51 protein-coding genes and 1 pseudogene (1 of these 52 cut by a window edge) are annotated in these 56,477 nt (G+C 68.4%); 21 read left to right on the top strand and 31 right to left on the bottom strand.

Annotated elements, in window-relative coordinates:
• Positions 1-243: 243 nt before the first annotated feature.
• Complete coding sequence (locus ACORQU_RS13415; RefSeq protein WP_491641614.1) at positions 244-1,188, top strand: DMT family transporter; 945 nt, start codon at positions 244-246, stop codon at positions 1,186-1,188.
• Positions 1,189-1,197: 9 nt separating this feature from the next.
• Here ACORQU_RS13415 and ACORQU_RS13410 read toward each other — a convergent pair whose 3' ends face one another.
• From ACORQU_RS13410 to ubiM, 3 genes are all read right to left on the bottom strand, one after another.
• A complete protein-coding gene (locus tag ACORQU_RS13410) occupies positions 1,198-1,944 on the bottom strand; it encodes a pseudouridine synthase (RefSeq protein WP_491641613.1) in 747 nt (248 codons plus the stop codon).
• 167 nt (positions 1,945-2,111) lie between these two features.
• Complete coding sequence (locus ACORQU_RS13405) at positions 2,112-3,992, bottom strand: DEAD/DEAH box helicase (protein ID WP_491641612.1); 1,881 nt, start codon at positions 3,990-3,992, stop codon at positions 2,112-2,114.
• 128 nt (positions 3,993-4,120) lie between these two features.
• Positions 4,121-5,272 (bottom strand): 5-demethoxyubiquinol-8 5-hydroxylase UbiM, encoded by a 1,152-nt coding sequence (gene ubiM, locus ACORQU_RS13400; protein WP_491641611.1) that lies wholly within the window; start codon positions 5,270-5,272, stop codon positions 4,121-4,123.
• 146 nt (positions 5,273-5,418) lie between these two features.
• Between ubiM and ACORQU_RS13395 the strand changes: the two genes are divergently transcribed.
• From ACORQU_RS13395 to ACORQU_RS13370, 6 genes are all read left to right on the top strand, one after another.
• Positions 5,419-5,946, top strand: a complete 528-nt coding sequence (locus ACORQU_RS13395) for an RNA polymerase sigma factor (protein ID WP_491641610.1) — start codon at positions 5,419-5,421, stop codon at positions 5,944-5,946.
• An 18-nt stretch (positions 5,947-5,964) separates the two neighbouring features.
• Positions 5,965-6,609 carry a hypothetical protein gene (locus ACORQU_RS13390; protein WP_491641608.1) on the top strand — a complete coding sequence of 215 codons (645 nt, stop codon included), beginning with the start codon at positions 5,965-5,967 and terminating at the stop codon, positions 6,607-6,609.
• Positions 6,610-6,618: 9 nt separating this feature from the next.
• Positions 6,619-6,846: an RNA-binding S4 domain-containing protein gene (locus ACORQU_RS13385; protein ID WP_271646767.1), complete on the top strand. Its 228-nt coding sequence runs from the start codon at positions 6,619-6,621 to the stop codon at positions 6,844-6,846.
• A 251-nt stretch (positions 6,847-7,097) separates the two neighbouring features.
• On the top strand, positions 7,098-8,363 hold the full coding sequence (locus ACORQU_RS13380) for an alkaline phosphatase family protein (protein WP_491641607.1): 1,266 nt from the start codon (positions 7,098-7,100) through the stop codon (positions 8,361-8,363).
• Positions 8,364-8,413: 50 nt separating this feature from the next.
• Positions 8,414-9,922 (top strand): AlkA N-terminal domain-containing protein, encoded by a 1,509-nt coding sequence (locus tag ACORQU_RS13375; protein WP_491641606.1) that lies wholly within the window; start codon positions 8,414-8,416, stop codon positions 9,920-9,922.
• Positions 9,919-10,431, top strand: coding sequence for a methylated-DNA--[protein]-cysteine S-methyltransferase (locus ACORQU_RS13370; protein ID WP_491641605.1), 513 nt, complete (start codon positions 9,919-9,921; stop codon positions 10,429-10,431). The genes ACORQU_RS13375 and ACORQU_RS13370 overlap by 4 nt, the downstream gene beginning before the upstream one ends.
• A gap of 40 nt (positions 10,432-10,471) precedes the next feature.
• Here ACORQU_RS13370 and ACORQU_RS13365 read toward each other — a convergent pair whose 3' ends face one another.
• The 3 genes from ACORQU_RS13365 to ACORQU_RS13355 all read right to left on the bottom strand — a co-directional run bounded on the left by ACORQU_RS13365 (position 10,472) and on the right by ACORQU_RS13355 (position 14,066).
• On the bottom strand, positions 10,472-11,191 hold the full coding sequence (locus tag ACORQU_RS13365; RefSeq protein ID WP_491641604.1) for a LytR/AlgR family response regulator transcription factor: 720 nt from the start codon (positions 11,189-11,191) through the stop codon (positions 10,472-10,474).
• Positions 11,188-12,405, bottom strand: a complete 1,218-nt coding sequence (locus tag ACORQU_RS13360) for a sensor histidine kinase (RefSeq protein ID WP_491641603.1) — start codon at positions 12,403-12,405, stop codon at positions 11,188-11,190. Before ACORQU_RS13360 ends, ACORQU_RS13365 begins: the two co-directional genes overlap by 4 nt.
• Before the next feature lie 116 nt (positions 12,406-12,521).
• Positions 12,522-14,066 carry a serine hydrolase gene (locus ACORQU_RS13355; protein ID WP_491641602.1) on the bottom strand — a complete coding sequence of 515 codons (1,545 nt, stop codon included), beginning with the start codon at positions 14,064-14,066 and terminating at the stop codon, positions 12,522-12,524.
• A 193-nt stretch (positions 14,067-14,259) separates the two neighbouring features.
• On the opposite strand from ACORQU_RS13355, the gene ACORQU_RS13350 reads away from it, so the two are divergent.
• The gene (locus tag ACORQU_RS13350; protein WP_271646774.1) at positions 14,260-15,756 is read left to right on the top strand and encodes a chloride channel protein; all 1,497 of its coding nucleotides are present in this window, start codon (positions 14,260-14,262) and stop codon (positions 15,754-15,756) included.
• Positions 15,757-15,839: 83 nt separating this feature from the next.
• Here the strand turns inward: ACORQU_RS13350 and ACORQU_RS13345 are convergent, their stop codons facing one another.
• Positions 15,840-16,007, bottom strand: a complete 168-nt coding sequence (locus ACORQU_RS13345) for a 30S ribosomal protein THX (protein ID WP_271646775.1) — start codon at positions 16,005-16,007, stop codon at positions 15,840-15,842.
• 197 nt (positions 16,008-16,204) lie between these two features.
• Positions 16,205-16,612 carry a MerC domain-containing protein gene (locus ACORQU_RS13340; RefSeq protein WP_271646776.1) on the bottom strand — a complete coding sequence of 136 codons (408 nt, stop codon included), beginning with the start codon at positions 16,610-16,612 and terminating at the stop codon, positions 16,205-16,207.
• Positions 16,613-16,713: 101 nt separating this feature from the next.
• On the opposite strand from ACORQU_RS13340, the gene ACORQU_RS13335 reads away from it, so the two are divergent.
• A complete protein-coding gene (locus ACORQU_RS13335) occupies positions 16,714-18,777 on the top strand; it encodes a TonB-dependent receptor (protein WP_491641601.1) in 2,064 nt (687 codons plus the stop codon).
• A 198-nt stretch (positions 18,778-18,975) separates the two neighbouring features.
• Here the strand turns inward: ACORQU_RS13335 and ACORQU_RS13330 are convergent, their stop codons facing one another.
• The 3 genes from ACORQU_RS13330 to ACORQU_RS13320 form a co-directional block, all read right to left on the bottom strand.
• Positions 18,976-19,671, bottom strand: a complete 696-nt coding sequence (locus ACORQU_RS13330; protein WP_491645124.1) for a YitT family protein — start codon at positions 19,669-19,671, stop codon at positions 18,976-18,978.
• 136 nt (positions 19,672-19,807) lie between these two features.
• Complete coding sequence (locus tag ACORQU_RS13325; RefSeq protein WP_491641600.1) at positions 19,808-20,110, bottom strand: hypothetical protein; 303 nt, start codon at positions 20,108-20,110, stop codon at positions 19,808-19,810.
• A gap of 103 nt (positions 20,111-20,213) precedes the next feature.
• The gene (locus tag ACORQU_RS13320) at positions 20,214-20,813 is read right to left on the bottom strand and encodes a TetR/AcrR family transcriptional regulator (RefSeq protein ID WP_491645122.1); all 600 of its coding nucleotides are present in this window, start codon (positions 20,811-20,813) and stop codon (positions 20,214-20,216) included.
• A gap of 126 nt (positions 20,814-20,939) precedes the next feature.
• Here ACORQU_RS13320 and ACORQU_RS13315 point away from each other — a divergent pair, with 126 nt between their 5' ends.
• The 3 genes from ACORQU_RS13315 to ACORQU_RS13305 all read left to right on the top strand — a co-directional run bounded on the left by ACORQU_RS13315 (position 20,940) and on the right by ACORQU_RS13305 (position 24,904).
• Entirely contained in the window at positions 20,940-21,887 is a 948-nt protein-coding gene (locus ACORQU_RS13315; protein WP_491645121.1) for an alpha/beta fold hydrolase, read from the top strand.
• Entirely contained in the window at positions 21,884-24,358 is a 2,475-nt protein-coding gene (locus ACORQU_RS13310; RefSeq protein WP_491641599.1) for an acyl-CoA dehydrogenase, read from the top strand. Before ACORQU_RS13315 ends, ACORQU_RS13310 begins: the two co-directional genes overlap by 4 nt.
• Positions 24,359-24,427: 69 nt before the next feature.
• Complete coding sequence (locus ACORQU_RS13305) at positions 24,428-24,904, top strand: hotdog fold domain-containing protein (protein ID WP_271644953.1); 477 nt, start codon at positions 24,428-24,430, stop codon at positions 24,902-24,904.
• On the opposite strand, the gene ACORQU_RS13300 is transcribed toward ACORQU_RS13305, so the two are convergent.
• The 3 genes from ACORQU_RS13300 to ACORQU_RS13290 form a co-directional block, all read right to left on the bottom strand.
• On the bottom strand, positions 24,901-25,257 hold the full coding sequence (locus tag ACORQU_RS13300) for a DUF1304 domain-containing protein (protein ID WP_491641598.1): 357 nt from the start codon (positions 25,255-25,257) through the stop codon (positions 24,901-24,903). The two genes, ACORQU_RS13305 and ACORQU_RS13300, sit on opposite strands and share 4 nt — an antisense overlap.
• An 88-nt stretch (positions 25,258-25,345) precedes the next feature.
• Complete coding sequence (locus ACORQU_RS13295; RefSeq protein ID WP_491645119.1) at positions 25,346-26,662, bottom strand: NTP/NDP exchange transporter; 1,317 nt, start codon at positions 26,660-26,662, stop codon at positions 25,346-25,348.
• 114 nt (positions 26,663-26,776) lie between these two features.
• Positions 26,777-27,664 (bottom strand): DMT family transporter, encoded by an 888-nt coding sequence (locus tag ACORQU_RS13290; RefSeq protein ID WP_491645117.1) that lies wholly within the window; start codon positions 27,662-27,664, stop codon positions 26,777-26,779.
• Between the two features lie 26 nt (positions 27,665-27,690).
• Between ACORQU_RS13290 and ACORQU_RS13285 the strand changes: the two genes are divergently transcribed.
• Positions 27,691-27,930, top strand: a complete 240-nt coding sequence (locus ACORQU_RS13285; protein ID WP_491641597.1) for a hypothetical protein — start codon at positions 27,691-27,693, stop codon at positions 27,928-27,930.
• Positions 27,923-29,398 (top strand): serine hydrolase domain-containing protein, encoded by a 1,476-nt coding sequence (locus ACORQU_RS13280; RefSeq protein WP_491641596.1) that lies wholly within the window; start codon positions 27,923-27,925, stop codon positions 29,396-29,398. The genes ACORQU_RS13285 and ACORQU_RS13280 overlap by 8 nt, the downstream gene beginning before the upstream one ends.
• A 190-nt stretch (positions 29,399-29,588) precedes the next feature.
• Here the strand turns inward: ACORQU_RS13280 and ACORQU_RS13275 are convergent, their stop codons facing one another.
• The 11 genes and pseudogenes from ACORQU_RS13275 to hemP all read right to left on the bottom strand — a co-directional run bounded on the left by ACORQU_RS13275 (position 29,589) and on the right by hemP (position 39,831).
• The gene (locus ACORQU_RS13275) at positions 29,589-30,098 is read right to left on the bottom strand and encodes a hypothetical protein (protein WP_491641595.1); all 510 of its coding nucleotides are present in this window, start codon (positions 30,096-30,098) and stop codon (positions 29,589-29,591) included.
• 744 nt (positions 30,099-30,842) lie between these two features.
• Positions 30,843-31,235 carry a glycine cleavage system protein GcvH gene (gene gcvH, locus ACORQU_RS13270; protein ID WP_491641594.1) on the bottom strand — a complete coding sequence of 131 codons (393 nt, stop codon included), beginning with the start codon at positions 31,233-31,235 and terminating at the stop codon, positions 30,843-30,845.
• A gap of 69 nt (positions 31,236-31,304) precedes the next feature.
• Positions 31,305-31,925, bottom strand: a complete 621-nt coding sequence (locus tag ACORQU_RS13265; protein WP_271644946.1) for a 2-hydroxychromene-2-carboxylate isomerase — start codon at positions 31,923-31,925, stop codon at positions 31,305-31,307.
• A gap of 6 nt (positions 31,926-31,931) precedes the next feature.
• Positions 31,932-33,038: a glycine cleavage system aminomethyltransferase GcvT gene (gcvT, locus tag ACORQU_RS13260; protein WP_491641593.1), complete on the bottom strand. Its 1,107-nt coding sequence runs from the start codon at positions 33,036-33,038 to the stop codon at positions 31,932-31,934.
• Positions 33,039-33,087: 49 nt separating this feature from the next.
• Positions 33,088-33,729: a CPBP family intramembrane glutamic endopeptidase gene (locus tag ACORQU_RS13255; RefSeq protein WP_491641592.1), complete on the bottom strand. Its 642-nt coding sequence runs from the start codon at positions 33,727-33,729 to the stop codon at positions 33,088-33,090.
• Positions 33,730-33,738: 9 nt separating this feature from the next.
• Positions 33,739-34,170, bottom strand: a complete 432-nt coding sequence (locus ACORQU_RS13250) for an NfeD family protein (protein WP_491641591.1) — start codon at positions 34,168-34,170, stop codon at positions 33,739-33,741.
• 1 nt (position 34,171) lies between these two features.
• Entirely contained in the window at positions 34,172-35,137 is a 966-nt protein-coding gene (locus ACORQU_RS13245; RefSeq protein WP_491641590.1) for an SPFH domain-containing protein, read from the bottom strand.
• A 99-nt stretch (positions 35,138-35,236) separates the two neighbouring features.
• A complete protein-coding gene (locus ACORQU_RS13240) occupies positions 35,237-36,181 on the bottom strand; it encodes a DUF6607 family protein (protein ID WP_491641589.1) in 945 nt (314 codons plus the stop codon).
• Positions 36,182-36,267: 86 nt separating this feature from the next.
• Positions 36,268-38,526: pseudogene (locus ACORQU_RS13235) on the bottom strand (TonB-dependent hemoglobin/transferrin/lactoferrin family receptor).
• A 305-nt stretch (positions 38,527-38,831) separates the two neighbouring features.
• Positions 38,832-39,464 carry a Hemin transport protein gene (locus ACORQU_RS13230; protein ID WP_491641588.1) on the bottom strand — a complete coding sequence of 211 codons (633 nt, stop codon included), beginning with the start codon at positions 39,462-39,464 and terminating at the stop codon, positions 38,832-38,834.
• 172 nt (positions 39,465-39,636) lie between these two features.
• Entirely contained in the window at positions 39,637-39,831 is a 195-nt protein-coding gene (hemP, locus tag ACORQU_RS13225) for a hemin uptake protein HemP (RefSeq protein ID WP_271644938.1), read from the bottom strand.
• Positions 39,832-39,997: 166 nt separating this feature from the next.
• On the opposite strand from hemP, the gene ACORQU_RS13220 reads away from it, so the two are divergent.
• From ACORQU_RS13220 to dusB, 4 genes are all read left to right on the top strand, one after another.
• Complete coding sequence (locus ACORQU_RS13220; RefSeq protein WP_491641586.1) at positions 39,998-40,873, top strand: SEL1-like repeat protein; 876 nt, start codon at positions 39,998-40,000, stop codon at positions 40,871-40,873.
• A 108-nt stretch (positions 40,874-40,981) separates the two neighbouring features.
• The gene (locus tag ACORQU_RS13215) at positions 40,982-42,280 is read left to right on the top strand and encodes a NupC/NupG family nucleoside CNT transporter (RefSeq protein WP_271644936.1); all 1,299 of its coding nucleotides are present in this window, start codon (positions 40,982-40,984) and stop codon (positions 42,278-42,280) included.
• 150 nt (positions 42,281-42,430) lie between these two features.
• The gene (locus tag ACORQU_RS13210; RefSeq protein WP_491641585.1) at positions 42,431-43,381 is read left to right on the top strand and encodes a ribokinase; all 951 of its coding nucleotides are present in this window, start codon (positions 42,431-42,433) and stop codon (positions 43,379-43,381) included.
• A gap of 286 nt (positions 43,382-43,667) precedes the next feature.
• Entirely contained in the window at positions 43,668-44,666 is a 999-nt protein-coding gene (dusB, locus tag ACORQU_RS13205; RefSeq protein ID WP_491641583.1) for a tRNA dihydrouridine synthase DusB, read from the top strand.
• Here dusB and ACORQU_RS13200 read toward each other — a convergent pair.
• The 4 genes from ACORQU_RS13200 to olsF form a co-directional block, all read right to left on the bottom strand.
• Entirely contained in the window at positions 44,612-45,727 is a 1,116-nt protein-coding gene (locus ACORQU_RS13200) for a metal-dependent hydrolase (protein WP_491641581.1), read from the bottom strand. The two genes, dusB and ACORQU_RS13200, sit on opposite strands and share 55 nt — an antisense overlap.
• Positions 45,728-45,771: 44 nt before the next feature.
• On the bottom strand, positions 45,772-47,859 hold the full coding sequence (locus tag ACORQU_RS13195; protein WP_491641580.1) for a hypothetical protein: 2,088 nt from the start codon (positions 47,857-47,859) through the stop codon (positions 45,772-45,774).
• A 61-nt stretch (positions 47,860-47,920) separates the two neighbouring features.
• Positions 47,921-48,718: a UDP-2,3-diacylglucosamine diphosphatase gene (locus ACORQU_RS13190; RefSeq protein ID WP_491641579.1), complete on the bottom strand. Its 798-nt coding sequence runs from the start codon at positions 48,716-48,718 to the stop codon at positions 47,921-47,923.
• Entirely contained in the window at positions 48,715-50,421 is a 1,707-nt protein-coding gene (gene olsF, locus ACORQU_RS13185; RefSeq protein WP_491641578.1) for a bifunctional ornithine lipid synthase OlsF, read from the bottom strand. The genes ACORQU_RS13190 and olsF overlap by 4 nt, the downstream gene beginning before the upstream one ends.
• A gap of 238 nt (positions 50,422-50,659) precedes the next feature.
• Between olsF and metK the strand changes: the two genes are divergently transcribed.
• A complete protein-coding gene (gene metK, locus ACORQU_RS13180; protein ID WP_271644927.1) occupies positions 50,660-51,871 on the top strand; it encodes a methionine adenosyltransferase in 1,212 nt (403 codons plus the stop codon).
• 246 nt (positions 51,872-52,117) lie between these two features.
• Positions 52,118-53,236 carry a hypothetical protein gene (locus ACORQU_RS13175; protein ID WP_491641577.1) on the top strand — a complete coding sequence of 373 codons (1,119 nt, stop codon included), beginning with the start codon at positions 52,118-52,120 and terminating at the stop codon, positions 53,234-53,236.
• 292 nt (positions 53,237-53,528) lie between these two features.
• On the opposite strand, the gene bla is transcribed toward ACORQU_RS13175, so the two are convergent.
• Entirely contained in the window at positions 53,529-54,443 is a 915-nt protein-coding gene (gene bla, locus ACORQU_RS13170; RefSeq protein WP_491641575.1) for a class A beta-lactamase, read from the bottom strand.
• Between the two features lie 167 nt (positions 54,444-54,610).
• Between bla and gcvA the strand changes: the two genes are divergently transcribed.
• A complete protein-coding gene (gene gcvA / locus ACORQU_RS13165) occupies positions 54,611-55,489 on the top strand; it encodes a transcriptional regulator GcvA (RefSeq protein WP_491641573.1) in 879 nt (292 codons plus the stop codon).
• 4 nt (positions 55,490-55,493) lie between these two features.
• Here the strand turns inward: gcvA and abc-f are convergent, their stop codons facing one another.
• Positions 55,494-56,477: the 3' portion of a ribosomal protection-like ABC-F family protein gene (abc-f, locus tag ACORQU_RS13160; protein ID WP_491641571.1), read on the bottom strand. It continues 960 nt past the right edge of the window; 984 of the gene's 1,944 nt are visible here — the last part of the coding sequence; its start codon lies off the right edge, out of view; its stop codon occupies positions 55,494-55,496.

The raw sequence follows: 56,477 nt of genomic DNA, 5'->3' as shown, positions 1-56,477 counted from the left end.
CTGCCCCGGATCAGCATCCAGGCCAGGGGAGCACCGGGAACAACAGCCACCAGGCGACATCGCGCAGATCCAGCCCGCGCCAGGCCACCCAGCCCAGTCACCAGACCAGAAGCAGCGCCACGGCCGCAACGATTCACGGTCCGGCAGCGGCGCTCCCTGCACCTGCGCAGACTCCATGGGGGCGGCGCCTCGAACCGAGGATCCCATGCTGCGTGGACGACTCGGCCGCAGCGATAATGCCCCATGCCTACCCCCGTCCCGTTCAAGGCCCACCTGCAGGTCCATGCCTGCGTCATGCTGTGGGGCTTCACCGCCATCCTCGGCAAATTGATCACCCTGCCTGCGCTGCCGCTGGTGTGGTGGCGGATGCTGCTGGTCGTGCTTGCCCTGGCGCTGCTGCCTTCGGTCTGGCGTGGACTGCGCGCGATGCCGGCGCGGCATCGCTGGGCATACGCGGGCATCGGCGCGCTGGTCTCACTGCACTGGCTGACCTTCTACGGCGCCATCAAGCTGTCCAACGCGTCGGTGGCGGCGACCTGCATCGCGCTGGCACCGGCCTTCACCTCGATCGTGGAGCCGTGGGTGGCCAAGCGCCCGTTCGATCTGCGCGAACTGATCTTCGGCCTGGCCACGCTGCCGGGCGTGGCCCTGGTGGTCGGGGGCGTGCCGCACGAGATGCGCGCCGGCATCGCGGTCGGCGCGCTGTCGGCCCTGTTGGTGGCGCTGTTCGGCTCGCTCAACAAGCGCATGGTCGAGGGTGGCGATCCGCTCACCGTCACCGCGCTGGAGCTGGGCGCCGGCACCTTGATGCTGAGCCTGCTGGCGCCAGTGATGCTGCTGGTCCCCGGTTTCGGAGGGACGCTGCTGCAGGTCCCAGGCGCGCACGACGCCCTCCTGCTGTTGCTCCTGTCACTGGCCTGCACCCTGCTGCCCTTCGCCATGGCCTTGGCCGCGCTGCGCCACGTCAGCGCCTACGGCATGCAGCTGGCGACCAACCTGGAGCCGGTCTACGCGATCGTCCTGGCCATCCCGCTGCTGGGCGAACAGCGCGAACTCACCGCGCAGTTCTACGCCGGCGTGGCGATCATCCTGCTGGCGGTGTTCGCCCATCCGGTGTTGACCCGGCGTCGCGGGGCCGCGCATCCGGAGTTGCTGGCCACCTCGGAAGCCAAGGGCATCGTCGACTAGGACGCGGTCTTACCAACGCTCCATCTGGGGCAGCAGGCCGCGCAGTTCAGCATCGGTGAGGTTGCGCCAGCGTCCGGTCTTGAGCGGGCCCAGCTTGACGTTGTCGATGCGCACCCGGCGCAGCTGGGTGACCCGATAGCCAAAGGCCGCGGCCATGAGCCGGATCTGCCGGTTCAGGCCCTGGGTCAGCACGATGCGGAAGCCGAACTTGGCGATACGCCCGGTGCGGCACGGCAGGGTCATCTGGTCGTGAATGCGCACGCCCTTGGCCATGGCGCGCAGGAACTCGTCGGTCACCGGCTTGTTGACCTCCACCAGGTATTCCTTCTCGTGGCGGTTCTCCGCGCGCAGGATCTGGTTGACGATGTCGCCGTTGCTGGTCAGCAGGATCAGGCCCTCGGACTCCTTGTCCAGGCGACCGATCGGGAAGATGCGCTGCTCGTGGCCGACGAAGTCGACGATGTTGCCCTTGACGCTGGCTTCGGTGGTGCAGGTGATGCCGACCGGCTTGTTCAGCACGATGTACACATGCTTGCGGCCACTGGACTTGACCACCGTCCGCGCGCGCAGCGGCTGCCCATCGACCAGGACCACGTCGCCCTCGCCCACCACCGCGCCGGTGCCGGCCGGATGGCCATTGACGGTGACCCGGCGCTCGCCGATGAGCTTGTCGGCTTCGCGGCGTGAGCAGAATCCGGTCTGCGCGATGTGCTTGTTGAGTCGGGTCGGGCCCGCGTCAGGTGCGTCTTCGGTCATGGCGACAACTTCGTAAAGCGGAGCTTGCTCCGCTGCGTTTGGTTTACATCGTGCGTAGGAGCCACAGGCGTCGTCCGCGAGCTGGCTTGGGCTTGAGAGCAGCGGAGCAAGCTCCGCTCTACATGGTCGGAGCGAGCTCAGTGCTCAAAGCCAAACAAAGCTCTGCGCTACGGGCCCTTCGGGCCCTTGCGGTGGGGCTTGCCGCCCGGCTTGAATCCAGCCTTGCCGGCGGGACGCGGCTTGGCGCCCCCCGGTCGCGCCGATGGCGGCCGGAACTGGCGCGGCGCGTCCTGGCCAGTCTCCTCGCCGACCTTGTGGATCCTCAGCTGCTGGCCGGACACCCAGACCTTCTTCAGATGGGTCAGCGTGTCGTCGGGCATGCCCTCGGGCAGGTCCAGGACCGAGTAGTCGTCCTGAATGTCGATGCGACCGATGTAGCGGCTTTCCAGCCCGGCCTCGTTGGCAATGGCGCCCACGATATTCGCCGGCTTGACGCCATGCGCGTGACCGACCTCGATGCGATAGCGCTCCATGCCCGGCTCCGGCTGCCCGGCCGGCGCGCGGCGCGGACGTTCGGCGCGTGCCTCGTCACCGCCCTCCCGCATCGGACGCTCCGGGCGCGGGCGCTCGCCCCGCTCCGGACGCTCGCTGCGTTCGAAGCGCGCTGCTGGACGCTCGGTGCGCTCCGTGCGCTCGGGACGCGGCGCACGCGGGCGCTCGGCCGACAGCAGCAGCGGCGTGTCGCCCTGCAGCAGGCGCGCCAGCGCCGCGGCGATGTCCACGGCCGGCACGTTGTGCTCGCGCTCGTAGCCTTCGATCAGCGCGCGGTAGTCGCCGGCTTCGCCCGCGGCCAGGGTCTCGGTGATCCGACCCAGGAACTTGGCCACGCGACGGTCGTTGACATCGTCCACGCTGGGCAGCTGCATCTCGGTGATCGGCTGGCGGGTGGCCCGCTCGATCGCGCGCAGCATCGACTTCTCGCGCGGCGTCACGAACAGGATCGCCTCGCCGCTGCGCCCGGCACGCCCGGTGCGGCCGATACGGTGCACGTAGCTCTCGGTGTCGTAGGGGATGTCGTAGTTCAGCACGTGGCTGACGCGCTCCACGTCCAGGCCGCGCGCGGCCACGTCGGTGGCCACCAGGATGTCCAGCTTGCCGTCCTTGAGCTGGGCGATGGTCTTCTCGCGCTGGGCCTGCTGCATGTCGCCGTTGATCGCCGCCGCGGCCAGGCCACGGGCCTGCAGCTTCTGCGCCAGCTCTTCGGTGGCCGCCTTGGTCCGGGCGAAAATGATCATGCCGTCGAACGGCTCGGCTTCCAGGATGCGGGTCAACGCGTCGAGCTTGTGCAGGCCCGAGACGAACCAGTAGCGCTGGGTGATGTTGGCCGAGGTCGTGGTCTTGGAGGCGATGTTCACCTCGACCGGCTCTTTCAGATAGGTCTGGGCGATGCGGCGGATGGCCGGCGGCATCGTGGCCGAGAACAACGCCACCTGGCGCGTCTCCGGCGTCTTCTTCAGCACGGTCTCGACATCGTCGATGAAGCCCATGCGCAGCATCTCGTCGGCCTCGTCCAGGACCAGGGTGGTCAGGCCGGACAGGTCCAGCGAACCACGCTCCAGGTGGTCGATCACCCGGCCCGGGGTGCCCACCACCACGTGCACACCGCGCTTGAGCGCCTGCAGCTGCGGGTAGTAGCTCTGTCCACCATAGATGGGCAGCACGTGGAAGCCGGGGATCTTGGCGGCGTACTTCTGGAAGGCCTCGGCCACCTGGATGGCCAACTCGCGCGTGGGCGCCAGCACCAGGGCCTGCGGCTTGCCGCTCTCGGCGGCCAGGCGCGAGAGCACCGGCAACGCGAACGCCGCAGTCTTGCCGGTGCCGGTCTGCGCGGTGCCCAGCACGTCGCGCCCTGCCAGCAGCGCCGGGATGGTGGCGGCCTGGATGGGCGAAGGCGACTCATAGCCCACGGCGGTCAGTGCGGACTGGACCGGCTCGGACAGACCAAGGGCGGAGAACGGCACCGCGGGTGCGGCATTTTCGGAAGACATGATGCAACTCGGACAGCGTAATGGCCGCCTATTGTGCGCCCTGGCGGCCTCCTGCGCCTTGAACGACGCCTGCCGGGAGTGTCAAACCGACCGCTGGCGACGATATTTCGTCTTTGCATCGCCGGTTTTCAATGCTGCAAATGCCGGCGCAAGGCCCGTCGAAACGCTGGCACCGCCGCCACGCGCAGCGCCCCGCGCCGCAACAGGCGCGCCCCCGGGCGCTCGTCGGTGTACAGCCGCGCCACCAATTGGGTGGCCGCATACAGCGGCCAGGTCGCCCGGCGATGCGCCCGCGCGAAGGCCTGCAGCGGCGGCGACGCGCCCGGATCGGCCGCACCCTCCAGGGCTGCGGCCAAGCGCTCGACCCCGGCCAGACCAAAATTGAAGCCATGCGCGGTGACCGGATGCATGCCCACCGCCGCATCCCCGGCCAGGGCGAAGCGCGGCCCAGCCAAGCGCCGGGCATAGCTGGACACCAGCGGATACAGGTGGCGACAGCTGGCCAGGCGCATGGCGCCCAGGCGCTCCTCGCACAATCCGGTGACCTCTTCGGCGAAAGCCGTCGGGTCCAGCGCCATCATCGCCGCGGCTTGCTGTGGCGCCAGGGTCAGCACCAGCGAGGAGCTGTCGCCCACCAGCGGCAGCAAGGCCACGGTGCCGCCATAGGCGAACCACTCCAACGCCACCCCGTGGTGCGGCCGGGCGTGGGCCACATGGCAGACCAGCATGCTGCGCCCCAGCTCGTGCAGTTCGGCGCCCACGCCCAATTGCCGACGCAGCCCCGACAAACGACCGTCCGCGGCCACCAGCAGGCGCGTGTGCAGCAGGCGGCCATCGTCCAGGGTGATCACCACCCGCTCCGGCTCACGGCGCAGCGCGGCCACCCCGACATCGTCCAGCACGCTCACACCCGGCTGATCGAGCGCCGCCTCGTAGGCGGCCTGGCGGATGCGGTGATTGGCCACCAGCCAGCCCAGCGGCTGGTCAATGTCCGCCTCGCCGCCGATGGCCAGGGCGAAGGGCGAAGCACCGTCCTGCACGCGGGCCTGGCACAGCGGCGCGATCGTCCCGGCGTCCAGGCGCGACCAGACCTGCAGGCGGTCCAGCAGCCGCCGCGAAGCATGGGTCAGGGCGATCTCACGGCCGTCGAAGACCGGTGCGGCCAGCGCCGTGCGGGGCTGGCGTTCCACCACCGCCACCGTGCGCCCCTGCTGGGCCAGCGCGCGGGCCAGGCACAGGCCGACCGGTCCACCGCCGCCCACCACCACGTCAACCTGCATTGCCTGGACCTCTTCTGGAGCTGGAAGCGTCCTACCCTAGCGACTACCCCAGCGCGTGCATTGATCTGGCGCAAGGTGCGGTGTGACAAGACACCGGCCGCCGCGAATCATCCAGGCATTCCACACACGCTTTCCCGGACCTCCCCATGGAAGACGCCGCCGTGCCACCGGCCCTCGCCCAGGACGAACAGACCCGGCACCGCTTCGAGGCGCTGCTGCAGGCCCATCGCGGGATCGTGCTCAAGGTCGCGGCCAGCTACGCCTTCCATCCCGAGGACCGGGCCGAACTGGCGCAGGAAATCGCCACCCAGCTGTGGCGGGCCTTCGCGCGCTATGACGACCAGCGCAGCTTTTCGACCTGGATGTACCGGATCGCGCTGAACGTGGCCATTTCCCAGGTCCGCGGCCAGGCCCTGCGCCAGCGCCACGCCGTGGCCTTCGATCCCAACCTGCACGACATGGCCGACCCACACGCGGCCGACCCGGAGGCCGAGCAGCAATTGCGCCTGCTGCGCGCGTTCATCGCCGGCCAGCCGCCGCTGGAGCGCGCCTTGCTGGTGCTCTACCTGGAAGAGCGCCCCTCGGCCGAGATCGCCGAGATCCTGGGCATCAGCCAGACCAACGTGACCACCAAAATCGCGCGCCTCAAGCAGCGCATCCGCGACCAACTATGACTTCTTCGGAGCCAACCCATGGACCTTGATGAGATGAAAGCCGCCTGGCAGACCCTGGACGCGCGCCTGCAGCGCCAGAGCGCGCTCAACCTGCGGTTGTTCACCGAAAGCCGCCTGGACAAGGCCCGCGCCCGCCTGCGCCCCCTGCTGGCCTGGCAGATCGTGCAGATCCTGCTCGGGATCGGCATGGCGGTGGTATTTGCCCGGTTCTGGGTGCAGCACACGGATTCGCCAGCGGCGCTGGTGTCCGGCCTGGCCCTGCATGCGTGGGGCGTGGCCCTGGTGGTCTGCTCGACCGTGGACGTCCTGCTGCTGACCCGCCTGCATTACGCCAAGCCCGTGCTTACCGTGCAGAAGACCCTGGGCCAGCTGCGCTGGTGGCGGATCAGGTGGCAGCCGCGATTGGGCCTGGCCTGGTGCCTGCTATGGCTGGCGTTGTTGGAAGTTGCGGCCGCGGCAGTCACCGGCCGGGACCTGCCGACCGGCTTCCTGGTGTGGACGACCGCGTTCAACCTGCTGCTGCTTGGCGGCTGCGTGCTGTCGCTGCGCCGACGCCGCGACCTGTTCGACACAGGCAGCGTCGGCCGCAGCATTCCCCGTGCACAGACACTCTTGGACGAGATCGCGGCCTTCCAGCGCGAGGAGGCCGACGCCAGCCGCTAGACTGCCGCCATGCAGATCCTCGAATTCGATCTCGACGGCGAGTACGTCGAACTCCACATCCTGCTCAAGCTGTGCGGCCTGGTCGACAGCGGCGGCATGGGCAAGCAGGTCGTCGCCAGCGGCGTGGTCACCGTGGACGGCGTGCAGGAACTGCGCAAGACCGCCAAGATCCGCGCCGGTCAGGTCGTACGCGTCGAGGACGAGGTCGAGATCCGGGTAATGGATCCGGAAGACTGAGCACTGCCCCGCGGGCGCCTGCCCGCGTGGGAGCCGCCATGGCGGCGATGAAGCTTCCCGGTGGAGTCCAATCGCTGCCATGGCAGCTCCCACGAGGGGCTAGATCGATAAGAGGCCCGTCACCACCATGGCGCCTTCCACGAAAGCAGGTACAGGCGGGAGGAAACGCGTTGGACGGGGCAAGCGCGCCATGCGGGCGTCATGGCTTTCTGCGAAGCTTGGGGCTCTGCTTCGTCAACCCTGCCTCGTCCATGCGCCTGTTCCCGGCCCGGGCGGCGTGGCTGGCCAGCCTGCTGCTGGCCGCCTGCGCCACCGAACGCCCCACCCCGTCCGCTCCCGCCGCTACGACTGCGACACCCGAGCCAGTCCTGCTGATCTCCATCGATGCCCTGCGCGCCAGCTACCTGGGCCGCGGCGACACGCCGCACCTGGATGCGCTGGCACGCGACGGCGTGCGCGCGCAATGGATGACGCCCTCGTATCCGGCGCTGACCTTTCCCAACCACTACACCCTGGTCACCGGCCTGCGCCCCGACCACCACGGCGTCATCCACAACTCGATGCGCGAGGAGGGCTTGGGCGAATTCAAGGTCGCCGACACCCAGGCCACCGCGGATGCACGCTGGTGGAGCGAGGCCACCCCGATCTGGGTCACCGCCGAGCAGCACGGCCTGAAGACCGCGATCTGGGCCTGGCCCGGCAGCAGCGCGCCTATCGACGGCGTGCGGCCCAACGAGTACCGCCTGTTCAATACCGCCATCCCGGCGGCCGCCCGCGCCGCAGACGTCGCCGGCTGGCTGACCGGCCCGGCCCAGGCGCGCCCGGCGCTGGCCGCGCTGTACATGGAGGATGTGGACGAAGAGGGCCACCGCCATGGTCCGGATTCGCCGCAGGTGCGCGAGGCCTTGCGCCGCGTGGACGCGGCCGTGGGCACACTGCTGGACACACTGCGGGCGCACGGCCAGCTGTCGGGCACCAATATCGTGATCGTCTCCGACCACGGCATGGCCACCGTCGCCCCCGAGCACGTCATTGCGGTCGAGGACATGGTCAGCAGGCGCGAAGCGGTGGTGGTGTCGGTCGGCCAGGTGGTCGGCGTGCAGCCCAATCCAGGCTTCGAAGCGGCGGTCGAAGCGCGCCTGCTCGGCCGCCATGCGCCCTACAGCTGCTGGCGCAAGGGGGAACTGCCCGCACGCTGGCACTACGGCAGCAACGCGCGCATCCCGCCGATCGTGTGCCAGATGGACGAGGGCTGGGACGCCCTGCCGGCCGAACAGGCCGCGCGTCGTCGCAAGCTCGGCCACGACCGCGGCTCGCATGGCTACGACCCGGCGCTGGAATCGATGCGCGCGATCTTCATCGCGCATGGCCCGGCGTTCCGCCGCGGCGTGGTGCTGCCAGCGTTCGACAATGTCGATGTCTACCCGCTGCTGGCGCATCTGCTGGCCATCCCGGCACAGCCCAACGACGGCACGCTGGCGCCGCTGCAGACGGGGCTGCGGCCGGACGCGCATTGATGTCCGAAAACGGCCAGTAGGGCCGCCTCGCCGGTGCTAGCCTGCCGGCCATGTCCTCACCCCTGCCCGATGCCGCCCTGTGCGAACGCGCCCGCCTCAGCCGCGATGCGCGTTTCGACGGGCTGTTCTTCACCGCCGTGTCCAGCACCGGCATCTATTGCCGGCCGGTGTGCCCGGCGCCAGTGCCGCGGCGCGAGAACGTCAGCTACTTCCCCTCCGCCGCCGCGGCTGAAACCGCCGGTTACCGGCCCTGCCTGCGCTGCCGGCCCGAGCTGTCGCCCGAGCACGGCGCCTGGCGCCGCGGCGACGACGCGGTGGCCCGCGCACTCAAGCTGATCGACGCCGGATTGCTTGCCGATGCGCCGCTGTCGGCGCTGGCGCAGCGCCTGGCCTTGAGCGAACGCCAGCTGCGACGCCTGTTCGCCGACCGCCTGGGCACCTCGCCGCTGGGTGTGCACGCCACGCGCCGGCTGCTGTTCGCCAAGCAGTTGCTGACCGAGACCGCCCTGCCAATCACCGATGTGGCCATGGCCGCCGGCTTCGGCAGCCTGCGGCGCTTCAACACCGTGTTCAAGGACGCCTACCGCATGGCCCCGCGCGAGTTGCGCAAGCGCGAGGTGCCGGCGGCGGCCGACGAAACCCTGGTGCTGCGCCTGGGTTATCGACCGCCGTACGACTTCACCGCGATGCTCGATTTCCTGCGCGGGCGCGCACTGCCGGGCGTGGAGCACGTCGATGCGACGTCGTATTCGCGCGTCGTCGGCCCGGCCGACGCCCCTGGTTGGCTGCGCGTCAGCTCCTGGCCCAGGGGCGAGCACGCACTGCGACTGGAACTGCGCCGGATCGCACCGGCGCGGATGCTGAGCGTGGTCGCGCGGCTGCGACGCATGTTCGACCTGGACGCCGATCCACAGGCGATCGCCGATGCGCTAAGCCATGACCCACGCCTGGCGCCGTTGCTCGCGCGCCGACCCGGCCTGCGCATCCCCAGCGGCTGGGACGGGTTCGAGATCGCGGTGCGCGCGGTGATCGGCCAGCAGGTCAGCGTGGCCGCCGCGCGCACCTTCACCGCCCGGCTGGCGCAGGCCTTCGGCGCACCGCTGCCCGAACCGTTGCGCAGCGAGGTCCACACGCATCTGTTCCCCACGCCCGAGGCCCTGGCCGATGCTGATCTCACCGCGATCGGCCTGACCCAGGCGCGCGCGGCCACGCTACGCACCGTGGCCCAGGCGGTGCTGGACGGGCGCGTGGACTTCCGCCCGGAGGCGCCGCTGGACGACTTCGTCGCCCGCTGGGTCGCGCTGCCCGGCATCGGTCCGTGGACCGCGCACTACCTGGCGCTGCGCGGGCTCGGCCACCCCGACGCCTTCCCGGCCGAAGACCTGGTCCTGCAGAAGGCGCTGCCCAACGACGGCACGCGCCTGAGCGCGCGCGCCCTGGCCGCGCATGCGCAGGCCTGGCGGCCCTGGCGCGGCTATGCCGTGCTGCACCTGTGGAAGGACGCCATGCCGGCCGCGCCCAACCGATCGCCCGAACGCCTCGCCAAGGACCTGCCATGACCATCTTCGAACGCGAACTTCCCAGCCCGGTCGGCCCGCTGCGCGTGGCCGCCAGCGACGCTGGCCTGCACGGCATCGAATTCCCGAACAACAAACACCCGATCAAGCGGCTCGAAATGTGGGAGCGTGGTGACCATCCGCTGTTGCGCGAGGCGCAGGCGCAGCTGGACGCCTACTTTGCCGGACGCCTGAAGGCCTTCGACTTGCCGCTGGCCCCGCATGGCACCGCCTTCCAGCGCCAAGTCTGGCTGGCGCTGGCGCAGATTCCCTTCGGCCAGACCTGGAGCTATGCCCAGTTGGCCCAGCGCGTCGGTCGCCCCGGCGCCAGCCGCGCAGTCGGCGCGGCCAACGGCCGCAATCCGCTGCCGATCGTGCTGCCCTGCCATCGCGTCATCGGCGCCGACGGCGCCCTGACCGGCTTCGGCGGCGGCCTGCCGACCAAGCAATATCTACTGGAGCTGGAAGGTGCGCTGCCCGCGGCCGGGGTCAGCCGCCAGCTTTTCAATTGAATCCCTCGCGCCCTCCCGAGACAGAGCGCTAGGCCTGCCGCTACATCCCGCGAAAGCGATGCATGAATCCGGCGCTGACCGGCAAGGTCTGGGCATGGCCGCGCAGGCTCAGCACATGCCGGCCCAACTCGTCCTTGTGGACGCGATCGATGCAGGACACGCGCACGATGGCGCCGCGATGGACCTGCCAGAACACTGTCGGGTCCAGGCCGTCCAGCAGCTCCTTGAGCGGCATGCGAATCACCGCCTCGCCCTGCGCGGTGACCACGCGCACCAGCTTGTCCTGGGCCTGGAAGAACAGCACCTCGTCAATGCCGATCATGCGCACGGTGTCGCCGGCGCTGGCGGTGATCCAGCGGATGCACGCGGCCGACGGGCGCAGGCGCGCCTCCAACTGGTCGATCAGGTCCTGCAGGTCCGGCGTCTGTCCGCTGTCCAATCGCGCCTGCACCCGCTGCACCGCCTGGGCCAAGCGCGCGGGCTGCACCGGCTTGAGCAGGTAATCCACCGCGCCGGCATCGAAGGCCTCGATGGCGTGCGCGTCATAGGCAGTGGTGAACACCACCAACGTGCCGCGCGCGGCCGCTTCGCGCGCCACCACCAGGCCGCTTTCGCCCGGCATGCGAATATCCAGGAAGGCGACCGCCGGCGTCTGTCGTTCCAGCGCATCCAGCGCCGCGCTGCCATCGGCGCAGACCGCGATCAGCTGCAGCGCCGGCCAGGCCTCGGCCACCAGCGCGGTCGGGGTGGGCGTGCTCATGCCGGCCCCTGGTCCACGGGAATTCCCACCTCGGCACACACGCCACCACCCTCCAGCGCACGCAGGCGCAGCACCGCGCGTTCGCCATAGCGCGCGGCCAGCTGTTGGCGCACGTTGGCCAAGCCCAGTCCGCCGCTGGTGCCCGGCACCAGCCCCGCACCATCGTCGCAGACCTGCACCCACAGCTGGCCGTGGGCCAACGAGGCGATCAGGTCGATCCGACCTTCGCCACGCTTGGGCTCGATACCGTGCTTGATCGCGTTTTCCACCAGGGTGATCAGCAGCGCGGGCGGAAAGGCTTGCTCGCGCCGTGCTGGCTCGGCCTGCACCGTGTAATGCAGGCGCCCGCCCATGCGCAGCTGCATCAGCGCCAGGTAACGCGCGCACAGATCCAACTGTTCGCCCAGTGTGGACTGCAGCGCGGCCTGCCCATCACGCAAGCGGGGAATGGTGGCGCGCAGGAAGTCCACCAGCGCATCCAGCGTCGCCTCGGCCTGGGCCGGATCCTGGCGCACCAGTGCACGCACCGAGGCCAAGGTGTTGAACAGGAAGTGCGGCTCCACCTGAGCCTGCAGCACCCCCAGGCGCAGGTCGGCATCGCGCGCCTGCGCGGTGGCCGCGTCCAGGGCTCGGCGATGCTGGTGTTCTTCCCAGCGGCGGTGCTCACTGAAATACGCCCGCAGCGCCAGCCCGCCACCGAACAGGCCGTAGATCACGATCAGCACCACCACGTTCACCGCCAGACTGAGCGCACGCGCCACCGGCCCCAGGTGCGGCGCGGTGACCCGCATGGCTTCGGTCGCCGGCCGGACCAGCGCGTTGATATAGCCCGACGCCAGCCGATCGACGAAGAAGCTCAGTACGATGCCCAGCAGCAAGGCGGCCACGACCCAGCGCCGCTCGCGCGCCGCGGGCCAGCCGCGATAACGCACCACCCCGGCCAGCGCCGGGCCCAGCGTGGCCATCAGCATGAAGGCCACGAACTCGACAACGGTCACCAGCGCCCCCACCCGCACGCTCTGCCTGAGGATGCCCGTGCCCAGGCCGATCACCAGCGCGAACGCCAGCAACACCACGCCGAACAGCAGCGTGCGTCCGGCCTGCCAGCGCAGGCTGAAGACGGGATAGCGGCGGTAGCGCGTCAAGACGGTGTCCGCGCCGCTGGCCATGGCCTGCGGCAGGCGAGTCTGCAGCGCGTAGTCCTGGGTGCTCATGGCGGTCCTGTCCTGCCTCATTGCCGCGCGCCACGCAGCACCTGCCCATTCTGACGCAGGACCAGCGTCTGGACCCGACCCTGCGCATCGCGCTCGAACTGCAGCTGCGCGCCTACCTATGGCGCTGCGAACTGGTCCTGCCCCACATGCTCGACGGCGATGGCCGGCTGCCCGGTGCCCTGCACGGTGAGCGTGTCACCGGCCACCGCCACGGTCAGGTCGAAGCCGGGCATCAGCGGATAGGTGCCGGCGTATCCGGCCAGCTGCGCGGCTGAGAGCGGCGCGACCTGTGCCTTGGCGGGTTCGTCCTGATCGCGCCGGGTCGCCAGCATCCGGCCCCCGCCCTGCGACCAGGCGAAGGTCATCCCTGTCGCACTGGGCTCGGGCGTGAGCACCGCGTCCAGCGTGCGCGGATAGTAGTCGCCGGCATCGTCGTGGCTCATGACCAGCTCGCGCTGCCCCTGTGGCTGCACCACCAGTTGTCCATTACGCGCGATCAGGCGCATCTTCAGCTGACCCAGCGTGTAGGTGCCGGCCAGCGCCGCCAGCTGCGCGGCATCGGCCGGGACTTCATGACGCGGGGGGCCCAGGGGGAAATCCGCATCGACCAGGTGCAGGCCCAGTGTGCCCAGCCCGCCCAGCGTGGTCCACGTGGTGTCCGAGAGGATCACCACTCCACGCTGGCGGGCCGGGTCGACGGCCACGAACGAAGAGAACCCGCCGGTTCCGCCCTCATGCAGCAGCACGCTGCGCGTCCCGAGGCGGCGCTGCATCCAGTTCATCGCCATCGGCGGCTGTGCGGACACGGTCTGTTGGCTGAGTCTGATGGCGGGCGTGATCGGCACCTCGATCTGCCCCAGCTCGCCTTGGACATAGCGCACCATGTCCTGCAGGGTGGCGCGTACGCCCCCCACGCCCGCCAGGTTGGTCTGGAAGTGCCAGGCCGGCACCGACTGCCCGTTGGGCGCATGCCCCTGGGCCGGAAGGCTACCGGCCGTCGGCATGTTGATGTAGGCCTGGTCCATGCCCAGTGGCGCGAACAGCTCGCGCCTGAGCAGGGTCTCGTAGTCCGTGCCGGCGCGCCGGGCAAGGGCGTCGGACAGCAACATCATCGCGAAGTTGGAATAGGCAAAGTGGCTACCGGGCGCGGCGGTGAGCGTGACATCGCCCAGCGAGGCCAGCAGATCGGCTTCGCCCAGTCCGGCATAGGGATCGGCCATGCCGGTGGCGTGGAGTCGCGATGGCAAGGCCGGCAGCCCCGAGGTGTTGGTCACCACGTGCCGCAGCAGGATCGGCTGGCCCTGGAAGCTGGGCACCGGCGTCCCCGGCGGCAACCAGTCCGCCAGGCGATCGTCCAGCGAGGCATGGCCCGCCACGATCTGCTGCGCCAGCAGCGTGCCGGTCATGGTCTTGGTCACCGAGCCGATCTCGAAGGCGCTGGACGGGCCAACGCGCTTGAGATCGGCCGGCTCGGCACAGGCGTAGGTGCGTGCCACGTGATCGGCTTCGACCACCGCCACGGCCATGCAGGCGCCGGTGCGGTCGCCGTGCAGACGCTGGGCCACCAGGCCGGCCAACTGCGCATCGGTCATCGCGCCAGCGGCGGGGCTCACCAGCAATGCGGCCGAGGCCAGGGCAATGGTTGCGGGATGTGGGAACATGGCATGTCTCCTTGTCGCGGAAAGCCCATGCTCGTCCTCCAAAACACGCGACATCGAAGAACGCGACGAGCGTGCCCGCAGCCGCGATGAAACCCGCCCAACGTGCGACGAGCACTGATCCTGCAATGCTTTGAACCGGCCGCACCGGCACGCCTGCACGGCCCCTGGCTGTCACCCATGTCACAATAAGGGCATGTTTGATACTTCTGAAGCACGCGAGGCCCTGGCCCCGCTGTGGTCGCGTGAACGCTGGATGCGGCGCGTCGCGCTCTGGGGTGGCGCAGTGGCGGTGGCGGTCGTGGCCTTGATTTTCGCCCGGGCCAGCGACGCGGCGTTCGGCTTGTTCGAGAAGATCATCCATCACTCGGTGTGGTGGTCGGTGCTGCTCACCCCGGTGGTGTTCGGCATGCTGGCTTGGCTCACCAATGGCGCGCTGCGACCGACCCGCGGCTCCGGCATTCCCCAGGTGATCGCGGCCCTGCAGCTGCCCAGCCGCCCGTTCCGCAAGGAAAATCTTTCGCTCGGCGTGTCCGCCGGCAAGCTCATGCTGACCGTGCTGGCCCTGCTGGGCGGTGCCTCGGTCGGCCGCGAAGGCCCGACGGTGCACGTCGGCGCCAGCCTGATGTACGTGATCGGCCGGGCGCTGGGCTTCAAGGACCCGCGCGAAGCCACGCACTTCCTGCTCGCCGGCGGCGCGGCCGGGATCGCGGCGGCGTTCAACACGCCCCTGGCCGGCGTGGTCTTCGCCATCGAGGAGCTGTCGGGTCGCTACGAGCACAACTTCTCCGGCACGCTGCTGACCGCGGTGATCGTCGGCGGCGTGGTGTCGCTGGGTCTGCTGGGCAACTACACTTACTTCGGCACGGTCGATGCTTCCCTGCCGCTGGGCATGGGCTGGCTGGCGGTGCTGCTGTGCGGCGTGGTGGCGGGCCTGCTGGGCGGTTTGTTCAGTCGCATCATCCTGGCGGCGATGGACGGCAAGCCGCGCTGGCTGGGACGCGCGCGCAAGGCCAACCCGGTGCTGTTCGCGGCCGGTTGCGGACTGGCGCTGGCCCTGCTGGGCGTGATCTTCGGCGCCGGCGCGTTCGGCACCGGCTACGACCAGGCCCGCAGCCTGGTCCAGGGGCACGCGGTGGTTGGGCACGAGTTCGGAGTGATGAAGTTCGCCGCCAACCTGGTGTCCTATGTGGCCGGCATCCCCGGCGGCCTGTTCTCGCCGGCGTTGGCCGTCGGCGCGGGCCTGGGACACAACCTGTCGGTCATCCTGCCGGGCGTGGACCCGTCCTCGGTGGTGCTGTTGGGCATGTGCGCCTACCTCACCGGCGTCACCCAGGCGCCGCTGACCTCGGCGGTGATCTCGCTGGAGCTGACCGACAACAGCGACATGATGCTGCCGATCCTGGCCACCGTGCTGCTCGCCCGCGCGGCTTCGGCCCTGGTCTGCCGCAAGCCGGTCTACAAGGCCCTGGCCGACCGCCTGCTGGCGGCGATGCCCAACGAAACGCCGGACGCCCCGGCCACGCCGGACGCGGCGACCAATGTCGCCGCACGTCAGGACGAAGAACAGGTCGCGGCCGCGGGCTCGACCACCGGTGCCGGTGCAGAGCCCTCCTCCCCGCCGCAAGCCAGCGACGGCGATGCCGCGGCCGAGGATCGCCAGGACCCGCCGACGCAGCCTCCGAACGCTTAGCCGCTCCAGGGCGTTCCGGACACCGCAAACGAAAAACGGCGCCCGAGGGGCGCCGTTTTTCGATGCACGATGGAAAGCAGCGGTCAGCTGGCCTTGGCCACCGTCTTCTTCGCCACGGCCTTCTTGGCCGGCGACTTGGTGACGGTCTTGCTGGTCACAGGCGTGGCCACGGCGGTGGCGTGCTTGCGCGTGTTGCCGTAGCTGGCGTTGTAGCGCTTGCCCTTGGCGGTCTTGCGGTCACCCTTACCCATTGTTCGTACTCCTGATGTCTGGTGGCCCGCCGGTTCGGCGGGTGCGCGGCCAGCGAGGGACTGGCGCACAGGGCCGGAGAGGCTATCACAGCCGCCTCCCCACCCGTACAGCGTCAGGATGTCGCCCATCCGGTCGGTCATGCGAAACGTCGTGGCAGGCAAATCCAGGTGCAGAACCCATGCAGACCGGCGCGCGCCTAATGTGCGCAGCTTGCGTCGTGCACGTGGCCGTGGTTCAGGCGCAGATTGAGCAGGTGCGCCAGCCCGACCAGGGTGCCGCCGAAGGTCATCGTCACCGCATGGGCCACCAGATGGTGATGCAGCGGTGCGTACAGGATGCCGGCCCACAGCACGAGCAACCCCAGCAGCAAGGTGCCCAGCGCGCGCAGCACGCGGTGGCGGCGATAGCCGGTGACCAGGCTGAAGGCGCCCAGCAGCGAGGCGAAGACCACGAAGGCGCGCTCGAAGCCCTCGCCCAGCCAGGCCGACAAGCCTAGCGCCGGCAGCAGTGCGATCAGCAGCGGCAGCACCGCGCAATGCACCGCGCACACCAGCGAGCCGGTGGCGCCCAATCGGTCGAGCCAGGAGCGGAAGGGTGATGACATGGCGGGGATGACTTTCGGGACGGGCGTTGACTTCGAGCAGATATATTATAACGTTTTGCCGACACCCGCATCTTTCCCGCAACCCTCCCCGGATCTTCTCAATGATGTCTTCCATTTTCCGCGTCCCCGGCGCGGCCGCCCCCGTTTTTGCCCGTGTTCCGCTCGCCGTCGCCCTCACGTTGGCCCTGAGCAGCTTTGCCGCGCAGGCGCAGCAGACCGCCACACCGCCGGACAGCGACTCGCGCCATGTCCATGGCAGCGGCCTGCACACTAAGGACCTGGACGCGGTCAAGGTCACCGCCAGCCCGTTCGGCAGCACCGCCGACCAGCTCAGCCGTCCGACCGAAGTGCTCTCCGGCGAACAACTCGACGAAGCGCGCGCGGCCAGCCTGGGCGAGACCGTCGCCGGCATGCCTGGCGTGCAGAGCTCCAACTTCGGTCCTGGCGTGGGCCGCCCGATCATCCGCGGCATGGACGGCCCACGCGTGGCGGTGATGGCCGACGGTCTGTCCAGCGCAGACGTCTCCACGGTGAGCCAGGACCATTCCCCGGCTATCGAGCCATTCCTGGCCGACCAGATCGAGGTCCTCAAGGGCCCCTCCACGCTGCTGTACGGCAGTGGCGCCATCGGCGGCGCGGTCAACGTGGTCGACGGACGCATTCCGAAGACCGCGGTCAACGGCATCAGCGGACGCGCCGAAACCCGCGTGGACATCGGCGACAAGGACGGGCAGACCAGCATGGCACGCGTGGACGTGGGTAACGGTGGCCTGACCATCCACGCCGACGGGGTATACCGCAACGCCAAGGACTACGACACGCCCGAAGGCCGCCAGGCCAACACCTTCATCGACAACAAGTCCGGAGCCATCGGCGCCTCGCTGGCCGGCGACTGGGGTTTTGTGGGCATGTCGATCTCGCGTTTCAACGACAGCTACGGCAATCCCGGCGAGCCGGGCGACCTGGCCGCCGGCGAGCGCGGCGTGCACCTGGAGATGCACCAGGACCGCTTCGAGCTCAAGGGCGCGCTGAATGATCCGTGGGGCCAGGGCAGCGGCCTGCGCTACAGCTTCGGCCATACCTCCTACGACCACACCGAGTTCGAGGGTGACGAGGTGGGCACGGTGTTCAAGAAGAACGCCAACGAGGGCCGGGTGGAGGCCACCTTCGCCGCCGACAACGGCTGGAAAACCGCCGTCGGCGTGCAGGGCAGCGACTCGACCTTCCAGGCGATCGGCGAGGAGGCCTTCGTGCCGCGGACCGACACCAAGTCGGTGGGTGTGTTCGCCGTGGCCCAGAACACCTGGGGCGCGTTCTCCACCGACCTGGGCGCGCGCATCGACCAGGTCAAATACGACACCGAGACCGGCCTGTCGCCGGACTACAAGCCGATGAGCCTGTCGGCCAGTTTCGGCTTCCGGCTCAACGACCAGTGGCGCCTGACCGCCAACCTGGACCACGCCGAGCGCGCCCCGGCCGAGGAGGAACTGTTCGCCGACGGTCCGCACATCGCCACGTTGGCCTACGAGATCGGCGGCAACGATCTGCAGAAGGAAAAGGCCAACCAGGCCGAACTGGGCCTGCAGTACCGCAACGACTGGGTCGATGCGAAGGTCTCGGCCTATTACAACCGCTACAACAATTTCATCTACCTCACCGATACCGGCAACCAGTGGTACTTCGATGAGGAAGACGAGTACCTGCCGATCCGCCAGTGGACCCAGGGCGATGCGATCTTCCACGGCTTCGAGGGCGAGGCCACCTTCCACCTGGCCAACAACGACCGCGTCGGTGCCTGGGACCTGCATGTCTTCGGCGACACTGTGCGTGCGCGCCTGGCCGATGGCGGCAACCTGCCGCGCATCAGCCCGGCCCGCTTCGGCGCGCAGCTGCGCTGGGAAGGCGATGCCTGGCGCGCCTCGTTGGGTGGCACGCGCTACATGAAACAGGACAAGGTCGCGGTCAACGAGACCCCGACCGCCGGCTACACCATGGTCGATGCGCACCTGGCCTACCACATCGATGCTGGCAGCACCTCGTGGGAAGTCTTCCTGGATGGCAACAACCTGCTCAATCGCGACGCGCGCGTGCACACCTCCTTCCTCAAGGACGATGTGATGTTGCCTGGTCGCAACGGCACCTTCGGCGTGCGGGTGTTCTTCTGATCACCTGACCGCGCCGAGCGGTGGGGCGAGGCGCGACCCCTCCACGCTTCGCCCGGCCCCACGGGGCCTGCGGGCCGGAAGACCTCCCCTGTCTTCCGGCCCGCACTTTTTTGCGGCCACGCGAAGGTGTCGGTGCCTCATACCGTGCAGCGGAAATCCGGCGCCGACATGCCAGCGCCGCCACGCGCAAAGCGCGGCTCAGACCCCCATGTAGCGGTGTGGACGGTGGTTGAACATCAGCACCAGGCTCAGCACCACCGCGCCCAGCGCCGAATACAGCACTTTGGAGGGCGCCAGGGTGAGGAAAGCCACGCACATCAGCACCGCGTCGAAGGTCATCTGCACCCGCCCGGCGCTGATGCCATGGGCGCGCTGCAGATAGACGGCCAGGATGCCTACGCCGCCCAAGCTGGCGTGGTGACGGATGAAGAACAGGATGCCGAGCCCGACCAGCGCGCCGCCGACCAGGGCCGAGTACCAGGGTGTCATCGTGGCGTATGGCGCCCACCGCGGCAGCAGGTCGGTCAACACGCCGCAGGCAGCCACCGCCGCGAAGGTCTTGAGCGTGAACTCCCAGCCCATGCGCCGCACCGAGAGCCAGTAGAACGGCAGGTTGACCAGCACGAACATCAGGCCGAAGTTCCAGCCCAGCGCGTAATGCGCCAGGAACGCCACGCCCGCCATGCCGCCAATCATCAGCCCGCCCTTGGCGAACACCGCCAGCCCCAGCGAAGCGGTGAGCGTGGCCAGGACCATGCCCTGCACGTCCTCGGCGATCGAATGGTGGAAGGCGCGATCATCGACCCCGATCCCTTCCGAATCCGGTGCCGGCGTCAGCGGCCCGGAGGTGACCACCACGCCCGGAGGCGAATGATCGGCACCGCCATCGTCCAGGCCGACCTCCGGCGCCGGCGCGTCGATGGTGTCGGGATCTTGGTCAGGGGGAATGGCAGAAGACACGGAGAGGCCGGCGGCGGGGGCCGACGCATTCTACCGGCACGTCCGTGTCAAACCGTCACATCGGCAACCTTCACTCCACGCCGCGTGCAAACGATCCGATCAGCACCAGCAAGAAGCAGCAGCCACCAACCGCCACAAGCAGCCACGCGCCCCAAGACAAGGGCTCATCGGCAACAAGGCCGCGATCGGCCAGGCCCGCGGCGCGCACGCGCTGGTTCACCCACAGCACCGGCAGCGGCGCCAGGAACGAGATCATCCAGAAAGGATGCGGCATGCGACCGGCAGCGCTGAGCATGAAATACAGCAGCGCGGCGATCCCACCATGCAGCTCCGGCGCCCTGCGGCCAAGCCGCTTGGCGAGGATGTCTTCCATCTGACCCGCCTCCAGAAATCCGACCGCTACTTCAGGCGAGGGGCGTCGAGCGTAAATCGAGCAGCGGGTCGCACTGTTCAGACCATCCCTGGCACCGCCTAAATCAAGTAGGAATCAGCGCTGCGATCACGTGGTTTACGTAGTCGTCGAACTCTTCATGTTGCATGCGTGGCTGGTGGAGCTGTAGGGAGAGTTGCAGGAAGCCGACATAGGCCGCATACGCCAGGCGGGCCCGGTGCTGGGCGTCTGTGCGGCCAAGGCCGGCCTGCCGGAAGGAGGCCACCAGGTAGTCCATGCGACGCTGGGAGACGCGCTGGATGACAGGCTGGACGGCCGGGTGGTCCAGCGCCTTGAGCAGCTCACTATAGATAATGTGTGACTTGGCCTCATGCGCCACCAGCAGGAACAGCTGGCGCAGTCGCTCGCGCGGATCGGGCACGACCTCAAGGCTGCCGAACACACTCTCCTGCTCGACCGTCTCCCAGCGTTCCAGCGCCGCCTGCAGGAGCGCATCGCGCGACGGGAAGTGCCAGTAGAAGCTGCCCTTGGTGACGCCGAGACGGCGAGCAAGCGGCTCGACCGCGACGGCCGCGACCCCTTGCTCGGCCACCAGATCCAGCGCCGCCTGAGCCCAGTCGTCGGCGCTCAGTCGAGGCGCGCGGGTGGAAGTGGAAGACCGGGTCGGCACGGCGGGTGTGTTCATGTCGGCATTTAACCATACGGCCGGGAATGCAGCGGTACGTTTGCTGCGCCGCAGCATCGAAATCCTTTCCGATCAAACGCTTGTATGGATTGACGTGGGCGCGAACCCACTCCCATACTATTGCGTATGGTTACGACATCACCCTCTCTCGATCACCCCGACGAGCACCCGATTGCGGCGAGGCTGATCGGGGCCTGTGGCATGGGGCTGAGCGGAGTGCGATTCACGCCGGCCCCCGTCGCCAGGCGTGATGCGCTGGAGGTGTTGTACAGCCATGGCTTCGGCCAGACCCACCAGGCCTGGCGTCGAACCGGTCAGACATTGGCGCGCCATGGCTATGGCGGTCTCGCGTACAACGCCCGGGGTCATGGAGCCTCCCAGCGCAACCCCCATGACCAGGCCTATACAGGCGAGCAGTTCGTGGATGACCTGATCATCGTGGCCGGTGAGCATCCTGCCCCGCCGGTTCTGGTCGGCGCTTCCATGGGCGGTCTGTTCGGGCTGCTGGCCGAGGCGCGCTGGCCCGGCCTGTTTTCGGCGCTGGTGCTGGTCGACATCACGCCGCACTGGGAGCAGGCCGGCCTGTCGAAGGTGCTGGAGTTCGCGACGGCGTTTCCAGCAGGTTTCGAATCGCTGGAACAGGCCGCGGATGTGGTGGCTACCTACCTGCCCGATCGGCCGCGTCGCGCGCCGGAAGAACTGGCCGCCCTGATGCAAGAAGGCGACGATGGTCGCTGGCGTTGGCACTGGGATGCCAGGTTGATCGACGATCTGGTGCGCGACAGCGCGCGGCATCAGGACGACATCGCCCATGCCGCACGTAGCGTGCGCTGCCCGGTCCTGCTGATCAGCGGAGGCCGCAGCGAGATGGTCTCCGATGCCGGCATCCGCAGCTTTCAGGCCATGGTGCCCCAGGCCCGTCATGTGCAGCTGCCCGGCGCGGGGCACATGCTGGCTGGCGACGATAACGATGCGTTCACCGATGCCGTCCTGGACTTCCTGCGAACACTGTCACCCTCCTCCTCTCGTTTCTTCAATACTGTCCCCGATTCCGCTTCCGGAGCACGCTCATGAGCATCCTGGTCCCGTTTGTCGCCGTTCTGCTGGCGGGTGCATTCGCCGCCTATCATCGCCTTCGCTTGGCCTTCTGGGCGGCCATCAGTGCCTGCTTGCTCGTGGCGTGCTGGCTCTTGGGCGCCAACGCCACCGCGTGCGTCGTCGCAGCGGTGATCGTGGCCGCAGTGACCTTGCCGCTGTTGTTGCCCGCCTCGCGCAAGGCGCTGGTGAGCGCGCCCATGATGAAGTTCTTCCGTAAGGTGCTGCCGCCCCTGTCGCAGACCGAGCGCATCGCCCTGGAAACCGGCTCGGTCGGATTCGAGGGCGAGTTGTTCACCGGTGACCCGGACTGGCAGAAGCTGCTCAACTATCCCAAGCCGCAGCTCACCGCTGAAGAACAGGCCTTCATTGACGGCCCGGTCGAACAGCTGTGCACCATGATCGACGACTGGGACATCACCCACGTCCGCGCCGATCTCCCGCCGCAAGTCTGGGACTTCGTCAAGCAGCACAAGTTCTTCGGCATGATCATCCCGAAGGAGTATGGCGGCCTGGGTTTCTCGGCGCTGATGCACCACAAGGTGATCCAGAAGATCTCCTCGATCTCTTCAGTCGCCAGTTCCACCGTCGGCGTGCCCAACTCGCTGGGGCCGGGCGAACTGCTGGTCCACTACGGCACCCAGGAACAGAAGGACTACTACCTGCCGCGCCTGGCCGCCGGACAGGAAGTGCCCTGCTTCGGCCTGACCGGTCCGTTCGCCGGCTCCGATGCGACCTCGATCCCCGATTACGGCATCGTCTGCAAGGGCGAGTGGAACGGCGCCAACGTGCTGGGCGTCAAACTGACCTTCGACAAGCGCTACATCACCCTGGCCCCGGTCGCCACGTTGATCGGCCTGGCCTTCCGCATGTACGACCCGGACGGCCTGATCGGTGACACCAAGGACATCGGCATCACCCTGGCGCTGCTGCCGCGTGAAACCCCGGGCGTGGACATCGGTCGTCGTCACTTCCCGCTCAACTCGCCGTTCCAGAACGGCCCGATCCATGGAAAGGACGTCTTCATCCCGCTGAGCCAGCTGATCGGCGGTGCCGACATGGCCGGCAAGGGCTGGAACATGCTCAACGAGTGCTTGGCCGTCGGCCGTTCGATCACCCTGCCCTCCACCGCCTCGGGCGGCGCGAAGTTTGGCGCAGTGGTGACCGGCACCTACGCGCGCATCCGCAAGCAGTTCGGTCTGTCGGTCGGCCGCTTCGAGGGCGTGGAAGAAGCCCTGGCTCGCATCGGCGGCAAGGCCTACGCCATCAGCGCCCTGGCCCAGGCCACCGCGGCGGCCGTGGACCGCGGCGACGTGCCGTCGGTGCCGTCGGCGATCGCCAAGTACCACTGCACCACGATGGGCCGCGAGGTCGTGTCCGATATGATGGACGTGGTGGGCGGCAAGGGCATCATCCTGGGGCCGAAGAACTTCGCTGGTCGCGCTTGGCAGGCCGCACCGATCGGCATCACGGTCGAAGGCGCCAACATCATGACCCGCAGCCTGCTGATCTTCGGCCAGGGCGCGATCCTGTGCCATCCGTGGGTCATGAAGGAAATGAAGGCCGCGCAGGACCCGGACCGCGCCGCGGGCCTGGACGCGTTCGATCGTAGCCTGTTCGGCCACATCAGCTTCGGCATCTCCAACGCGGTGCGCTCGTTCTGGTTTGGCCTGACCGCCGCGCGCATCGGGGCGGCGCCGGGCGATGACTACACCAAGCGCTTCTTCCGCAAGCTGGACCGCTATTCGGCCAACCTCGCCCTGATGGCCGATGTGTCCATGCTGATGCTGGGCGGCAAGCTGAAGTTCAAGGAATCGCTGTCCGGTCGCCTGGGCGATGTGCTGAGCCACATCTACATGACCAGCGCGATGCTCAAGCGCTACCACGACGATGGCGCGCCGCAGGCCGAGCGTCCGCTACTGGCCTGGGCCTTCCACCACAGCGTGCACGAGATCGAGTTGGCGCTGTCGGCGGCCCTGCGCAACTTCCCGATCCGTCCGGTCGGCTGGTTGATGTGGGCACTGATCTTTCCGTGGGGCCGCCGTGCCGAGGCGCCGGGCGATCGCCTGGGCCACCGCGTCGCCGCGCTGCTGATGGCACCCAATGCGGCGCGCGACCAACTCGCAAGCGGCGTGTTCCTGACCCCGTGCGAGAACAACCCGGGCGGGCGCATCGCCAGCTACCTCGCCAAGGCGGTGGCGGCCGAACCGGTGGAACGCAAGTTCCTCAAGGCCCTCAAGACCAAGGGCATCGAGGCGCTGGACTACACCGCCCAGCTGGACGAGGCCGTGCGCGAAGGCGTCATCAGCGCCGAGGAGCGTCTGCAGTTGGAAGAGCTGCGCGCCCTGACCATGGACACGATCAGCGTGGACGATTTCGATCCGGCCGAACTGCGCTCGGCGGGCTATCGCGAAGATGCCAGGGAGACCGCTTCACGCGAAGCGGCGTAACGCATCCAACAAGAGCAGTCACACGACGGCGGACCCAAGGGTCCGCCGTTGCCGTCTCCGGAGCGCACCATGGCCGCATCACTTCTCACGCTGTATCGCCGCCTCCAGCGCTGGCCTGCCGGCGACTGGTTGTTCTCCCGCGCGGTGTGCCTCAAGGCCCCCTACTTCAGCAGCATCGGCCCTCGCATCGTCAAACTGGAGGCGGGTCGCTGCGAAGCGCGCATCGCCGACCGTCGTCGCGTCCACAACCACATTGGCACCGTGCACGCGATCGCGCTCTGCAACCTGGCCGAACTCACCGCTGGGCTGGTGACCGATGCCAGCCTGCCGCCGTCGATGCGCTGGATCCCCAAAGGGATGTCGGTGCAATACCTGAAAAAAGCCGTTGGCACCCAGCATGCCGTGGCCACGCCAGCCGAGCCGCTGCGTGAATCAAGCGAAGCTTATGCGCTACCGGTCGATGTCGCGGTGCGCGATGCCGGCGGCGAAATCGTCTTCACCGCACGCGTGGACATGTGGGTGTCACCCAAGCCGGCACGCGCCTAGACGTTCGCCACCAGGCAGACCAGCGCCAGCGCCGCCGGCGCGGCCTGGATCCACAGGATCCGACGACTCACCGTGGCGGCGCCGTACGCGCCTGCGACGACGACACAGATCAGGAAGAAGGCGGCCACGCGCACGTCTTTCAACAGCAACGCGCCCCAGAGCAGGCCAGCGGCCAGAAAGCCGTTGTAGAGCCCCTGGTTCGCCGCCAGCACGCGTGTGGTTTGCGCCTTCTCCAGCGACATGCGGAAGGTCTTCAAGCCCAGCGGCTTGGTCCATAGCGCCATTTCCAGCACCAGAAACCACAGGTGCAGGATGGCGACCAGAACGCTCAAAACAGCGGCAATTGGCGGCACGGATCGGTCCAGGCGGCAAAGATCGCGGGCAGTTTGCGCTCGTCGCACCGTGCAACGCCAGCGCTGGCGCCAATGGCGCCTGGAATTCCTATCGCGATGCCGCGCGCGGCGGATCTTGGATCGACTCAACCCGGCGCCACAGACGCCAACCAATGCCGGCGGCGGCAAATGCGGCCAGAGCACTGATCGCCGCGAAGCCACCGATCGTCATGCCGACCGTCTTCAAGCCATTCATGCCTGTGGCGATCGCGACATCGCCGAAGCGCCAAACTGCGGTATCGACGGCGTTCTGGCCCTTGTAGCGCACGTTGCGCGGCACGCGTGTGTAAAGGCTATGGCGCGCGGGTTCGGCCATGCCGTACGCCAGTCCGCGGCTTACCAGCAAGGCCAGCACGGTCGGCGCTACTGGACCGACCAACAGGGGTAGCTTAAACAACGGTGCATGGGGATCGTGGGAGACCACCACCAAGGTCAATACCGCAACACTCACACCGGACCACAGCAGGATCAGGATGCCCGGGCCCTGCCTGGGTAAGAGCCAGCGCGTCACTGTCAGCTGCACCAGGACCGTCAGCAAGTTACTGGCCAAGTCCACGTCGGCATGGAAGCGCGTCCTCGCGACGGCATCGGTGAAGGTCGATCCGGAATAGTCCAGCAACAACGCATAGTTCACTGTGCCGATACCATCAGCGAGCAGCAGCAACGCTGCCATGCCACGCATGAAGGGGTCTGCGAAGATCTGCTTCAGACCGTCCCACATGCTGCCACCGACGGCATCCTCGTGTCCGGATTCGTGCCGCCGAGCACCGTGCATACTGGCCCAGCGGCCAAGCAGCACCACGCATATCACTGCGATCCCAAGCAGCGCGGCCGACACCAGCAGCAGCGGTGCGACGCCGACAAGCTGAACCAGCGAACGGGTCAGCAAGGGACCAGCCAGCGCACCGAGCGTGCCGGCCACGGCAATGATCGGAAACAGGCGCTTGGACTGCCCCAGAGTCCAAATGTCGGACATGAAGATCCAGAACACCGACACCACGAACAGATTGAAGACGCTGACCCACACAAAAAAGACAATTCCCAGCATGCGCGGACTCAACAGACCCACTGTGGCGAACGCCGGCATGAAGGCCAACTGGCATGCCATGAAAAACACATACACCCAAGGCACCAGTCGACGCCGCGGCCACTTGGAGGCGAGGGCGCCAAAGACGGGAGTCAGCAACAGCGTGGCAACGAACGTCGCCAGATAAAACCACGGGAGCTGCGTCGTCCCCACGGCCGCAGATAACTGCTCCCGAACCGGACGCACGACGTAGTACGCGGCCAGCACGCAGAAGAAGCAGACGAACGATAGCGACACCGCCCAACGTTCTCCCGCTTCGACCCGGCGGGGTTCATGCATAGCCAAGGGCGGCGACTCCGTCGCATTGGGTTGCGCGCACGGTATCCGATGCATCGCAGCATCGCCAGCATGCCCCGTGCGCCGCAATGTTCCTGCGATGCGCGCGGTCCGATTTCAGTCGCGGCCGCTGCGGGTCACCAGCCACACGCCCAAGGCAGCGCAAGCGAACCCGGCGGCCTTCAGCGCGGTCAGATGCTCGCCCAGGGTGAAGTGCCCGAAGACTGCCGTCACCGGCGGCATCAGAAAGAACAGCGCCGCGACCCGCGTGGCCGCCCCACGGCGGATCAGCAGGAACAGCAGGGCAAAGCCTCCGATCGAATTGACCAGGACCAGCCAGGCCAGCGGCGCGTAGAACGCCATACGGTGGTCGAAGTCGAAGCCCTCCCCCAGCGCGAACGGAAGCAAGACCAGCGCTGCCGCGCCGTTCTGCAGCGCCAGGCCCAGGCGCATGTCCACGTGGGCCGCGTGCCGTTTCTGGTACAGCGTGCCCGCCGTGATGCCGGCCAAGCCGAGCAGCAGCATGGCCCAGGCGCGCAGTGGCGTGGCGCCATCCACCCGATCGGCCACCACCAGCGCCACGCCGAGCAGGCCCAGCGCCATGCCGGACCAGCGCACGGCCCCCAGCCGGTCGCTGCCATCCAGTGTGGACACCAGCGCCACCAGCAGGGGCATGGCGCCGATCACCAACGCGGATACGCCGGCATTGGCGCCCCATTGGAAGCTGACGTAGACCGCGCCGAAGTGCATCGCCAGTATCAGCACGCCGGTCACCGCGCTGTGCCAGACGTCGGCGCGCCTGCATGGCCGTACGCGCGCCAGCGCAGCCATGACGCCGAACAACGCCGCCGCCAGCCCGAAGCGCAGCACCAGCGACGTCAGGGGGGCGGCGTGGGTCACGGCGAGCTTGCCGGCGATGTAGCCGGTGCACCAGACCAGGACGAAGCTCAGGCCGATCAGGCCACCAGCACCGGTGCGCTGCGCGGAGGGGTTGGGGGGAGGCATCGGCACGATGATCACCCGCGCTCGCGGTGTCGTCTTTGATGCTTTGGTCGCGCCTGCCCTGCGCTACCGGTGAAGATTTCCAGCCGCCGGAAAATTGGCGGGCGTCGATTGGAACGGCAGATGCAATTCGCCTTGTTGGGGGACATCAAAAAACTGAACAGGATGAACAAGATGCCATCGCAATCTCCTGCCGTTTGTGCATCGCCCAAGAGCAGCGTTATGATCGAATCAAGCAGGTCTTACGCGGGCGTTTTGCACATGAATGAACACAGCGGGCGCCGCCGTGCGCGATCGTTGCGGATGAGCTCACTGGCCATGCTCTTGCCGCTGGCCCTGTCCTCCACCGCGCAGACGCCCACGCTTTCCGCCATACCGGCGACGGCCGTGACCGCTGTCGCAGAAGCATCTCCTGCTGCAGCCAAGGCCTGGCGCGCCGCGCCGGCACCCTATCAGTCGCCGACCAAGCCGCTGCCGTACCGCACCGCGCTCAAGCCGGCGCAGATCCGCCCGGTCGCCCCGGGCTTCGATGTCGCAGCGTTCGAGGCCCTGGCCAATGACCTGACCGTGGGCGAACGCGTCCCGGGCCTGGCCATGGCGATCGTGCAGGATGGACGCATCGTCAGCGCACGCGGCTATGGCGTTACCGACGTCGATCATCCGCAGCCGATCGACGGCCATACGGTGTTCCGCCTCGCGTCCCTGTCCAAGGCCTTCGCCAGCACGATGACCGGGCTGCTGGTCAACGATGGCGTGCTGCGTTGGGACAGCAAGGTCGTGGACTACGTGCCGCGCTTCCAGCTCAGTGACCCGACCGCCACCCGCGAGGTGACCGTGGCTGACGTGCTCAGCCACCGGACCGGCCTGCGCTGGCATAACGCCTTCGACCGCGACATCGAGAACAACGCCGACTACTACACCGTCTCGCAGAAGCTGGCGACCGCTCCGCTGGGCTGCAAGCCGGGCGCCTGTTACGAGTACCAGAACGTCGCCTTCAGCCTGGTGGGCGACGTGGTGTTCGCCGCCACGGGCAGTTTCTACGACCAGGCGGTCGACCGACGCATCTTCAAGCCCCTGGGCATGAACGACGCCAGCATCGGTCTGGCCGGAATCGAACACAGTGCCAGCTGGGCCAAGCCACATGTGCGTGCACGGCGCGGCTGGACCTCGCTGGCGCCCAAGCCCACTTACTACCGCCTGGCGCCGGCCGCCGGCGTCAACGCCAGCGCCAGCGACATGGCCGAGTGGCTGCTGGCGCAGTTGGGGCATCGTCCCGACGTCCTGCCTGCGCCGCTGCTGGCCACCTTGCATGCCCCGTTGATCACCACGCCGGGCGAAATGCATGCCGGTTGGCGGGGGACGCGCGTGGATTCGGCCAGCTACGCTCTGGCCTGGCGCGTGCTCGACTATTCCGGCCAGCAGGTGGTGTTTCATGCTGGTGCCGTGGAGGGGTACCGCGGATTGATCGCCCTGGTGCCCGGGCGTGACTTCGGCGTGGCGATCCTCTGGAACAGCACCAGCCACCTGCCCTCCGCCCTGCTGCCCACGGTGCTGGACACGGCGCTGGGCCTGCCGCCGCAGCAGTGGCTCAATACCGACATGGGCAAGCAACTGCTACTGGCCCAGACCCATGGACGCCCGCTCCCGGCCGCGATGCATGTGGCCGACGACGATGGCAGGGACGATGACGACGAGCCCGGCGCCTCGGCCGGCAGGTCCGTGGCCGCACCACGCTGATCCCAGTCTGGGTCGCTTCAACGCAAACGCCGGATCATTCCCGGCGTTTTGCTTTTCGAGGCATGGCGCAGATCACCTCTTGCACCATGTCTGACCGGCGCGCAAAAAAAAACCTTCTCCCCGCTGGGCGCCGGGGAGAAGGTTCGCAGTGGCATTCCGGTATTGCGTGCGGCAGTTGCCGCGGCCTTCTTTAGATCAGCGGCGCCGGAGTGGCCGGCAGCGCGACCGGGGCCGGCTTCTTCTTGGCAACCTTCTTCTTCGGTGCAGCCTTCTTGGCGGCCTTCTTGGCCGGGGCCTTCTTCACGGCCTTCTTGGCGGCAGCCTTTTTAGCAACCTTCTTGGCCGGCGACTTCTTGGCGGCCTTCTTCACAGCCTTCTTGGCGGCGGCTTTCTTGGCAGTCTTCTTGACGGCCTTCTTGGCAGCGGCCTTCTTGGCGACCTTCTTCACCGCCTTCTTGGCCGGCGACTTCTTGGCGACCTTCTTGGCAGTAGCCTTCTTGGCGGCCTTCTTCACGGTCTTCTTGGCCGGCGCTTTCTTGGCGACCTTCTTGGTGGCCTTCTTGGCCGATTTCTTTGCAGCTTTCTTCGTTGCCATGTGATGGCTCCTCGTCAGTGAACTATTGGATGAAGCATCCAGTACTAGGCCCAGTACTTGAAACGCAGCGGGAGTCGGACCCGCATGCAGCCGCCGACGCGCCATGCGCGCTGGGGCGGATCTTGTTCGGCAGCGCGACGCACGCATGCCGTTGGCCGATCCAAGCAAAGACACCCGCGACCGGTGCGGTGCAGGTGTCCAGTTGAATCAGGCGCTGAGTTTCCTCGGGGGAAGCGAAGCCTTCGACCATCCTGTTCGGGGTACGGGTGGGCGACCTTGTCGTTGTGCGTTTCGTCGCGATGACCGGCTCGCTTGCGTTGTGGTGCGAAGGTACGTTGGGGCGAAACCTAATCACGGTTTTTATAGGTGTCAACCGTTTTTCAGAAAAATTTCCGCGCGTGTTTACGCGCCCTCCAGTCGATGTTCCGGCAACCGCGTTCGCGTCGCCGCCAATCGCATCATCCAACGGCACCGCAGGTGCGTACATGCATTCAAGCAGAGTGCTTTTTTTATGATGTTTCCTGCTTGGCTTCGCGTGCACGCACGTTGCCGTGCAGACACGCCGTCGATGCGACGCATGCCGTGCATGCCCTGTGCGCGGAGTTGAATCGCGGCTGATTTCTCTCGCGTGATCCGCGCCGCTTTTCGCGTTGCACAAGCTTCGATCCGCGCGAACTGCGCAAACTTTTTCGCGCTTGCAGACGCCTTGTCGACGACGCGGCACGCATCGCACCCGCCCTTGCACCCGCACGCATCACACAGGTCGCGTCGTCGGAAAAGAAAACGCCGCGTCCTTTCGGACGCGGCGTTGGGTGATGCGTTCGTCCGGGCGAACCCCGGAGGCTTGCGTCACGCTTCGTCTTCGAGCTGCTCGGCGTAAGCGTCCGGGTCGAGCAGTTCAGGCAACTCGTCAGCGTTGCTGATCTCCACGACGAACAGCCAACCTTCGCCATAGGCATCTTCGTTGATCGTCTCGGGCTTGTCGGACAGCGCCTCGTTGACCTCGACCACGGTGCCCGACACCGGGCTGTAGACGTCCGAAGCCGCCTTGACCGACTCGACCACGGCACTGGCATTGCCCGTGGTGACCGTGTCGCCCACATTGGGCAGCTCGACATAGACCAGGTCGCCCAGCAGGCTCTGGGCGTGGTCGGAAATACCGACGGTGACCCGTCCGTTTCCTTCGACGCGGGCCCACTCGTGGGACTTGAGGAATTTCAGATCGCCAGGGATCTCGCTCATGGGGGTGCTCCGGTCGAATTCATGAATGAAGGGAAGGACGCAAGTTTAGCCAAAGCCGTCGCCGACTTGTCACCCGGCACGGTAGGGCGGGCGCTCGCTGGCCAGCGCCGCGTCCAGCATTTCGATCCGGTCCTGCCCCCAGAACGGCTCGTTGAAGCGTACGTAGCCTGGCAAACCGGGCAGGCCCGCCTTGATGGCCGCCTGCGTGTTGTCCGCGTAGATGCCTTCGATGCGCCCACTGGCCGCGTCCTGCAAGACCGCCTGGGGGTCGAAGCCGCGCGCGGCCAGCAGCGCGGCCAGCGTGTCCGGCTCGGCCAGATCCTGCTCGTTGACCCACAGCGCGGCGAACGCATCGGCCATGTAGCCGGCCGGATCGTGCCCCTGCTCGACCAAGGCAATCACGCTGCGATCGGCCAGGGCTACGTCCACCGGATAGAACTTGGGCTGCAGGTTGAGCGGCAGTCCACGCTGGGCACGCACGCGCTGCAACTCGATCAGGCGATACGACTGCCGTACGGGCGGACGTTGCGGCAGCGGCAACGAGCCGACCTCCGCGAACAGGTCGAAGATCCGCACCGGCCGCACCTTCACCGTCGCCCGATGTCGCCTGGCCGTGTCCATCAGCGCCTGGTGGCCCAGGTAGGACCAGGGAGAAATCAGGCTGACGAAGTAATCGATGGACTCGGCCATGGCGTTCTACTCCAGGACGCCAGGCTGGGCCTGGCCGTCGCGCACGAAAGGAAACTTCACGACCCGCACCGGAACCTCGCGGCCCCGGATGTCAACGCGGACCGCACCAGGCTCGCCCGCTGGCACGCGGGCGAAGGCAATGGCCTTGCCCAGGGTCGGCGAGAAGGTTCCGGACAGGATCTCGCCCTCGCCCTGGGCGGTCAGGACTTTCTGGCCGTGGCGCAGCACGCCCTTGTCGTCCATCACCAGCCCGATCAGCTGGCGCGGGGCGCCCTGCAGTTGCTGCGCCTCCAGTACCGGGCGACCGACGAACTCGCGGCCCTCGTCCAGGGCCACCGTCCAGCCCATTGCCGCCTCGTAGGGGGAGACGGATTCGTCCATGTCCTGGCCATAGAGGTTCATGCCCGCCTCCAGGCGCAGGGTGTCGCGCGCGCCAAGGCCAGCCGGCCTGACGCCGGCATCTACCAGCGCGCTCCAGAACGCCACGGCCGCCTCGGTCGGCAGCACGATCTCGAAGCCGTCTTCGCCGGTATAGCCGGTGCGGGCGATGAACAGGTCCACTCCGTCGGTCGTGCTGGCCTCCAGCGCGGCGAAGCGGCCGAGCTTGTCGGCGGCGGCGCGGTCTTCCTCACGCAACAGGCCGATCACCTTGGCGCGCGCATTAGGCCCCTGCACCGCGACCATGGCCAGCTCGGGGCGCTCGGTCACTTCAACGCCATAGGCCTGCGCCTGGCGGTTGATCCACGCCAGGTCCTTCTCACGCGTGGCAGCATTGACCACCAGGCGGAAGAACGCCTCGTCCAGGAAATACACGATCAGATCGTCGATGACCCCGCCGCGCTCGTCGAGCATGGCGGTGTAAAGCGCCTTGCCGGGCTTCTTCAGCTTGTCCACCGAGTTGGCCAGCAGGTAGCGCAGGAATTCGCGCGTGCGTGGCCCGCGCAGGTCGACCACGGTCATGTGACTGACGTCGAACATCCCGGCGTCGCGGCGCACGGCATGATGTTCCTCGATCTGCGAGCCGTAGCTGATCGGCATGTCCCAGCCGCCAAAATCCACCATCTTGGCGCCCAGGGCGCGGTGACTGTCGTTGAGGATGGTCTTCTGGGTCATGGCCTGGTCCGTTCAAAGAAGCCGGCATTATCCCAGAAGCAAGGCCGCCTTACCCTGGCATGCGCCCCAGGTGGATGAGAAGTAGGGCCACCATGTCCGAGCATGCGTGGAATCCCACAAGCGAAGCGAGCTGCTGCCGATAGCGCCACTGGAGCAACCCGAGCGGCAGGCACAGCAGTGCCGCGTTGATCACGCCAAAAATCCCGAGTTGCACGTGGTAGAGCGCAAAAGCGGAACTGGTGGCCAAGAACGCCATCACCGCCCCTGCCCGCCCCGGCATCGTCATGCGACGGAGCGACGCATGGAGCACGCCCCGAAAGACCCATTCTTCGTAAAGCCCGCCAATCAGCCACGCCGCGCTCCAGGCCACGAGCAGGCTGCCTACCCCCCTTTGTACGAATACGAAGTCCGAAAAGTCTGGACGCAGGCCGGTGAGCCACACGATCCAGGGACCCAGGACCAGGAAATTGACCAGCCCCCACACACTGCCAAGGACACCTCCCAGTACAAGCTGCGACCAGCGCCAGCGGGATCCGGAAACGCCCACTTCCGGCCAGCGCATTCCCTGAAGCTTCAGCGCCGCGCGGCACAACACCAAGCCAGCTATCGGGTACAGGAAGAAAGGAACACCCAGATGGGGCGCGACCAGCGCAAGGACCAGACAGACCCATGCCAATGCGCGTGACATCATTGAACCAGATCAGGCCTCGACCACCTGCAGAGTCATGCCATCGGTGGCCACGACCCGCACTGCAGTGCCAACCGGTAGATCCGGACCCTCCACGCTCCAGTAGGTGTCGGCGATCTGGACGCGACCGCGGCCGCGCACGATGGGGTGCTCGAGCACGGCGGTCTGCCCGACCAACTGCTCGGCGCGGCGGTTGAGCAGCGGTTTGTCGCTGACCTGGGCACGGGCACGGAACCAGCGCCCGTAGACCAGCAGCGAGGCGATGGCGAAGACCGCGAACAGAATGGCCTGCGGCAGGATGTCCAGGCCCGGAGCGACCAGCATCACCGCCATCATCGCCGCGGCAGCCAAGCCCAGCCACATCAGCGAAGCGCCGGGGACCAGCGCCTCGGCCGCGAACAACACCAGCGCCAGCACCGCCCAGAACGCCAGACGCGTGGCCATGTCAGGCGCCCGGACGCGGCACGCGCGGGGGCACGGCCGGCGGGCGCGCCGGATCCTCGCCCAAGGCTTGTCGCGCCAGTTGGGCGATGCCGCCGAGCGAGCCGATCATGCCGGAGGCCTCCATCGGCATCAGCACGAACTTCTGGTTGGGCGCGGTGGCCAGTTCCTTGAACGCTTCCACGTACTTCTGCGCCACGAAGTAATTGATCGCCTGCACATCGCCCTCGGCGATGGCCTGCGACACCAGCGTGGTGGCCTTGGCTTCGGCTTCGGCCAGGCGCTCGCGGGCCTCGGCCTCGCGGTAGGCCGCCTCGCGCTTGCCCTCGGCCTCGAGGATGGCACTCTGCTTCTCGCCTTCGGCGCGCAGGATCTCCGACTGGCGCGCGCCCTCGGCCTCCAGGATCGAGGCGCGCTTGTCACGCTCGGCCTTCATCTGCCGGGCCATCGCGTCGACCAGGTCGCGCGGCGGCTGGATGTCCTTGATCTCGATCCGGTTGACCTTGACGCCCCACGGGCTGGTGGCATGGTCGACCACGCCCAGCAGGCGCGCGTTGATCGTCTCGCGGTTGCTGAGCGATTCGTCCAGGTCCATCGAACCGATGACGGTGCGAATGTTGGTCTGCACCAGCGCGATCATCGCCTGGTCCAGGTTGGACACCTCATAGGCCGCCTTGGCGGCGTCCAGCACCTGGAAGAACACCACCCCGTCCACCTTCACCACCGCGTTGTCCTTGGTGATGACTTCCTGCGAGGGCACGTCGAAGACCTGCTCCATCATGTTGACCTTGCGGCCCACGCCCTGCATGTAGGGAATCAGGATGTGCAGCCCCGGCGAGAGCGTATTGGTGTACTTGCCGAACTGTTCGACCGTGTACTCGAAGCCCTGCGGCACCACGCGCACGCCCTTGAACAGCGTGACCACGACGAAGACCACGATCACCGCGGCCAGGATCATTCCCGTTCCCATTGCGCTCCCCTTACCCCACGCCCGTGGCGGGCGCTCCTGCAGCGATTATAGGGGCGCGTGCATGGGATGCGCCGACGTGACCGGCGTCCGCCGCGACGCTCAGCGTTCGGCCGTGGCCGGCGCGGCTTCCACATACTTGGCGAACACCGCGTCTGTCTGCGCGGCCTTGACCTCGCCGCCCTGCACCAAGGTGTCGGCCTGCTCGAACAGCGGCATCACCATCGCCATGCCATCGAGCTTGGTCTTCAGGTGCAGGCCCGGGGGCGCGTTCAGGAACCCGGCCCAGCGCGCACGCACGCCGGCCCAGAAGTCGCTGGTCGCCTTCCAGTAGGCGTAGGCCGGCGCGAAGTCGACCTGGCTGTCGCGGCGATAGTCGTCGAAGCCGAACTCGCGCGCGATCTCCACCTGGCTACCGTCGGGCTTGCGCAGCACCTTGGTGTTGAACTGCTCGTGGCTCCATCCGTTGGGCGTGATGGTGTGGCGGTTGACCACGCGCAGGGCGTTGTAGTCGCTGCGTCGGGTGTACTCGCGGCGCGGCAGCGGACGCCAGCCTTGGTCACTGGTCCAGGTCGCCACCTCGCCGCTGTAGGTCCAGCGGCCGGTGCCGCAGTAGCGCGGCGCGTCGCTGACCTCGTACACGCACTGGGTCCAGGCACCGGCGGTCTCCTGCGGCGACAGCGCGCGCACGGTCCAGGTCTGGTCGGCGCTGAACTCGAACCGCTGCGGCGCCTGGTAGACCCAGTCCTCGCGCCAGTGCTTGGTGACATGGCCACGCTTGCCGTCGACCAGCAGGTGCTGCAGCACCACGCGGGTGGGCGTGTCCTCGACCACGACCACCGCCTCGTCGGCGCTGCTGCGCATGGCCGCGGCGCGCTCATAGCCGGGCTGCAGCAGCACGGTCTCGTCGAAGGCGAAGTCCACCGCGAACTCGCCGGCGATCTTCAGGATGGCCGCATGGTCACGGGCCGGATCGGCGGATTGCGCATGCGCCGGTGCGAGCACGACTAGGGTCACGAGGGCGGCGAGCGGCAGGCGTCGGGGCATGGAAGGCTTTCCTTTGATTGGGAACGAAGGCTGGAACCCGGCGGGCGCGGGTGTCGTGCGGCGGCGTGCGAGGCGCATGGGCAGACTCACCATTCCACCGTCAGGCTGGCCGAGACGCTGCGGCCGGCGTTGGTGTAACGATCCAGCGTCGCACTGCTCGCCAGCGTGCCCACCGGCACGTCACCCGGGTTGAAGTACTTGCGGTCGCCCAGGTTGAACACGCCCACGTTCACCCGGGCGCCAGGGGCGAAGTTCCAGTGCCCCATCAGATCGGCCACCCCAAAGCCGGCCGGGCGAAAGTAGCTCGCGTTGGACACACGGTCCTTGCGCCGGGCGAAGGTACCGGCCAGCTCCACGCCCCAGGCCTGCGCGTCGTAGGCCAGGCCGAGGGTGCCGGTCAGCGGATCGATCGTGTCCAGGGGCACATCGGCGGTCAGGTCCTGACCGTGCGACCAGGCCGCGGCCGCGCGCAGCGACCAGCCGCTCCAGCCGGCCAGCGCGCCCAGGTCGATGCCGCCCTTGAACTCGCCGCCATAGATGCGTGCCCGCGACACGTTGCGCGACTGGAACACCATCAGGCCCTGCGCGTTGTAGCCCACGAAGCCCTGCGACTCGATGAAGTCGTGGTAGTCGTTGCGATAGCCGGTCAGCGCGGCGTACACCGCCGGGCCGCTATAGCGCGGGCCCAGCTCGAAGCCGTTGCTGGTCTCCGGCTTGAGGTCCGGGTTGGGAATGGCGGTGTAGCCGAACTGCACGTTGGTGAAGCCCAGGTTGGCGTCGTTGTAGGGCGGCGCGCGGAAGCCACGCGCGTAGCCGCCGTACAGCGACCAGTCGCCGGCGAACTTCCACACCGCGCCCAGCTTGGGCGAGACGCTGGTCTTGCTCAGGCCGGTCACGGCCATGCCCGGGTTGTCCTCGACGAAGATGGCATCGGGCTTCGGGTCCAGGTCGTAATGGTCTACGCGCACCGCCGGCACCAGGCTGAAGCGCTAGCCGAAGGCCATCTCGTCCTGGACGTACAGGGCCGAGGTCGTGGTGTCGGTGATCGGGAAGTCGCGCACCGGAAAGACATCCGGCGACATCACATTGGTGCTGGTGCCATCGGCGTAGATCACCCGGCCATCGCGCTCCTGTTCGGTGCGCGTGCGCTGCAGGTCCAGGCCGTAACGCAAGGTGTGGACCACGCTGCCGGCGTCGATGGTCTTGAGCAGGTTCACCTGCACACCGATCTCGCGCTGCTCGAAGTCGAAGCGCCGGTCGCGCCGATGTTGGCCCAGGCTGGCGGTGGTGCGCAGCTCGTGGGTGTCCTGCGTGGTCTGGCTGTCCTGCCAATAGACCTGCCAATCCACGCTGTCGGCCAGCGCCCAGTCCAGCGCGTCCACCTCCTGCGCCAGGGCCACGCGTTCGCGCGACTGATGGTCGGCACCGCGCAGGTCCAGCGTGGTGGCGCGGGTCGAGGCGCTGTAGCCGCGCGAGGTGAGCACGTTGGTGTCGGTGTCGTCGCGGTTGCCCTCCACCGTCAGGCGCAGGCGGTTGGTCTGCGACGGCGCGTAGACCAGCTTGGTCAGCACGCTGGTGCCGTTGCGGTCCTGCGGATTGGGCGCGGTGCGCATGTTGGCGGCGGTGCCAACCGGCGCCAGGCTACGATCGCGCCCCATGTTCTCCTGCGCTTGGCCCTGGCGATGGCTGACCGCCGCCAGGCCGCTCCAGCGCTCCCCGCCGAAGGCGGCCGTCGCGCCAGCGAACAGGCCGTTCCAATCGCCCGCATAGCCGAACTTGAGGCCAAAGTAGGCGTCCTTGCCCGCCTTCAGATAATCCGAAGGGTCCTTGGTGACGAAGGCGACCACGCCGCCCAGGGCGTCGGAGCCGTACAGCGCGCTGGCCGGCCCGCGCAGGATCTCCACGCGCTTGACCGTGTCCAGGTCGACGAAGTTGCGGTTGGCATTGGAATAGCTGCCGATGGCGAACGCGTCGGGCACGCGGATGCCGTCGGTGATGATCTGCACGCGGTTGGCCTCCAGACCGCGAATGCGGAAGCCACCCAGGCCGAAGCGCCCGAAGCTGGAGGTCACCGACACGCCGGGTTCGTAACGCACCAGATCCTTGATGTCGAAGACCAGGGTCTGGTCCAGGCGCTGGCGCTCGATCACATCCACGCTGTTGGGCACGTCGGACACCGCGCGCTGGCTGCGCGTGGCGGTGACCTGCAGCGGATCGAAATCGCGCGTTGGCAGCGCAGCGTCGGCACCGGCCGGTGGGACGATGGCGGGATCGGCGGCGCGCGCCGGGGACGCCAGCGCGCAGGCGAGCGCACAGGCAAGCAGGGAAACACGGAACGTCGGCATGACAGGCCCTTTGCAAGGTGACCCGGCAGGCTGGCGCGACCATGCACGGTCGAGGCTGGCGCCCAGGAGGAAGGAGGACGCGGTGACGCAGGGCCACCGCAAGGTGAGGTTCAACAGGCAGGCGCAGGTCGCGGCGATCCCGACGTGGCACTGTCGTTTCGGCGAGGCGCAGGCGCCGGGGGTTCAGTCGGACGTGCTCGCCCCAGGCAAGCGCGGCCCGGCGCGGTCACGTCCGTCCCACACCGGCGGTGCATGCCATCGGGTGAGGCGAGCCGGCGGTGCATATAAAGGTGGTGCACGACAGGTCATCGACCGGTTCTCAGGTCGGGCCGGAACACGTAGTCGGCCAGGTCGCCATGCGACATGCCGACGCCCACCGATTGCAACGCGGCCTGCGCGCAGCAGCAGTCGTCCCAAGCGGCCAGTTCGGCGCCTTCGGCCTGCACGATCTCGCGCGTGGCGGCCGCGCCCAGTGCGGAAACCGGCGTCAGACTGGCAGCCAGCACCGCCTGCGCGCCCGAGGCGGGCAGCGCATGCAAGCGGACCGGGCACGCGCGCCACTGTTCGCCGGTCAGGCGCCGGGCCAGGCGCTGCCACAGCCGCTCGCTCACCCCGCGCCCGTGCGGATTGCCGGCCGCATGCGCCGGCAGGCGCGCACTGAGCTGATCCCAGGCCAGGAAGTCGCTGTCCGGCAGCAGGCACAGCCGCCAGCAGCAGGCGCCGTCGCGGTCGAAGAACAGCAGGCTCTCGCGCAGCCCATCGCTTTCCACGCCGGCCTGGATCGCCGCGCGCACCGCCTGGTTCCAGCCGGCCAGCTCACTGCCGTGCTGGGCGCGATACAGGCACAGCACAGTGCCCAGCGCGGCCAGCTGCTGCGGCAGCGGCAGCGAGCGGGTCGCATCGGCGCGCGTGGTCGGCGCAATCGTGTCGAGGGTCATGACCAGCTCCTTGGGCGGATGGCGTCAGGCGGGTGCACCGGCGGCGACAGCGGCCCGCGCGCGGTGATGAGGGAGAGAGGGAGACCCATCGCCGGTCGCGAACTGGCCGCTGCGCCGCCCGGTGCGGGCGTGAACACGGCAGCGGGCGCTCCATCGCCCGCGAAACCAGGGCTTACTTGGTCAGGATCAGCTTGTCGTTGCTGGTATGGCGCAGGCGGTAGGTGCGGTCACCGTGCTGGATCAGGATTTCCTTACGCCCCTTGAGCAGCACCTCGCTGCTCAGGACGTCGCTGGGAGGCACGACGCGCGGGCTCTGTTCGTGGGTGCGCGGCAGGGCCGGCGGGAACGCGACGGGATGGACGGACATGGCGGAGCTCCTGGTTGGCGTGCATTGGATGATAATCATTCTCATTAGAGAGTCAAATCGTCGTGATCGATTTCCTCGATCGCTGCGCAAGCACCCGCGTCCACGCCGTGGTCGACACCGGCCATGGCAGACTTGCCGCCATGCCTCAAACCCGCACACCCGCACCGTGACCCCACGCGGAAGGTTCAACCTGGCGATGGGCGTCCTGGTCGCCACGGCCCTGGCCTTCGGGTTCTGGCGCTGGCGGCAGCAGGCACAGGAGGCCGAGGCGATCTCAGCCAGGATCGCCGCGCAAGTCGCGCCCCCGGCGCACAGCAGCACCCTGCCGCGCCCACAGGCCGATCGCAGTGACCGGGGCCCAACCCCCCAACAACCTGTGGCCAGCGCGCCCTTGCCCTCCTGGAACGCGCCCCTCGGCGACCGCTTCGACGACCTGCGACGCCAGGCCGATGCCGGCGACCCGCGTGCCGCCTGCCGCGTGGGCCTGGAACTGGCGCGTTGCGACGCTGCGCCGGACCAGTGCCCGGACATCGTCGCGAGCGATCAACTCACCGCGGCGATCTATCTGCGCAAGGCCGCGGTCGGGGGCAATCCGGATGCCATGGTGCGCTACGCGGTCGGACCGTTCCCTGGGGCCATCGCGCCGGGTCACGCCGCCACCGACCACGGCTACCTGCATGCCCCGGGCTTCGAGGACTGGTATCGCGACGCGGTGCCCATGGCCCAGCGTGCGCTCCACGCCGGCAATCCCCTGGCCGCCGTCCTGCTCGGTCACGCCTACGCCGACGATGATGGATTGTTCGACGCGCTGGTCCCCGACGATCCGGTGCAGGCCGACGCCTACGCCTTGCTGCTGTCCTATCTGCGCCAGGCCCCTACCCCGACCACCTCCCTGGACCCGCGCCAGCGGGCCCGGTCCGAGATGCTGGCCCAGCGTCTCTATCGCGAATCGTTCGGCAGCCGGCCGGCGGCCTGGCCCATCCCCAGCCAGGTCACCGTGCTGCCCGACGCAAACCCCGGCGCGCCGGCGCCCTGCCAGTAACGCCCGAGCGCGCCATGGCGCGCGCCGGCGCCCGGCGTCTTGCCGCCACCCCCGCCGTCCTCTAGTCTGCGAAAATTGTTGTGTCTTTCGTATGTTCTGGGGAATGCAATGCTGGAAGGTGTCTGGCGGATCGGCTTCGGCCTGTTCGGACTGGTCGTGCTGCTGGGCATCACCTGGCTGTTCTCCAACAACAAGCGCGCAGTGGACTGGCGCCTGGTGCTCACCGGCGTGGTCCTGCAGATCGGCTTCGCCGCGCTGGTGCTGCTGGTCCCCGGCGGCCGCGATGTGTTCGACTGGCTGGGCCAGGTCTTCGTCAAGGTGCTGAGCTTCGTCACCGAAGGCTCGACCTTCATCTTCGGCAGCCTGATGAATGTCCAGAACTACGGCTTCATCTTCGCCTTCCAGGTGCTGCCAACCATCATCTTCTTCTCGGCCCTGATGGGCGTGCTGTACCACCTCAATGTCATGCAGGCGGTGGTGCGGATGATGGCCTGGGCGATCACCAAGGTCATGCGCGTGTCCGGCGCGGAGACCACCAGCGTGTGCGCCAGCGTGTTCATCGGCCAGACCGAAGCGCCGCTGACCGTACGCCCCTACATCCCCAAGATGACCGAGTCCGAGCTGATCACCATGATGATCGGCGGCATGGCCCACATCGCCGGCGGCGTACTGGCCGCCTACGTGGGCATGCTCGGCGGCGGCGACCCGGCCCAGCAGGCCTTCTATGCCAAGCACTTGTTGGCCGCTTCGATCATGGCTGCGCCCGCCACCCTGGTGGTGGCCAAGATCCTGATTCCCGAAACCGGCACGCCGCTGACCCGCGGCACGGTCAAGATGGAAGTGGAGAAGACCACCAGCAATATCATCGATGCCGCCGCGGCCGGCGCCGGCGACGGCCTGCGCCTGGCACTGAACATCGGCGCGATGCTGCTGGCCTTCATCGCCCTGATCGCGCTGATCAACGCGCCGCTGACCTGGTTCGGCGATGTCACCGGCATTGCCGCGGCCATCGGCAAGCCGACCAACCTGGCGACCATCTTTGGCTACGTGCTGGCGCCGATCGCCTGGGTCATCGGTACGCCGTGGGTGGATGCGACCACCGTGGGCTCTCTGATCGGACAGAAGGTGGTGATCAACGAGTTCGTGGCCTATACCGAGCTGGCCCAGATCGTGAACGGTCAGGTGCCCGGCGCCAGCCTGAGCAGCGAGGGCCGGCTGATCGCCACCTACGCGCTGTGCGGCTTCGCCAACTTCAGTTCCATCGCCATCCAGATCGGCGGCATCGGCGGCCTGGCCCCGGAACGCCGTGCGGACCTGGCCCGTTTCGGCCTGCGCGCGGTGCTGGGTGGCTCGATCGCCACCTTCATGACCGCCACCATCGCCGGCGTGCTGACCCACTTCAGCTGAGCCGATACGTGATGGGCTGAACGGACGGGACGCGCCGTTCGTTCAGCAAATCCGGCGTCCACCGGGCGGCCATACGGGGTCTGCGTCATACTGGCGCCCCCCACACGTCCGGCCATGGGCCGGCGTGGATCATTGAATAAAGAGAAGCACATGAGTTCTGTCGTTGTCGTCGGCTCCTTCAATGTCGACCACGTCTGGCGCTGCGATGTCCTGCCCGCCGCGGGTGCCACCATCGCCGGGCGCTACAGCTCCGGGCCCGGAGGCAAGGGCTTCAACCAGGCCATCGCCGCCGCACGCGCGGGCGCAGCCACCACATTCATCTGCTCGCTGGGCCAGGACCCGGGCGGTACGATGGCGCGCGAGCTGGCCAAGGCCGATCGCGTTACCGTCGTGGCCGAGTCCAGCGCCGAGCCCACGGGCACCGGCGGCATCTACGTGGACAACCACGGGCGCAACACCATCGTGATCGGCCCCGGCGCCAACTTCACCCTGAGCCCGGACTTCATCGCCGCCCAGCAGGAGACGCTGGCCGGCGCGAAGATCGTCCTGGCCCAGCTGGAATCGCCGCTGGAAAGCATCGAGGCCACTATGAGCGCCGCGCGCGCCGCAGGGGTGACCACCATCCTCAATGCCGCACCGGCCAATGCGGTGGCCAGCATCGCGCTGCTGCGACAGAGCGACATCCTCACCCCGAACGAGACCGAGTTCGCCGCCCTGCTCGGCCGCCATGTCGGCCAGCGCATGGAAGGCGACGACGTGGCCGCGCTGGACGGCAATACGCTGCACGGCCTGTGTCGCCAGCTGCTGCCGGGCGGCACGGTGATCATCACCCTGGGCGCGGTGGGCGTGTTCGTTTCCCACGAGGACGAACAGCTGCGCGGTGATACCCAGCCGTATTACCGCGTCGGTGCCGAAGCGGCGCAGACCGTGGACACCACGGGCGCGGGGGATGCGTTCAACGGGGCGCTGGCCGCCTCGCTGGCGCAGGCGCCGCAGGCTGCGTTCAACACGCACGTGCGTTTTGCCAACCGCTTCGCCGCCCGCTCCACCGAAGGTGAAGGCGCTGCCGCCTCCATGCCCAGGTTGACGCCCCAGGGGTAAGCGCGAGGGAGTGCTCCAACCAGCGCCTGCCTGTGGCACGAGGTGAACGCCTCGACAGGGCGGCGTTGGTTGCCGGTGGCGAGCGAGCGCGTTGGTCGCCAAATGCTGCGGCAGGTGCTTGGCGTTCGACTTCAAGACCTGCCACTGCGAGGTCTTCCCGAGCCGCCGGGCCAACGACGACAACACCGGATGTAGCCCTGGCATGGGCTCGATCAGCCCGCGCGGCGCGTCGCGCGCACCCTGAGCGCACGCTGCCGATTGCCACGCGACCGCTACAATGACGCGCATGCGCATCGGCCCCTACACGATCGACCCGCCGCTGATCCTGGCCCCCATGGCCGGGGTCACCGACAAACCGTTTCGCCAGCTGTGCAAGCGGCTGGGTGCCGGCCTGGCCGTGTCGGAGATGACGATCAGCGACCCGCGCTTCTGGAACACCGACAAGTCGCTGCGGCGCATGGACCACGAAGGCGAACCGGCACCGGTCAGCGTGCAGATCGCCGGGACCGAGCCGCGACAGCTGGCGCAGGCGGCGCGCTACAACGTCGACCACGGCGCGCAGATCATCGACATCAACATGGGTTGCCCGGCCAAGAAGGTGTGCAATGCCTGGGCCGGTTCGGCGCTGATGCGCGACGAAGCCCTGGTCGCGCGCATCGTCGAGGCGGTGGTCCAGGCCGTGGACGTGCCGGTGACGCTAAAGATCCGCACCGGCTGGGACGCCGCGCACCGCAACGCGCCGACCATCGCGCGCATCGCCCAGGATGCCGGCATCGCCGCGCTGGCCGTGCATGGCCGCACGCGCGATCAGCAGTACACCGGCGTAGCCGAGTACGACACCATCGCCGCGATCAAGGCGGCGCTGACGATCCCGGTGTTCGCCAACGGCGATGTGGACTCACCGCGCAAGGCCGCGCAGGTGCTGCGCCAGACCGGCGCCGATGCGGTGCTGGTCGGTCGCGCCGCACAGGGGCGGCCGTGGATCTTCCGCGAGATCGCGCATTACCTGGCCACCGGCGAGGAACTGCCACCGCCGTCGGTAACCGAAGTGGGCGACATCCTGCTCGGGCATCTGCGGGCGCTGCACGACTTCTACGGCGAGCCGCAGGGCGTGCGCATCGCGCGCAAGCACCTGGGCTGGTATGCGAAGGACCGCCCCGAAAACACCGCCTTCCGCGCGGTCGTCAACCGCGCCGACACCGCCGACGAACAGCTGCGCCTGACCGCCGATTACTTCGGCGCGCTGGCCGCCGGCGTGCCGGCACCGTTCGCCGTCGCGGCCTGAGCCGGCGGCGCGACGATCAGCTCGCGCAGCGGCGTGTCGCTCTCATGCCAGGTGCGTTGCCAGACCGCCGCGATCACCCTGGCCAAGCCCGAGATGCCTGAAACCGGCAGTGGCACCTGGAGCTGCTGCGGTGCGATGGCCTGCCAGTCATCGTCCAGACGCTCGGCCACGGCGAAGCTGAAGGTGTAGTCCGGGTCCAATCCCATGCGCAGGTCCGAGAGCACCAGACGCTGCCCCTGGACCTGGGCACGCATGAAGCCATGGTTGAACCAGGCCAGTCGGGTTACCGCGGGAAGGCCGATCTTTTCCGCGCGCGCCAGGGCCTGGGTGTTGGACGGGTGGCCGTGGAAGACCATCGGTCCGTCATCGAACACCGAGCGCTCGGCATCGACGTAGCCGCTGGGGGTCATCGCTACCACCCGCCACAGCAGCGTGGAAAACGGCATCGGCGTGGAGAAGTACGGCGCGTGGGCCAAGCCCATCGCGGCCAGCGTGCGCTCGGCCTGGCGGTCGACCTTCCACTTGGACACCCCCGCCACACCGATCACACCCACGGCCAGCGTCAGCCCCACGATCGCGCCACGCCGGCCCCAGGGCTTCTTCGGCACGCACCAGGCGATCACGCAGCCCAGCAGCAGCCACAGGGTGAAAGCCGGCTCGATGATGAAGAACAGCGACCAAATCGCCGGGGGCACCTCCAATGGCCACAACAGCGAGGTGCCATAGACCGTGCACGCATCGATCAGCGGATGACTGAGCAGGCATGCCTGGATCAGCCAGAACCAGCGCAGCGGCGCCGAGTTGACCCGCTTGCCGCGCACCCGGCACACCCACCACACCAGCCAGCCGATGAAGGGCAGGACGAAGATCGAATGCAGGAAGCTGCGATGCCAGGTCATCAGCGCGACCGGGTCGTCGGTGAACCAAGGCAGGAGCACGACGTCCAGGTCGGGCACGGTGTTCAGCGCCGCACCGGCCAGGATGGCCGCGCGGCGCTGGCCGGCCGGGGCGATGGCCGCGCCGATGGCGCCGCCGAGCAGCAGGTGGGTGATCGAATCCATGGGCCTGGATGCTAGCAGTGCGTCACCGCGAGGCGGGATGACGATCACTCCAGCCAGGGATCGCGCACCGGCCGCCAGTGGGTGGGCAACTTGCCGTTGGCGCTCGCCTGTTCCAGCGCCAGCAACTGCACGACAGTGGGATCGTCGGCCGGCATGGTGGCGCGCGCCTGCGCCCAGGCCTTGCGCGCACCGGCCACGTCTCCCAGCCGGGCCAGTGCGTTGCCCTCCTCCACCGCGCAGCCGACATGGAACGGCATCCTGGCCACGATCTCACCGCAGCGCTGGGCGACCAGCCGCCAGTCCGGTCGTGGCTTCTCGTAGATCTCCTCGATCAGCATCGGGAACAGGCCCATCGCCCGCAGGCGCGGCTCGTCCACCTCGCCGCGCCAGACACCGAGGGTGCCGATGCGATCGACCAGGGTCATGTGCGCCAGGAATTTCTTCGGGTCGTAGTCGTATTCCGGGGCCGGGATCTGCGTGTCCAGCGGGATCACGAACCAGCCGGCGTAGTGTCCAGCGACATTGGTGTCGTCGACCGATTCGACATAGCGATGCAGATTGAGCCGGCGCGCGCGGATCAGCTCGGGCATGTACATGTAGGCGTTGTAGATCGGCGTGCCCGGCGGCAGGTGCGCGTTCGCGTAGGCTTCGATCTCGGGGAAGCGCTGCCCCAGGTCCACGCCTTCGTCGCTGAAGTTGCGCCAGGCGTTGGCGCTGCCGCCGGCCAGTTCGTTGAAGTATTCGTACAGGCGCGGCTCGCGCACCGTCATCACCAGCGCCAGCGCAGCCGGTGCGAACGCCAGCGGCTTGAGCGCCTGCCGATGACGCAAGGCCACCGACGCACGCCAGGCCAGCGCGCCGCCCAGCGTCGCCAGCGGCAGGAACAGCGGCAGCGCATGGCGCACGCCCGCGTAGGTCCCGCGCGAGGACAGCAGCGAGAGCCAGTAGGCCAGTCCCAGCGCGCCCATCGTCACCAGCAGCCGGCGCTGGTTGCTCGTCAACGGCGCGCGCCACAGCGCCAGCAGGCCCAACAGCGCGCCGGCGAGCAGCGGTAAGGGAATCTTCGCCAGCAGTTCGCCCGGCCAGAAGAACCACGGCGGCGCCCCGTGATACTTGTGGCCGAACAGCTTGTGGGTGCGCTGGCCGCGGCCTTCCACCCCGGCGCGCAGCGTATCGGCCAGGCCCCACACGTACGGGCGCGGCAACAGGTGCACGCGGTCGACGAAAGTCAGCACGGCCCGCTGCGTGGGCGAAGCGAGGTCGTCGATCTTGTCGGCAAACGGCCGGTTGAATGGATCCCCGCCATCGGGACTGGCGTGGTACTGGAAGCCGTACTGCGCCCACAGCAGCCCCAGCGACAGCACCGCCGCCGTGCACACGGCGGCCACACGCTGCAACCGCACGCGCCAGGCGACACCGCGTGTCCACAGCGCCAGCACCAGCAGCGCCGCGCCGACCCCCACCAGTCCGCCCAGCGCCGAATGTTTCGCACCCAGCGCCAGTCCGGCCGCGATCGCGAACGCGCACCAGGCCGGCCAGCGCCAGCTCGACGCCAGCCATGCCGCGCACGCAGCGGTCAGGCCCAGTGCCAAGGCCACCGGCAGATCGGTCATCAGCAGCGGCAGGTGCGCACCGACGGTGGGTTCGACCGCCAGCCAGGCCAGCAACCCCGCCGACCACCACACCCCGGCCACGCGCCAGAGCACCAGGCCCAGCGCCGACAGCAGCGCCAGGTTCAGCAGGTACATCGCGCGGCGGATGTTGGCCTGGGTCTCGGCCGGAGCGTTATCCAGATACGCGACGGTCTGCACGAAGCGGCGCTCGTCGCGCTTCTCATGCACGACGCGGAGTGGCGGCATCACCACCCGCGAAGGCGCCAGCCATGCGACCCAGCGCTTGGCCAGCGGCGGATGTTCGGGATTGAGCCGATAATCGCCGAAGCGTTGGTACGACAGCCCGGCGGTGTAGTGATACGGCTCGTCGATGGTCAGGCCATCACGCGCGGTGCCGGCCGCCGAGCGGCCGAATGCCGACGCAATCAGCACGGCGATCAGCAGCCATCCGGGGAGGAACGAACGCAGTCGTGGCAGGTCCATGCCCGCTTCACGCAGGCCACGGATCGAGACGGACACGGCCGCGATACGAAAGAAAGCGCGACTACAGTCGCCTCACGCAGCAGCCGGCAGGCGATGCTCAGGCCGCCTGCGGCAGGGCCGCTCCGTCATTCACCAGACGCAACCGCGCCGGCAGTTCGCTCAACACCTGCCCTGTGTGGGCGAGCAACTGCAGGCTGCCGTCGGCGGTCTCGCACAGCGCGGTCAGGCTTTCCACCCAGTCGCCGTCGTTCGCGTAGACCAGGCCGTCGCGACGCAGCAGCGCGGCGCGATGGATATGGCCGCAGACGATGCCATCCAGCCCGCGTCGGCGTGCATCGGCCAGGCCGGCCTCGACGAAACGGGCGATATAGCGCTCGGCCGCCGCGCTCTTGCGCTTGAGGTATTCGGCCAGGGACCAGTAGCGCAGGCCGAAGCGCCGCCGTAGCCGGTTGACCAGCTTGTTGCCGGTGAGGATGCGGTAGTACAGCCAGTCGCCGAACCGCTCCTGCAATCCGCCGAAGTGGGTGACCGCGTCGTAGTCGTCGCCGTGGACCACCAGCAGGCGGCGGCCGTCGGCGGTGGTGTGGATCACCCGGCGGCGCACCTGCATCGCCGGCAGCATCAGTCCGCAGAAACGACGTGCGGCGCGGTCGTGGTTGCCGGGCACGTAGATCAACTCGGTGCCGTTGCGCGCCAGCGCATGCAATGCCTCGACCACGCGCTGGTGCGCCGCGTCCCAGCGCGCGCGTCGCTGGGACATCCACCACAAGTCGACGATGTCGCCGACCAGGTACAACTGCCTGCACTTCACCCGTCCGAGGAAATCGGCGAACTCGGCGGCATGGCAATGGGTAGAACCCAGGTGCACATCGGAGACGAACACGGCGCGGTTCATGCGGCTTGCTCCTGCGTGGGGGCGGTGAGGTAGCGCTGGCGTTTGCGTGCCTGCATGCGTTCGAGATCCACCTCGATCAGGCCATCGACGCACCCTGCGAAATCCGTGTCCACGCCGAAGGCGAGGAAGCGCGCGCCACCGGGCTCGCACAGCTCGGTGTACTGGCGGAACAGCATCGGCACCTGCGCACCGAGCGCGGCCAGGTTCTCGCGCAGCAATGCGAAGGCGGCACCGGCGTCGAGCGCCTCGAACTGCGGCGGCATCTGCTGCAGCCGGAACGGATGGCGCGCCGTGGCGACCGCGTCGGCCCCATGGAAGCGCTGGTAATACGCAACGATCTGCGCGCGCGCCGCCTCGGGCAGCGCCGCGCTCATCGACACCGCGCCAAACAGGTAACGCACCTGCGGATGCGCCACCAGATAGGCGCCGATGCCCTGCCACAGCTGGTCGATGCTGCGGCTGTTCCAGTAGTCCGGCGCGACGAAGCTGCGCCCCAGCTCCATCCCCTGCGCGATGCGCGGCAAGGCGCGCTCGGACCAGTCGAACAGGCTGGCCGTGTACAGCCCGGCCAGCCCGCGCCGCGCCAGCACCTGGGCGCCCCGCGCCACGCGGTAGGCACCGGCGACCGCGCCGGCATCTTCGTCCCACAGCACGATATGGTCGTACCAGGTGTCGTAGTCATCCAGGTCCAGCGCGCGACCGGTGCCCTCGCCCACCTTGCGAAAGGTCAGCTCGCGCAGGCGTCCGATCTCGCGCAGCAGCGGCGAGTCGGCGGCCAGCGGGCCGGCCACGATCCGGCGCCCCTCGCTGGTGCGGCCCAGGCCAGGCAGCTGCGCCACCGCTCGGCGCAGCACGTCCACGGGCACCGGTGCGACCAGCGCGGCCGGGGCTTCTGGCGCGGCATCCGCCCGGCGGCCCAGCGCATACAGGGCACGGCGCAACTGGCGCAGCACCACGGTCTCGTCGCGCCCGGCTTCCAGCACCTGGGCATGGCCCACGTGCAGGCGCAGCGGCTGCTGGCGTCGGGCGAACATCTCGCGCGGCAGCAGCGCCGTACCGGCCGGTTTGAACACCGCGGACGCGCCATAGAACAGCGCCGAATTGCGCGCCTGCACGCGGACCGGCAACACTGGCGCGCCGCTGGCCCGGGCGAAACGCACGAAGCCCGACCGCCAGCGCGGGTCGCGCACGCCCAACGGATGCAGGCGCGAAACTTCGCCGGCCGGAAACACGATCACGCACTGCCCCGCCTCCAGCGCCGCGCGCACCTGGCGCAGGCTGCCGGCGGCCGCGCTGCCGCCGAACACGCGCACCGGCAGCAGCAGTGGCCGCAGTGGCGCGATGTGGGTCAGTAGCGCATTGGCGACGATGCGCACGTCGCGGCGCACCTGGCCGACCAGATCCAGCAGCGCCATCGCATCGCGCGCGCCCGAGGGGTGGTTGGCCACCACCAGCAGCGGGCCCGATGGCGGAATGCGGGCCAGCGCCTGCGCATCGTGCGCGCCCTCCAACTGCAGGAAGGACTGCGAGGCGGTGACGAAGTCCCACGCATCGCTGTCCTGGTGATCGCGCAGGAAGGCCATCGCCTGGTCGATGCCGGACCAGTGGCCGTAGCGACGCAGCAATGGTCGGGTCAGCAGGCCACGGCGACCGCCGAACCAACGCGGATAACGTTCAATCAGGGTGTCTTCCAGAGGTCGCATGGCGGGCCCCATTCCCACGATAGCGGACGATCTGGAGCGCCAGACTGGGCGCCAACGGCGTCAGCTGCATTGCAGCATCGCGGCAGTCCGGTGACACGGTGGCGCACCGCCGCGGTCCCGGGCGGTAGGCGGGAACGGTAACGCCAGCGCAACATGGGGCGCGCCACCATGCGCCGCGGCGCGCACGCGTGTATCATGCGCGGCCATCTTTTCATCCGCATTGAAGGATATAAGCCTGATGTCCAGCTACCTGTTCACTTCCGAATCGGTCTCCGAAGGCCATCCGGACAAGATCGCCGATCAGATTTCCGATGCCGTGCTGGACGCCATCCTGGCCCAGGACAAGCGCGCCCGCGTGGCCTGCGAGACCCTGGTCAAGACCGGTGTGGCGATCGTCGCCGGCGAAGTGACCACCAGCGCCTGGATCGATCTGGAAGCCCTGACCCGCAAGGTGATCCTGGACATCGGCTACAACAGCTCCGAGGTCGGTTTCGACGGCGAGACCTGCGGCGTGCTGAACCTGATCGGCAAGCAGTCCCCGGACATCAACCAGGGCGTGGATCGCAAGAACCCCGAGCAGCAGGGCGCCGGCGACCAGGGCCTGATGTTCGGCTATGCCACCAACGAGACCGACAGCTACATGCCGGCGGCGATCCACCTCTCGCACCGCCTGGTCGAGCAGCAGGCCAAGGTGCGCAAGAAGCGCAACTCGCCGCTGCCGTGGCTGCGCCCGGATGCCAAGAGCCAGGTCACCCTGCGCTATGAGAATGGCGTGGCCAACGCCATCGACGCGGTGGTCCTGTCCACCCAGCACGATCCGGGCATCAAGCAGAAGGACCTGATCGAGGCGGTGCGCGAGGAAATCCTGGCGCCTGTGCTGCCGGCCAAGTGGCTGCACAAGGGCACCAAGTTCCACATCAACCCGACCGGCAAGTTCATCATCGGTGGCCCGGTGGGCGACTGCGGCCTGACCGGGCGCAAGATCATCGTCGACACCTACGGCGGCTGGGCCCGTCACGGTGGTGGCGCGTTCTCGGGCAAGGATCCGTCCAAGGTCGACCGTTCGGCCGCCTACGCCGCCCGCTACGTCGCCAAGAACGTCGTCGCCGCCGGCCTGGCCGACCGTTGCGAAGTGCAGGTCTCCTACGCCATCGGCGTGGCCGAGCCGACCTCGATCTCGGTGACCACCTTCGGCACCGGCAAGATCCCGGACGAGAAGATCGAGAAGCTGATCCGCAAGCATTTCGACCTGCGCCCGTACGGCATCATCAAGATGCTCGACCTGATCCACCCGATGTACCAGCCGACCGCGTCCTACGGTCACTTCGGCCGCAAGCCGAAGGAATTCACCTACACCGATGGCGCCGGCAAGCAGCACACCGCCACCGCCTTCTCGTGGGAGAAGACCGACCGGGCCGAGGCGCTGCGCGCCGATGCCAAGCTGAAGTAAGCCTTCCGCGTCTCGCTGCACGAGGAAAGGCCGCGGCAACGCGGCCTTTCTTTTTTCGTCGCGGTCCACTGCGCTGGATCGCGATGCGAGGTGTCGTGGCGCGAGCCTCACTTCGACAAAACTAAGCTGGCGCCTGTCCGCAACCGGCGCTGGCCCGCCTGGCGCCGGCCTGCATGGCGCCCCCTCACCCCCTCACCCCCTCACCGACCCTGCCTGGCAAGCGCCCGGCGCTGGAGGCCCATCGACGTGTCCCGCCTCGTCGCCCAACTGCTGCTGTGCATCGCCAACCTGGCCGCCGTGCCCCTCGCCCTGGCCGAGCGCGCCGAAGCGCCCCCACCGCCCGAAGACACCCCGGCGTCCTTCGAATTTGGCGGCGCGGCGCGCTTCAACTACGGCTGGCTCGACGACGCCCCCACCAGCCGGCTGCAGTTGGAGCTGCTGCGCGTGGACCTCAAGGGCGAGGCGGGCCCTGCGTTCTTCTCGGTGCAGTACCGCTGGTACGACGGCTTCAGCGCGATCCACCACGCCTGGGCCGGCTGGAAGTTCGATGCCGCTTCGGACCTGCGCGTGGGCGTGGCGCAGGTGCCGTTCGGCCTGTTGCCCACGGCCTCGCACAGCTTCTGGTTCGGTTCGGGTTACTACCTTGGCCTGGAGGACGACTACGACCTGGGCGCAGTCTGGCAGCGTCACGTCGGCGCCCATCAATGGCACGTGGGGCTGTTTGCCGGCGACGAGTACCGCAGCGGCCGGCGTTACGACCGCTATTCGTTCGACGTGGCCACCACCGATGCGTTGCCCTACCGTGAGCATGGCCGGCTCAACCTGCGCTACGCGCACACCGGCCAATGGCGCGGCGGCGAACTGCAACTGGGGGCGTCTGTCTTTTTCGGCCAGGTGCAGCGCCGCGATACGGGCCACGACGACGGTCACCAGGGCGCCGCCCTGCACGCACAGTGGAGCCGCGACGGCCTGAGCTGGCAGGCGCAGTGGGTCCGTTATCGATATCGCATCCCGGGCGACCGCATCGCCCTGTCCGCCTTCCAGGCCCCGTTCGAGATTGCGCGCGAGGCCGACGTGCCCACGCTGAACCTGTCCTACGCCCTGCCCCGCACCGGCCGGCTGGAGACGATCACCTGCTACAACGACCTCAGCGCGACCCTGCCGGTCGGCGGCGCACCAGGCCTGCGCGACTCGGTCCAGAACGTCACCGGCTGCAGCTTTGGCAAAGGTCCGATGCTGGTGTACATCGACTGGATCGCGGGCAAGAACATGTGGTTTGCCGGCGGCGACGGCATCGGCCTGGCCGCGCCGGACAACCCGGGCTGGCATTCGCGGCTGAACCTCAACATCGGCTTCTACTTTTGAGCGAGCCGTGCGCGATGACATTCGCTCGCGGGAGGCAACCGACGCGCTCGATTCGAGGCGCGAAGCGCCGATGCCAGGCTGCGGTAAGCCACTTGGGCATCCTCGCGGGAAACAGAAAGGCCGCTGCGAAGCGGCCTTTCGGCCGTGTGGAAACTGACATCCAGCCGACCCCTAGCGCGGAGCTTGCCCCGCTGGCGGTGCTCGCGGCGACGCTGACCGCCGTCGCCGCGAAGTGGAAACGCTCACGCCCCGCGATGAGAAAGACCGCCGCGCGCCGGATGCGGCCGCGCGCTCAACCGATCATCGCATCGGCCAGCGCCCCCACGCGTGCCAGCACCGCATCGCGCTGAGCCTCGTCCACGCGCGCACCTTGCAGCAGCGCCACGAGCACCCAAGGCGTGCCGCCGGCGCGTGGCCATAACACCGCCAGATCATTGCGCGTGTCGCGACCGTTGTTGCCGGTCTTGTCGCCCACACGCCAGCGCTTGCCCAGGCCAGCGCGTAGGCAATCGTCGCCGGTCTGGTTGTCGATCAACCAGTCCGCATACTGCGCCCGCGAGCCCGCAGACAGCCCATCGCCCACCGCGAAGCGCGCCAGGCTGGCGGCCATCGCCGCGGGACTGGTGGTATCGCGTGGATCGCCCGGCGTAAACCTGTTCATCTCCGGCTCGTAACGATCGTTGCGCGTCACCGCATCGCCCTGCTTGCGCAGAAACGCCGTCAGCGCGGGCGGCCCCCCAACCCGCTTCAGCAGCAGGTTGGCCGCGGGATTGTCGCTGAGGGTGACGATGGCCCGGCAAAGGTCGCGCACGCTGAGGTCCTTGCCCACGTGCCGCTCCGACACCGGCGCCCAGGACATCATCTGCGCCTGGCCGATCGGGATGCGCTCATCCAGCGACAGCGTCCCGGCGTCGGCCAGGCTCAAGACGTGGGCGGCCAGCAACGCCTTGAAGGTGCTGCACATGGGAAAGCGCTCGTCCTGGCGTCGGCCCAGGCGGCGGCCCGTCCCAACGTCCAGCAGGGTCACACCCAGGCGCCCGCCGCTGACCTGCTCCAGCGCGGCCAGATCCTTGGCGCTGGCGATCGCGGCTTCCACACAGCCCTTGGCCACAGGCGCCACCGGGACGACAGCCGATGCCAAGGGGACGGTAAAGGCGGTGAGCAGCGCGGTGCCGCTGCGTTGGAGGAATCGACGACGGTCAGACATGGCAGCACTCCGGACGGGAAGGTCCGAAGGATTATTGGAAGGCAGATCCGCGCCCACCAGCACGAAGTTTCAGAGGCAGCCATAAGCTAAATCTATGGCTGAGCTACAGTGCCGGTTGTGCGGCCGTCGCCACTGCGCCTGCATTCCCTGACCTCGAACAGGCCGTCATGCTCCGATCCGCCCTCCCGCTCAATGCCCTGCGCGCCTTCGAGGCCGCCGCGCGGCATCTCAACCTCACCCGCGCCGCGCTGGAGCTGCACGTCAGCCAGGCCGCGCTGAGCCACCAGATCCGTCAGCTGGAAGACCGCCTGGGCCTGTCCCTGTTCCATCGCCTGCCACGCGGCGTGGCCCTGACCGAGGAAGGTGCCGCACTGGCACCGGAACTGCGCGCGGCCTTCGACCGCATCGGCGCGGCGCTGGACCGCTTCGACGGCGGCCGCCACCGCGAGGCGCTGACGGTGGGCGTGGTCGGCACCTTCGCCACCGGCTTCCTGCTGCCGCGCCTGCCCGACTTCACCCGCGCGCATCCAGGCATCGACCTGCGCGTGCAGACCCATAACAACCGTATCGAGCAAGCCGGCGATGGCCTGGACCTGGCCATCCGCTTCGGTGATGGCCAGTGGGCCGGATTGGAGGCGACCTCGATCTGCGCCGCGCCGTTGGCACCGGCCTGCGCCCCGGCCCTGGCCCGGCGCCTGCAGCAACCGCGCGACCTGGTCGGCGCCACCCTGCTGCGCTCGTTCCGCCAGGACGAATGGACGCGCTGGAGCCAGGCGGCGGGCATCCCCGTGCTGGAGGCGCGCGGTCCGGTATTCGATTCGTCGCTAGCCCTGGCCGAGGCAGCCGCCGCCGGCGTGGGCGTGGCCCTGCTGCCGCTGGCGATGTTCCAGCGCGACCTGGACAGCGGGCGGCTGGTGCGCCTGTTCGACCTGGGTGTGGATGTCGGCGGCTACTGGCTGACCAGGCTGCGATCGCGCGAGGAGCGCGAGGCGATGCGCAGCTTCCGCCAATGGCTTGAGGCCACGGCGGCGCCCGTCGCGGCTTGAAGCCTCAGGCCGCGCTTTCCAGCAGTTCCATCCAGGCCTGCTCGGCGTTGGCCAGCTGCTCGGCGGTGGCCTCGCGGTCGCGGGTGATGGCGCTCATGCGCGCGCTGTCGGCGTAGTTGGCCGGGTCGGCCAGCTGCCGATCCAGCTCGGCCAAGGCCGCGCCCAGCGCGTCGACCCGCTCCTCGGCCGCCGCCAACTTGTGCGGGTTGACCGGCTTCTTCGCCCCGGCGGGCCTGGCCGGCGCGGGCACGGCCGCCGCGGTCTGGGCATTGATCGGCTTTTCGACCTTCTCCATCTTCTTGCTGCCCTGGGCGGTGGGCCGCGCGCGCAGCCAGGCCGCGTAGTCGTCCAGGTCGCCGGCGAACGGCTCGACCACGCCATCGGCCACGCGCCAGAAGGTGTCGCAGACCAGGCCGATCAGGTGCCGGTCGTGGCTGACCATGACGATGGCGCCGTCGAAGTCGCTCAGCGCCTCGGCCAGGGCCTCGCGCATCTCCAGGTCCAGGTGGTTGGTGGGCTCGTCGAGCAGCAGTACGTTGGGCTGCTGAAAGGCGATCAGCGCCAGCGCCAGGCGCGCGCGCTCGCCGCCGGAAAATCCGTCGACCACTTCGAAGGCGCGGTCGCCGGGGAAATTCCATTTGCCCAGGAAATCGCGGAACACCTGGGTCGAGGTGTCCGGGGCGATCTCGCGGAAGTGGTCGATCGGCGACTGGCCCTCGTGCAGGGATTCGACCGTGTGCTGGGCGAAGTAGCCGATGCGCAGGTCCGGATGCGCGCTGCGCTCGCCGTGGACCGGGGCCAGCTCGCCGACCAGGGTCTTGACCAGGGTGGACTTACCCGCGCCGTTGGGCCCCAGCAGGCCGATGCGGTCGCCCGCCTCCAGGCCGAAACCGGCGTCGTGCAGGATCACGGTGGGAGCCGCCATGGCAGCGAGTTCCTCTGCGGAAAGCCCCTTCGCCGCCCTGGCGGCTTCCACGGCGGGATAACC

Source organism: Pseudoxanthomonas sp. JC1303, from assembly GCF_058448525.1.
The sequence above is the reverse complement of the archived record's forward strand: the minus strand, read 5'-3'. Positions and strand labels throughout refer to the sequence as shown.

Bases quoted from the DNA above. Each gene is read 5' to 3' on its own strand.
- ACORQU_RS13385 (WP_271646767.1), top strand. From the start codon at position 6,619: ATGCAGATCCTCGAATTCGATCTCGACGGCGAGTACGTCGAACTCCAC.
- gcvA (WP_491641573.1), top strand. From the start codon at position 54,611: ATGCTCCGATCCGCCCTCCCGCTCAATGCCCTGCGCGCCTTCGAGGCC.
- olsF (WP_491641578.1), bottom strand. From the start codon at position 50,421: ATGCGACCTCTGGAAGACACCCTGATTGAACGTTATCCGCGTTGGTTC.
- ACORQU_RS13230 (WP_491641588.1), bottom strand. From the start codon at position 39,464: ATGACCCTCGACACGATTGCGCCGACCACGCGCGCCGATGCGACCCGC.
- ACORQU_RS13365 (WP_491641604.1), bottom strand. From the start codon at position 11,191: ATGAGCACGCCCACCCCGACCGCGCTGGTGGCCGAGGCCTGGCCGGCG.
- bla (WP_491641575.1), bottom strand. From the start codon at position 54,443: ATGTCTGACCGTCGTCGATTCCTCCAACGCAGCGGCACCGCGCTGCTC.
- ACORQU_RS13280 (WP_491641596.1), top strand. From the start codon at position 27,923: ATGAATGAACACAGCGGGCGCCGCCGTGCGCGATCGTTGCGGATGAGC.
- ACORQU_RS13355 (WP_491641602.1), bottom strand. From the start codon at position 14,066: ATGTTCCCACATCCCGCAACCATTGCCCTGGCCTCGGCCGCATTGCTG.
- hemP (WP_271644938.1), bottom strand. From the start codon at position 39,831: ATGTCCGTCCATCCCGTCGCGTTCCCGCCGGCCCTGCCGCGCACCCAC.
- ACORQU_RS13335 (WP_491641601.1), top strand. From the start codon at position 16,714: ATGATGTCTTCCATTTTCCGCGTCCCCGGCGCGGCCGCCCCCGTTTTT.
- dusB (WP_491641583.1), top strand. From the start codon at position 43,668: ATGCGCATCGGCCCCTACACGATCGACCCGCCGCTGATCCTGGCCCCC.
- ACORQU_RS13410 (WP_491641613.1), bottom strand. From the start codon at position 1,944: ATGACCGAAGACGCACCTGACGCGGGCCCGACCCGACTCAACAAGCAC.
- ACORQU_RS13190 (WP_491641579.1), bottom strand. From the start codon at position 48,718: ATGAACCGCGCCGTGTTCGTCTCCGATGTGCACCTGGGTTCTACCCAT.
- ACORQU_RS13290 (WP_491645117.1), bottom strand. From the start codon at position 27,664: ATGCCTCCCCCCAACCCCTCCGCGCAGCGCACCGGTGCTGGTGGCCTG.
- ACORQU_RS13340 (WP_271646776.1), bottom strand. From the start codon at position 16,612: ATGTCATCACCCTTCCGCTCCTGGCTCGACCGATTGGGCGCCACCGGC.
- ACORQU_RS13250 (WP_491641591.1), bottom strand. From the start codon at position 34,170: ATGGCCACGCGTCTGGCGTTCTGGGCGGTGCTGGCGCTGGTGTTGTTC.
- ACORQU_RS13210 (WP_491641585.1), top strand. From the start codon at position 42,431: ATGAGTTCTGTCGTTGTCGTCGGCTCCTTCAATGTCGACCACGTCTGG.
- metK (WP_271644927.1), top strand. From the start codon at position 50,660: ATGTCCAGCTACCTGTTCACTTCCGAATCGGTCTCCGAAGGCCATCCG.
- ACORQU_RS13305 (WP_271644953.1), top strand. From the start codon at position 24,428: ATGGCCGCATCACTTCTCACGCTGTATCGCCGCCTCCAGCGCTGGCCT.
- ACORQU_RS13320 (WP_491645122.1), bottom strand. From the start codon at position 20,813: ATGAACACACCCGCCGTGCCGACCCGGTCTTCCACTTCCACCCGCGCG.
- ACORQU_RS13315 (WP_491645121.1), top strand. From the start codon at position 20,940: ATGGTTACGACATCACCCTCTCTCGATCACCCCGACGAGCACCCGATT.
- ACORQU_RS13395 (WP_491641610.1), top strand. From the start codon at position 5,419: ATGGAAGACGCCGCCGTGCCACCGGCCCTCGCCCAGGACGAACAGACC.
- ACORQU_RS13390 (WP_491641608.1), top strand. From the start codon at position 5,965: ATGGACCTTGATGAGATGAAAGCCGCCTGGCAGACCCTGGACGCGCGC.
- ACORQU_RS13375 (WP_491641606.1), top strand. From the start codon at position 8,414: ATGTCCTCACCCCTGCCCGATGCCGCCCTGTGCGAACGCGCCCGCCTC.
- ACORQU_RS13370 (WP_491641605.1), top strand. From the start codon at position 9,919: ATGACCATCTTCGAACGCGAACTTCCCAGCCCGGTCGGCCCGCTGCGC.
- ACORQU_RS13240 (WP_491641589.1), bottom strand. From the start codon at position 36,181: ATGCCCCGACGCCTGCCGCTCGCCGCCCTCGTGACCCTAGTCGTGCTC.
- ubiM (WP_491641611.1), bottom strand. From the start codon at position 5,272: ATGCAGGTTGACGTGGTGGTGGGCGGCGGTGGACCGGTCGGCCTGTGC.
- ACORQU_RS13265 (WP_271644946.1), bottom strand. From the start codon at position 31,925: ATGGCCGAGTCCATCGATTACTTCGTCAGCCTGATTTCTCCCTGGTCC.
- ACORQU_RS13350 (WP_271646774.1), top strand. From the start codon at position 14,260: ATGTTTGATACTTCTGAAGCACGCGAGGCCCTGGCCCCGCTGTGGTCG.
- ACORQU_RS13415 (WP_491641614.1), top strand. From the start codon at position 244: ATGCCTACCCCCGTCCCGTTCAAGGCCCACCTGCAGGTCCATGCCTGC.
- gcvT (WP_491641593.1), bottom strand. From the start codon at position 33,038: ATGACCCAGAAGACCATCCTCAACGACAGTCACCGCGCCCTGGGCGCC.
- ACORQU_RS13275 (WP_491641595.1), bottom strand. From the start codon at position 30,098: ATGGCGCGTCGGCGGCTGCATGCGGGTCCGACTCCCGCTGCGTTTCAA.
- ACORQU_RS13255 (WP_491641592.1), bottom strand. From the start codon at position 33,729: ATGATGTCACGCGCATTGGCATGGGTCTGTCTGGTCCTTGCGCTGGTC.
- ACORQU_RS13380 (WP_491641607.1), top strand. From the start codon at position 7,098: ATGCGCCTGTTCCCGGCCCGGGCGGCGTGGCTGGCCAGCCTGCTGCTG.
- ACORQU_RS13310 (WP_491641599.1), top strand. From the start codon at position 21,884: ATGAGCATCCTGGTCCCGTTTGTCGCCGTTCTGCTGGCGGGTGCATTC.
- ACORQU_RS13345 (WP_271646775.1), bottom strand. From the start codon at position 16,007: ATGGGTAAGGGTGACCGCAAGACCGCCAAGGGCAAGCGCTACAACGCC.
- ACORQU_RS13295 (WP_491645119.1), bottom strand. From the start codon at position 26,662: ATGCATGAACCCCGCCGGGTCGAAGCGGGAGAACGTTGGGCGGTGTCG.
- ACORQU_RS13200 (WP_491641581.1), bottom strand. From the start codon at position 45,727: ATGGATTCGATCACCCACCTGCTGCTCGGCGGCGCCATCGGCGCGGCC.
- ACORQU_RS13325 (WP_491641600.1), bottom strand. From the start codon at position 20,110: ATGGAAGACATCCTCGCCAAGCGGCTTGGCCGCAGGGCGCCGGAGCTG.
- ACORQU_RS13245 (WP_491641590.1), bottom strand. From the start codon at position 35,137: ATGGGAACGGGAATGATCCTGGCCGCGGTGATCGTGGTCTTCGTCGTG.
- ACORQU_RS13360 (WP_491641603.1), bottom strand. From the start codon at position 12,405: ATGAGCACCCAGGACTACGCGCTGCAGACTCGCCTGCCGCAGGCCATG.
- ACORQU_RS13405 (WP_491641612.1), bottom strand. From the start codon at position 3,992: ATGTCTTCCGAAAATGCCGCACCCGCGGTGCCGTTCTCCGCCCTTGGT.
- ACORQU_RS13215 (WP_271644936.1), top strand. From the start codon at position 40,982: ATGCTGGAAGGTGTCTGGCGGATCGGCTTCGGCCTGTTCGGACTGGTC.
- gcvH (WP_491641594.1), bottom strand. From the start codon at position 31,235: ATGAGCGAGATCCCTGGCGATCTGAAATTCCTCAAGTCCCACGAGTGG.